This is a genomic window from Anoxybacillus ayderensis, assembly GCF_013761015.1.
Classification (GTDB): Bacteria; Bacillota; Bacilli; order Bacillales; family Anoxybacillaceae; genus Anoxybacillus; species Anoxybacillus ayderensis.
In genome coordinates this window covers 228,358-285,533 of the sequence record NZ_JACDUV010000003.1, presented here as the reverse complement: position 1 = coordinate 285,533, position 57,176 = coordinate 228,358, and the positions used below count along the sequence as shown (strand labels likewise).

Annotated in this window: 67 protein-coding genes, 1 tRNA gene and 2 pseudogenes (2 of these 70 only partly in view); 57 read left to right on the top strand and 13 right to left on the bottom strand. The window is 38.9% G+C overall.

Annotation, left to right across the window (positions count from 1 at the left end; all coding sequences use genetic code 11):
- The 8 genes from HNR63_RS06125 to HNR63_RS06090 form a co-directional block, all read left to right on the top strand.
- Positions 1-1,136 carry the 3' end of a dynamin family protein gene (locus HNR63_RS06125; RefSeq protein ID WP_181520143.1) on the top strand. 2,491 nt of this gene lie to the left of the window's left edge, so the window shows 1,136 of its 3,627 coding nt (coding positions 2,492-3,627); its start codon lies beyond the left edge, outside the window; the stop codon is at positions 1,134-1,136.
- Complete coding sequence (locus HNR63_RS06120) at positions 1,129-1,401, top strand: YpbS family protein (RefSeq protein WP_085789456.1); 273 nt, start codon at positions 1,129-1,131, stop codon at positions 1,399-1,401. The genes HNR63_RS06125 and HNR63_RS06120 overlap by 8 nt, the downstream gene beginning before the upstream one ends.
- Before the next feature lie 61 nt (positions 1,402-1,462).
- Entirely contained in the window at positions 1,463-1,603 is a 141-nt protein-coding gene (locus HNR63_RS06115) for a hypothetical protein (RefSeq protein WP_009361292.1), read from the top strand.
- Positions 1,604-1,656: 53 nt separating this feature from the next.
- Positions 1,657-2,172: a peroxiredoxin family protein gene (locus HNR63_RS06110; protein ID WP_021094079.1), complete on the top strand. Its 516-nt coding sequence runs from the start codon at positions 1,657-1,659 to the stop codon at positions 2,170-2,172.
- 80 nt (positions 2,173-2,252) lie between these two features.
- On the top strand, positions 2,253-2,384 hold the full coding sequence (locus tag HNR63_RS06105; RefSeq protein ID WP_009361290.1) for an FbpB family small basic protein: 132 nt from the start codon (positions 2,253-2,255) through the stop codon (positions 2,382-2,384).
- A gap of 34 nt (positions 2,385-2,418) precedes the next feature.
- Positions 2,419-2,562, top strand: a complete 144-nt coding sequence (locus tag HNR63_RS06100) for an acid-soluble spore protein N (protein WP_003396082.1) — start codon at positions 2,419-2,421, stop codon at positions 2,560-2,562.
- A 126-nt stretch (positions 2,563-2,688) separates the two neighbouring features.
- Complete coding sequence (gene tlp, locus HNR63_RS06095) at positions 2,689-2,913, top strand: small acid-soluble spore protein Tlp (protein ID WP_181520142.1); 225 nt, start codon at positions 2,689-2,691, stop codon at positions 2,911-2,913.
- Between the two features lie 102 nt (positions 2,914-3,015).
- Positions 3,016-3,435, top strand: a complete 420-nt coding sequence (locus HNR63_RS06090) for an acyl-CoA thioesterase (protein ID WP_035062948.1) — start codon at positions 3,016-3,018, stop codon at positions 3,433-3,435.
- A 17-nt stretch (positions 3,436-3,452) separates the two neighbouring features.
- Here the strand turns inward: HNR63_RS06090 and HNR63_RS06085 are convergent, their stop codons facing one another.
- A complete protein-coding gene (locus HNR63_RS06085; protein ID WP_181520141.1) occupies positions 3,453-3,740 on the bottom strand; it encodes a HesB/YadR/YfhF family protein in 288 nt (95 codons plus the stop codon).
- A gap of 321 nt (positions 3,741-4,061) precedes the next feature.
- Between HNR63_RS06085 and HNR63_RS06080 the strand changes: the two genes are divergently transcribed.
- From HNR63_RS06080 to HNR63_RS06050, 7 genes are all read left to right on the top strand, one after another.
- Positions 4,062-5,000 (top strand): magnesium transporter CorA family protein, encoded by a 939-nt coding sequence (locus HNR63_RS06080; RefSeq protein ID WP_181520140.1) that lies wholly within the window; start codon positions 4,062-4,064, stop codon positions 4,998-5,000.
- Positions 5,001-5,146: 146 nt separating this feature from the next.
- Positions 5,147-6,583: an NAD(P)/FAD-dependent oxidoreductase gene (locus HNR63_RS06075; protein WP_181520139.1), complete on the top strand. Its 1,437-nt coding sequence runs from the start codon at positions 5,147-5,149 to the stop codon at positions 6,581-6,583.
- 111 nt (positions 6,584-6,694) lie between these two features.
- Positions 6,695-7,684, top strand: a complete 990-nt coding sequence (bioB, locus tag HNR63_RS06070) for a biotin synthase BioB (RefSeq protein WP_181520138.1) — start codon at positions 6,695-6,697, stop codon at positions 7,682-7,684.
- Between the two features lie 83 nt (positions 7,685-7,767).
- Positions 7,768-7,962, top strand: a complete 195-nt coding sequence (locus HNR63_RS06065; protein WP_021094070.1) for a hypothetical protein — start codon at positions 7,768-7,770, stop codon at positions 7,960-7,962.
- A 235-nt stretch (positions 7,963-8,197) separates the two neighbouring features.
- Positions 8,198-8,371 (top strand): YozD family protein, encoded by a 174-nt coding sequence (locus HNR63_RS06060; protein ID WP_021094068.1) that lies wholly within the window; start codon positions 8,198-8,200, stop codon positions 8,369-8,371.
- An 89-nt stretch (positions 8,372-8,460) separates the two neighbouring features.
- Positions 8,461-9,231, top strand: coding sequence for a sporulation protein (locus HNR63_RS06055; RefSeq protein WP_085789406.1), 771 nt, complete (start codon positions 8,461-8,463; stop codon positions 9,229-9,231).
- A 129-nt stretch (positions 9,232-9,360) separates the two neighbouring features.
- The gene (locus HNR63_RS06050) at positions 9,361-9,684 is read left to right on the top strand and encodes a hypothetical protein (RefSeq protein ID WP_085789405.1); all 324 of its coding nucleotides are present in this window, start codon (positions 9,361-9,363) and stop codon (positions 9,682-9,684) included.
- 99 nt (positions 9,685-9,783) lie between these two features.
- Here the strand turns inward: HNR63_RS06050 and HNR63_RS13915 are convergent, their stop codons facing one another.
- Complete coding sequence (locus HNR63_RS13915; RefSeq protein ID WP_019417697.1) at positions 9,784-9,909, bottom strand: hypothetical protein; 126 nt, start codon at positions 9,907-9,909, stop codon at positions 9,784-9,786.
- Between the two features lie 81 nt (positions 9,910-9,990).
- Here HNR63_RS13915 and HNR63_RS06045 point away from each other — a divergent pair, with 81 nt between their 5' ends.
- The 3 genes from HNR63_RS06045 (at position 9,991) to HNR63_RS06035 (ending at position 12,039) form a co-directional block, all read left to right on the top strand.
- The gene (locus tag HNR63_RS06045) at positions 9,991-10,353 is read left to right on the top strand and encodes a hypothetical protein (protein ID WP_181520137.1); all 363 of its coding nucleotides are present in this window, start codon (positions 9,991-9,993) and stop codon (positions 10,351-10,353) included.
- Between the two features lie 111 nt (positions 10,354-10,464).
- Entirely contained in the window at positions 10,465-11,169 is a 705-nt protein-coding gene (gene deoD, locus HNR63_RS06040) for a purine-nucleoside phosphorylase (RefSeq protein ID WP_004890338.1), read from the top strand.
- A 60-nt stretch (positions 11,170-11,229) separates the two neighbouring features.
- Positions 11,230-12,039 (top strand): M15 family metallopeptidase, encoded by an 810-nt coding sequence (locus HNR63_RS06035; protein WP_181520136.1) that lies wholly within the window; start codon positions 11,230-11,232, stop codon positions 12,037-12,039.
- Between the two features lie 2 nt (positions 12,040-12,041).
- On the opposite strand, the gene HNR63_RS06030 is transcribed toward HNR63_RS06035, so the two are convergent.
- Both HNR63_RS06030 and HNR63_RS06025 read right to left on the bottom strand, forming a co-directional pair.
- On the bottom strand, positions 12,042-12,314 hold the full coding sequence (locus HNR63_RS06030) for a hypothetical protein (protein WP_223249833.1): 273 nt from the start codon (positions 12,312-12,314) through the stop codon (positions 12,042-12,044).
- A gap of 132 nt (positions 12,315-12,446) precedes the next feature.
- Positions 12,447-13,757 carry a Na+/H+ antiporter family protein gene (locus HNR63_RS06025; protein ID WP_181520135.1) on the bottom strand — a complete coding sequence of 437 codons (1,311 nt, stop codon included), beginning with the start codon at positions 13,755-13,757 and terminating at the stop codon, positions 12,447-12,449.
- Positions 13,758-13,984: 227 nt separating this feature from the next.
- Between HNR63_RS06025 and HNR63_RS06020 the strand changes: the two genes are divergently transcribed.
- From HNR63_RS06020 to HNR63_RS06005, 4 genes are all read left to right on the top strand, one after another.
- Entirely contained in the window at positions 13,985-14,863 is an 879-nt protein-coding gene (locus HNR63_RS06020) for a cation diffusion facilitator family transporter (RefSeq protein ID WP_085789402.1), read from the top strand.
- Between the two features lie 20 nt (positions 14,864-14,883).
- Positions 14,884-15,783 (top strand): EamA family transporter RarD, encoded by a 900-nt coding sequence (gene rarD, locus HNR63_RS06015; protein WP_181520134.1) that lies wholly within the window; start codon positions 14,884-14,886, stop codon positions 15,781-15,783.
- Between the two features lie 105 nt (positions 15,784-15,888).
- Positions 15,889-15,993, top strand: coding sequence for a YjcZ family sporulation protein (locus tag HNR63_RS06010; protein ID WP_021094060.1), 105 nt, complete (start codon positions 15,889-15,891; stop codon positions 15,991-15,993).
- A 25-nt stretch (positions 15,994-16,018) separates the two neighbouring features.
- The gene (locus HNR63_RS06005) at positions 16,019-16,132 is read left to right on the top strand and encodes a YjcZ family sporulation protein (protein ID WP_006318569.1); all 114 of its coding nucleotides are present in this window, start codon (positions 16,019-16,021) and stop codon (positions 16,130-16,132) included.
- Between the two features lie 28 nt (positions 16,133-16,160).
- Here the strand turns inward: HNR63_RS06005 and HNR63_RS06000 are convergent, their stop codons facing one another.
- Complete coding sequence (locus HNR63_RS06000) at positions 16,161-17,501, bottom strand: MATE family efflux transporter (RefSeq protein ID WP_181520133.1); 1,341 nt, start codon at positions 17,499-17,501, stop codon at positions 16,161-16,163.
- A 153-nt stretch (positions 17,502-17,654) separates the two neighbouring features.
- On the opposite strand from HNR63_RS06000, the gene HNR63_RS05995 reads away from it, so the two are divergent.
- Positions 17,655-19,070 (top strand): alanine/glycine:cation symporter family protein, encoded by a 1,416-nt coding sequence (locus HNR63_RS05995; protein WP_085789400.1) that lies wholly within the window; start codon positions 17,655-17,657, stop codon positions 19,068-19,070.
- Positions 19,071-19,081: 11 nt separating this feature from the next.
- On the opposite strand, the gene HNR63_RS05990 is transcribed toward HNR63_RS05995, so the two are convergent.
- A complete protein-coding gene (locus HNR63_RS05990; protein ID WP_181520132.1) occupies positions 19,082-20,347 on the bottom strand; it encodes a two-component system sensor histidine kinase NtrB in 1,266 nt (421 codons plus the stop codon).
- A 161-nt stretch (positions 20,348-20,508) separates the two neighbouring features.
- On the opposite strand from HNR63_RS05990, the gene HNR63_RS05985 reads away from it, so the two are divergent.
- The 20 genes from HNR63_RS05985 to HNR63_RS05890 all read left to right on the top strand — a co-directional run bounded on the left by HNR63_RS05985 (position 20,509) and on the right by HNR63_RS05890 (position 37,992).
- Positions 20,509-20,715, top strand: a complete 207-nt coding sequence (locus HNR63_RS05985) for a YuzF family protein (protein ID WP_181520131.1) — start codon at positions 20,509-20,511, stop codon at positions 20,713-20,715.
- A 15-nt stretch (positions 20,716-20,730) separates the two neighbouring features.
- Positions 20,731-21,627, top strand: a complete 897-nt coding sequence (locus HNR63_RS05980; RefSeq protein WP_085789397.1) for a manganese catalase family protein — start codon at positions 20,731-20,733, stop codon at positions 21,625-21,627.
- Positions 21,628-21,783: 156 nt separating this feature from the next.
- Complete coding sequence (gene ilvA / locus HNR63_RS05975; protein WP_181520130.1) at positions 21,784-22,992, top strand: threonine ammonia-lyase; 1,209 nt, start codon at positions 21,784-21,786, stop codon at positions 22,990-22,992.
- Between the two features lie 111 nt (positions 22,993-23,103).
- Positions 23,104-23,307, top strand: coding sequence for a hypothetical protein (locus HNR63_RS05970; protein WP_021094053.1), 204 nt, complete (start codon positions 23,104-23,106; stop codon positions 23,305-23,307).
- Positions 23,308-23,321: 14 nt separating this feature from the next.
- On the top strand, positions 23,322-23,531 hold the full coding sequence (locus tag HNR63_RS05965) for a DUF6501 family protein (RefSeq protein WP_035062968.1): 210 nt from the start codon (positions 23,322-23,324) through the stop codon (positions 23,529-23,531).
- A 102-nt stretch (positions 23,532-23,633) separates the two neighbouring features.
- Positions 23,634-24,287 (top strand): nitrous oxide reductase accessory protein NosL, encoded by a 654-nt coding sequence (locus tag HNR63_RS05960; protein WP_181520129.1) that lies wholly within the window; start codon positions 23,634-23,636, stop codon positions 24,285-24,287.
- A gap of 112 nt (positions 24,288-24,399) precedes the next feature.
- The gene (locus HNR63_RS05955; RefSeq protein WP_021094050.1) at positions 24,400-24,795 is read left to right on the top strand and encodes a GntR family transcriptional regulator; all 396 of its coding nucleotides are present in this window, start codon (positions 24,400-24,402) and stop codon (positions 24,793-24,795) included.
- A complete protein-coding gene (locus tag HNR63_RS05950; protein WP_181520128.1) occupies positions 24,782-25,681 on the top strand; it encodes an ABC transporter ATP-binding protein in 900 nt (299 codons plus the stop codon). The genes HNR63_RS05955 and HNR63_RS05950 overlap by 14 nt, the downstream gene beginning before the upstream one ends.
- Positions 25,656-27,563, top strand: a complete 1,908-nt coding sequence (locus HNR63_RS05945) for a DUF6449 domain-containing protein (RefSeq protein ID WP_181520127.1) — start codon at positions 25,656-25,658, stop codon at positions 27,561-27,563. The genes HNR63_RS05950 and HNR63_RS05945 overlap by 26 nt, the downstream gene beginning before the upstream one ends.
- A 99-nt stretch (positions 27,564-27,662) precedes the next feature.
- Positions 27,663-30,128: a U32 family peptidase gene (locus HNR63_RS05940; RefSeq protein ID WP_181520126.1), complete on the top strand. Its 2,466-nt coding sequence runs from the start codon at positions 27,663-27,665 to the stop codon at positions 30,126-30,128.
- Between the two features lie 82 nt (positions 30,129-30,210).
- Positions 30,211-30,771, top strand: coding sequence for a thioredoxin family protein (locus HNR63_RS05935; protein ID WP_181520125.1), 561 nt, complete (start codon positions 30,211-30,213; stop codon positions 30,769-30,771).
- Between the two features lie 190 nt (positions 30,772-30,961).
- Complete coding sequence (locus HNR63_RS05930; RefSeq protein WP_003398700.1) at positions 30,962-31,162, top strand: cold-shock protein; 201 nt, start codon at positions 30,962-30,964, stop codon at positions 31,160-31,162.
- Between the two features lie 283 nt (positions 31,163-31,445).
- On the top strand, positions 31,446-32,807 hold the full coding sequence (glnA, locus tag HNR63_RS05925) for a type I glutamate--ammonia ligase (RefSeq protein ID WP_181520124.1): 1,362 nt from the start codon (positions 31,446-31,448) through the stop codon (positions 32,805-32,807).
- A 99-nt stretch (positions 32,808-32,906) separates the two neighbouring features.
- Entirely contained in the window at positions 32,907-33,701 is a 795-nt protein-coding gene (locus HNR63_RS05920; protein ID WP_181520123.1) for an SGNH/GDSL hydrolase family protein, read from the top strand.
- Positions 33,701-34,612, top strand: a complete 912-nt coding sequence (locus tag HNR63_RS05915) for an ABC transporter ATP-binding protein (RefSeq protein ID WP_181520122.1) — start codon at positions 33,701-33,703, stop codon at positions 34,610-34,612. Before HNR63_RS05920 ends, HNR63_RS05915 begins: the two co-directional genes overlap by 1 nt.
- Positions 34,605-35,585, top strand: coding sequence for an ABC transporter permease (locus tag HNR63_RS05910; RefSeq protein WP_043968102.1), 981 nt, complete (start codon positions 34,605-34,607; stop codon positions 35,583-35,585). Before HNR63_RS05915 ends, HNR63_RS05910 begins: the two co-directional genes overlap by 8 nt.
- Positions 35,585-36,217, top strand: coding sequence for an NUDIX hydrolase (locus tag HNR63_RS05905; protein ID WP_181520121.1), 633 nt, complete (start codon positions 35,585-35,587; stop codon positions 36,215-36,217). Before HNR63_RS05910 ends, HNR63_RS05905 begins: the two co-directional genes overlap by 1 nt.
- Before the next feature lie 2 nt (positions 36,218-36,219).
- Positions 36,220-37,179, top strand: a complete 960-nt coding sequence (locus HNR63_RS05900; protein ID WP_181520120.1) for an MBL fold metallo-hydrolase — start codon at positions 36,220-36,222, stop codon at positions 37,177-37,179.
- A 51-nt stretch (positions 37,180-37,230) separates the two neighbouring features.
- A tRNA-Ser gene (locus HNR63_RS05895) sits at positions 37,231-37,323 on the top strand.
- Between the two features lie 72 nt (positions 37,324-37,395).
- Positions 37,396-37,992 (top strand): ribonuclease H1 domain-containing protein, encoded by a 597-nt coding sequence (locus HNR63_RS05890; RefSeq protein ID WP_181520119.1) that lies wholly within the window; start codon positions 37,396-37,398, stop codon positions 37,990-37,992.
- Positions 37,993-38,005: 13 nt separating this feature from the next.
- On the opposite strand, the gene HNR63_RS05885 is transcribed toward HNR63_RS05890, so the two are convergent.
- On the bottom strand, positions 38,006-38,923 hold the full coding sequence (locus tag HNR63_RS05885) for a CobW family GTP-binding protein (RefSeq protein ID WP_181520118.1): 918 nt from the start codon (positions 38,921-38,923) through the stop codon (positions 38,006-38,008).
- 451 nt (positions 38,924-39,374) lie between these two features.
- Here HNR63_RS05885 and HNR63_RS05880 point away from each other — a divergent pair, with 451 nt between their 5' ends.
- The 11 genes from HNR63_RS05880 to HNR63_RS13875 all read left to right on the top strand — a co-directional run bounded on the left by HNR63_RS05880 (position 39,375) and on the right by HNR63_RS13875 (position 47,071).
- Positions 39,375-39,515: a YrzI family small protein gene (locus HNR63_RS05880; protein ID WP_084221335.1), complete on the top strand. Its 141-nt coding sequence runs from the start codon at positions 39,375-39,377 to the stop codon at positions 39,513-39,515.
- Between the two features lie 204 nt (positions 39,516-39,719).
- Positions 39,720-40,052 carry an ArsR/SmtB family transcription factor gene (locus HNR63_RS05875; protein WP_021095091.1) on the top strand — a complete coding sequence of 111 codons (333 nt, stop codon included), beginning with the start codon at positions 39,720-39,722 and terminating at the stop codon, positions 40,050-40,052.
- A gap of 18 nt (positions 40,053-40,070) precedes the next feature.
- Positions 40,071-41,369 carry an arsenic transporter gene (locus tag HNR63_RS05870; protein ID WP_085789315.1) on the top strand — a complete coding sequence of 433 codons (1,299 nt, stop codon included), beginning with the start codon at positions 40,071-40,073 and terminating at the stop codon, positions 41,367-41,369.
- A gap of 15 nt (positions 41,370-41,384) precedes the next feature.
- Positions 41,385-41,801, top strand: a complete 417-nt coding sequence (arsC, locus tag HNR63_RS05865) for an arsenate reductase (thioredoxin) (RefSeq protein WP_143249212.1) — start codon at positions 41,385-41,387, stop codon at positions 41,799-41,801.
- A gap of 184 nt (positions 41,802-41,985) precedes the next feature.
- Complete coding sequence (locus HNR63_RS05860) at positions 41,986-42,918, top strand: DMT family transporter (RefSeq protein WP_085789316.1); 933 nt, start codon at positions 41,986-41,988, stop codon at positions 42,916-42,918.
- On the top strand, positions 42,915-43,829 hold the full coding sequence (locus tag HNR63_RS05855; protein WP_395857576.1) for a DMT family transporter: 915 nt from the start codon (positions 42,915-42,917) through the stop codon (positions 43,827-43,829). The genes HNR63_RS05860 and HNR63_RS05855 overlap by 4 nt, the downstream gene beginning before the upstream one ends.
- A gap of 89 nt (positions 43,830-43,918) precedes the next feature.
- Positions 43,919-44,770: an SDR family oxidoreductase gene (locus tag HNR63_RS05850; RefSeq protein WP_181520117.1), complete on the top strand. Its 852-nt coding sequence runs from the start codon at positions 43,919-43,921 to the stop codon at positions 44,768-44,770.
- 142 nt (positions 44,771-44,912) lie between these two features.
- Positions 44,913-46,007 (top strand): SDR family oxidoreductase, encoded by a 1,095-nt coding sequence (locus tag HNR63_RS05845; RefSeq protein ID WP_181520116.1) that lies wholly within the window; start codon positions 44,913-44,915, stop codon positions 46,005-46,007.
- An 83-nt stretch (positions 46,008-46,090) separates the two neighbouring features.
- Positions 46,091-46,429: a hypothetical protein gene (locus HNR63_RS05840; RefSeq protein ID WP_181520115.1), complete on the top strand. Its 339-nt coding sequence runs from the start codon at positions 46,091-46,093 to the stop codon at positions 46,427-46,429.
- A gap of 36 nt (positions 46,430-46,465) precedes the next feature.
- Positions 46,466-46,588 carry a hypothetical protein gene (locus tag HNR63_RS13910; RefSeq protein ID WP_281363161.1) on the top strand — a complete coding sequence of 41 codons (123 nt, stop codon included), beginning with the start codon at positions 46,466-46,468 and terminating at the stop codon, positions 46,586-46,588.
- 30 nt (positions 46,589-46,618) lie between these two features.
- Positions 46,619-47,071 (top strand): GNAT family N-acetyltransferase, encoded by a 453-nt coding sequence (locus HNR63_RS13875; RefSeq protein ID WP_343047643.1) that lies wholly within the window; start codon positions 46,619-46,621, stop codon positions 47,069-47,071.
- Here the strand turns inward: HNR63_RS13875 and HNR63_RS05830 are convergent.
- A pseudogene (locus tag HNR63_RS05830) lies at positions 47,042-47,365 on the bottom strand (VOC family protein); the annotation flags it as partial. The gene HNR63_RS13875 and the pseudogene HNR63_RS05830 sit on opposite strands and share 30 nt — an antisense overlap.
- A 168-nt stretch (positions 47,366-47,533) precedes the next feature.
- On the opposite strand from HNR63_RS05830, the gene merR reads away from it, so the two are divergent.
- Positions 47,534-47,941 (top strand): mercury resistance transcriptional regulator MerR, encoded by a 408-nt coding sequence (gene merR / locus HNR63_RS05825; RefSeq protein WP_181520114.1) that lies wholly within the window; start codon positions 47,534-47,536, stop codon positions 47,939-47,941.
- On the top strand, positions 47,938-49,554 hold the full coding sequence (gene merA, locus HNR63_RS05820; protein WP_181520113.1) for a mercury(II) reductase: 1,617 nt from the start codon (positions 47,938-47,940) through the stop codon (positions 49,552-49,554). The genes merR and merA overlap by 4 nt, the downstream gene beginning before the upstream one ends.
- Positions 49,555-49,577: 23 nt before the next feature.
- Here merA and HNR63_RS05815 read toward each other — a convergent pair whose 3' ends face one another.
- Positions 49,578-51,662: a DNA topoisomerase III gene (locus HNR63_RS05815; protein WP_181520222.1), complete on the bottom strand. Its 2,085-nt coding sequence runs from the start codon at positions 51,660-51,662 to the stop codon at positions 49,578-49,580.
- Between the two features lie 194 nt (positions 51,663-51,856).
- Here HNR63_RS05815 and HNR63_RS05810 point away from each other — a divergent pair.
- Positions 51,857-52,108, top strand: a pseudogene (locus HNR63_RS05810) (ferritin-like domain-containing protein); the annotation flags it as partial.
- 218 nt (positions 52,109-52,326) lie between these two features.
- On the opposite strand, the gene HNR63_RS05805 reads toward HNR63_RS05810, so the two are convergent.
- The 4 genes from HNR63_RS05805 to HNR63_RS05790 all read right to left on the bottom strand — a co-directional run.
- A complete protein-coding gene (locus tag HNR63_RS05805; protein ID WP_181520112.1) occupies positions 52,327-52,521 on the bottom strand; it encodes a hypothetical protein in 195 nt (64 codons plus the stop codon).
- A gap of 190 nt (positions 52,522-52,711) precedes the next feature.
- Positions 52,712-54,145, bottom strand: coding sequence for an alanine/glycine:cation symporter family protein (locus HNR63_RS05800; RefSeq protein ID WP_181520111.1), 1,434 nt, complete (start codon positions 54,143-54,145; stop codon positions 52,712-52,714).
- 301 nt (positions 54,146-54,446) lie between these two features.
- Entirely contained in the window at positions 54,447-56,351 is a 1,905-nt protein-coding gene (locus tag HNR63_RS05795; RefSeq protein ID WP_181520110.1) for a vWA domain-containing protein, read from the bottom strand.
- Positions 56,352-56,361: 10 nt separating this feature from the next.
- Positions 56,362-57,176: the 3' portion of an AAA family ATPase gene (locus tag HNR63_RS05790; RefSeq protein WP_246316765.1), read on the bottom strand. 7 nt of this gene lie beyond the right edge of the window; only the last 815 of its 822 coding nucleotides appear in the window; its start codon lies off the right edge, out of view — the gene reads right to left on this strand; it ends in the stop codon at positions 56,362-56,364.

The following is a 57,176-nucleotide window of genomic DNA, read 5'->3' as shown; positions in this document are numbered from 1 at the left end:
AGCTTGGTCGCGTCAAAGATACGTTTAGTTTAGATAAAATGTTTTTCATCATTAATGCAGCTGATCTAGCTCATACAGAAGAGGAATTGCAGGCGGTCGTTCGTTATGTGAAAGAGCAGCTTTTACAATTTGGTATTCGCCATCCGCGTCTTTTTCCATTATCGAGTAAATGGGCGCTTGCAGAAAAAAACGGGAAAACATTCGATCATCATGTGTTATCGAATTCAGGAATGAGCACGTTCGAGCAAACATTTTATCCGTTTATCCATCATGAGATCGGCTCATTAGCCATTGCTTCTGCGCGTTTGCAAATGAAGCAAGCGCGAAAAAGGTTAGCAGAATATATTGCAGAAGCGAAGCAAAGCGATGAGATAAAACGTAAAAAGTTGCACATCTTGCAACAAGAGCGACAACAGCTTGAACGAATGATTGAACAATATGAAACAGACCATGATGTTCTTGCCATCGAACAAGAACTGAACGAGTTAGTTTATTATATTCAACAGCGTATTTCTTTCCGTCTGTCAGATTGGTTTAAAGAGTCGTTTAATCCGTCTGTTTTGCATGACCGACAAACAAATATAAAAAAAGCGTTACAATTATGTTTAGATGAGTTTTTATACTCCATTGGATTTGATTTGGCGCAAGAAATGCGTGCAACTAGCTTGCGAATCGAAGCGTTTATAAATAAACGTTACGATCTTCATTTTATGGCGCTAGAAAACCAATGGAAGCAAGTGCATGATCTCATTGTAACAAAAGTCGATCTTTCAAGTTTTCCAACGTTACAATTCCCGATCGCTTTTGAGCAAATCGATCGCAATATATTTAAAAAGGCGCTTTCGTTGTACAAAAACGCGAAATCATTTTTTGAAAAAGATGAAAAGCGATTTATGAAAGAAGAACTAGAAAAACAATTACATGAGCCGATTGCAGCGTATGTAGCTGAACAAAAACAACGGTTGCTTACGCATTATACAAAACAGTGGAATACGATTATTGAGCAACTTCATTGTCATATGCGTGAACAACTAAATGAGCATTTTACAGGTTTATTTGCCGCATTAACGGCTAAAGCACCAATAGACGAATTACAACATATTTACGATATGATCGGAGGAATGGATGATGAATGAAGTTCACCAAGCGATTACAGCACATTCACAAAAGCAACATGCACTCGTTCGGACGTTTATCGAGCTAGATGCGAAACGAGAAGCGTATATTGAGGAAGCCGTCTCTTTATGTCAACGCGGTGAATCGTTTTCTGTACAAAACATTAACGAAGTAACAAAACAAATAAATGAACTAGCTAAAAATGGAATTGTACCACAGCGAAAATATGTGACGGTTGACATGGTAAAGGAATACGTCCAAAAATTAAATAACAAATCGTCGTAGTGTAAAACGTCCCGTTCGCGCATACTATTTATGCATCATGTATAAAAAGGAGGGGAAAGCGATGGGACGAACAAAATTAGGAAACGCCAATGCGCAACGAAACAATAACGCAAAACAAAAAAACGACTTCAATAATGAGTTTGCTTCATATGCTGAAGTTGAAGTGAAAAAAATGAGCAACGAGCATAAAAACATTCGATAAAGGCGCGCATATGCGCCTTTTTTTGAGATGACAAATCGAAGGGCGGTATGTCAATGAAAAAGTGGCTCGCTATTATTATTTTATTTAGTTTTTTTGCATACATGCTTTGGGAACATATAACGGAAAGACAAACGATCGCAACCGGTATTCATATTGGAATGAAGGCACCGGACTTTTCTTTACAAACGATTGATGGAAAAGTCATTCAACTTTCACAATTACGTGGAAAGGTAGTGATTGTGAATTTTTGGGCAACGTGGTGTCCACCTTGTCGCGCGGAAATGCCGGATATGCAAACGTTTTATGAACGTTATGAAAAACAAATAGAAATTGTAGCCGTCAATGTAATGGTGAGAGATTCGAAAGAGAAAGTGAATCAGTTTGTAAAAGATTATCGTTTAACGTTTCCGGTTGTGCTAGATGTTGACGGACATGTCATGAAGCAATATGATATTCAGCCGATTCCAACGTCGTTTATTATCGACCAACAAGGCATTATTCGTGAAAAGCAAATCGGGCCAATGTCGTATGAACAAATGGTGCAATATGTAGAGAAATGGGGGAAATAGCCGAGTGATCGGCTATTTTTTGTATATTTGTCATTATGTTTGGAAAAGATAGAAAAAAACAAAAAGTAGGTGAATAAGTGATGAGAAAAATAAGAAAACGGACATTTGCAGAACTCGTGATGGAAAATAAACGACAACTATTAAACGATGCAAGGGCATTAGAAAAATTGGAAGAGAAAATGGAAACACGTTGGCTTCATAAAGCAGAGTAATATAGCCATACTATAAGGGAGAGGGGGATGAAAAATGGGTAATCCAAAAAGCAATCAACAACCATTTGTGCCACAACATATCGGGACGAAGCCAAGAGCGGCAGGTGGCAATAAAGGAAAGCAAATGCAAGATCAATCTGGTCAACATCCACAAGTCATTCAAACGAAGGGTGAGTAAGGGCGAACATTCGCCCTTATATAGTTTACATAACAAAATTATAATAAACAACAAAGTTTGTATAACATGAAGAAAAACGTGCACGATAAAAAGTGTACATTTTACTTTGACAAGGAGGATGATAAAATGAAACCAAATTATGATGATCGTCGTGACAATGTAGAAAAGTTACAAGACATGGTACAAAATACGCTTGAGAATATCGAAAAAGCGGAAGAAACGATGGCATTTGCTAGTCCAGAGGAGCGTGAAAAAATTAGGGAAAAAAACCATCGCCGTGAAGAAGCAATTGAGGCGATGCGAGCAGAAATCAAAGATGAAGCAAGAGCTCGTGAAAGAGGATATGAATGATAAAAGCCGCATACATGCGGCTTTTTGTATGCTTTGTTTACAAGTTCTTATGTATGGTACAATAGAAAAATAAAGTATTGTTATGTCGGAGAGTGAGAACGAATGATGATTTCACAAAAAGAAATTGAAGTGCGTTACGCAGAAACAGATCAAATGGGGGTTGTTTATCACGCCAATTACCTAGTTTGGTTAGAAATCGGACGAGCGCATTTTATTCAACAACTTGGTTTTCAATATGCTGATATGGAGAAAAGGGGAATTGTGTCTCCTGTTATTGATTTGCAAATTTCTTACAAAAAGCCTTTACGCTATGGAGAGACAGCTACTATTAAAACGTGGGTAGAGTCATATGACGGCATTCGGGTTGTTTACGGGTATGAAGTGTTAACGCCAACAAATGAAATCGCAGCGACAGCAACTTCAAAACATGTTTGCGTGGCAAAAGAAACGTTTCAACCTGTTTTAATTAGAAAATACTTTCCTGATTGGCATGAAGCGTATGAACGGGCAAAAAAAAGATAAAAGCGGGCCACCCGCTTTTATCTATATGTAAATATCGGCTCGTTTCGTTTTTCGTCAAATTCAATATGCAAATCATGGTCATCAAAATACCACGTATCGTTTTGTTCAATAAAAAAGATAATTCCTTCTTTTTCGAATATCACTGCAGCGTCGATCGGACTTTCTTTATTCACCCCTAAAGAAAAACCTTTTTGCACGGTGCTACATCCACCGTATCGAGCAAAAAAACGAACGTAGTCTCCTCGCTGTAACTGTAATTCCTCTTTGTACCATGAAAATGCTTCGTCACACATGTATATATTCATTGTATTCACCGTCCTTCACACATGATTATAAAATAAAGAGAAATATTTTTCTATTTTGCGCACTCATTGTGAGAAAAAATGAAAAAGGAACTATACAAATGGTGGCAAACCATGTATTATTAATCCGTAATGAACGTAAAAGCGAAAGGAGTGACGTTTCCGTTATGAGCAGGGCGAGTACAAATGAACCAGAACCAGCAATAATAGGGGAAGTCGTTTCGTTTTTTTTCGCTGGGACGTACTGCTCACGAACGAAACAGACGCTCCAACGACAAAAAAGCGGTGCTTCCCTTTTGTAGAGAAGATAGGGGGGGTTACGCCATGATGAACATTTATTTATCTAATGAGCAAGGAAAATTAGAAGAAATTCACGAGTTGAAAAATGGCTGTTGGGTTAATCTCGTCTCCCCAACAGAAAGTGAAATTCGCTACATTGCAGAACATTTGAACATTCCGATTGATTCTATTAAAGATGCACTCGACGACGAAGAGCGTTCGCGTATTGAAAAAGAAGATAATCATGTGTTAATTATCGTTGATATCCCGATTATTACGTACGATGAAGGGAACATTCCAACATATGAAACCATTCCAATTGGAATGATTATCACAAATACATGTTTTATTACTGTATGTCTCCAAGAAAATCCGATTTTTGAAGAGTTTACGAAAAGTAAGGTAAAAAACTTTTATACGTATATGAAAACGCGTTTTGCCTTACAAATGTTATATATGATTTCGACATATTATTTAAGATATTTAAAACAAATTAATCGCAAAACGAGTGAAATTGAAAAACAGCTACATCAATCGATGCAAAATAAAGAGTTGTTTTCTTTACTTAGTTTAGAAAAAAGCCTCGTTTATTTTACGACATCATTAAAAGCGAACAATATTGTGATGGAACGGTTGCTTCGGTTGAATTATTTACGGATGTATGAAGACGATCAAGAATTGTTAGAAGATGTCATTATTGAAAATAAACAAGCGATTGAAATGACAGAGGTGTATAGTAGCATTTTAAGTGGAATGATGGATGCATTCGCTTCCGTCATTTCGAACAATTTGAACATTGTGATGAAATTTTTAGCTGCCATTACGATTGTTATTTCTTTTCCAACGATGGTGACAAGTTTTTACGGAATGAACGTTCCGATTCCGTATCAAGACAAGCCATATGCATATGTAGTTGCTTTAGGGATTTCTTTTGCTCTTTCAAGTTTGACAGCGTTCGTTTTTTGGAAGAAACGTTATTTTTAAAAGGACGGTACATACCGTTCTTTTTTTTTTATGAAAATAAAAACGAACATTTAATGGTTTTTTTAAAAAAAAGATCGTTTTTTATTGACTATTTACGTCCTGTTTAGTATATTAACATTCGGAAAATGAAAGGTGAGGGATGAATAATGAACAATCGTTACGATGTGATCGTTGTTGGAGCTGGTCCGACAGGGATTTTTACTTGTTATGAATTAACGTTAAAATTACCGGGCGCACGCGTGCTGCTCATTGATAAAGGACATGATATTTATAAGCGAAACTGTCCGATTTTGCAAAAGAAAATCGAGAAATGCCCACCGCCAGTTGGAAAAAAAGATTACGCTGGATGTGTACCTGCCTGTTCAATTACAAATGGATTTGGAGGAGCAGGAGCTTATTCAGATGGGAAGTTTAACATTACGAGCGAATTTGGCGGATGGATGACAGATTACTTACCTGACTCGACAGTGTTACAACTCATCCGTTATGTTGACGAAATTAATTTAAAGCACGGTGCTACTCAGTCATTGACTGATCCGCTGACAGATGAAGTGAAGGAAATAGAAAGACGGGCTTACGCAGCTGGGTTAAAATTACTGCGTGCACAAGTTCGCCATCTGGGTACAGAACAAAACTTACAAATTTTAAAGAGTATATATGAATATTTACGAACGCATATTGATATGATGTTTAAAACCGAAGTGAGCGATATTTTAACGGAAACAGTCGACGATACGAATCATGTCAAAGGAGTTCAACTGAAAAATGGAGAGATGTTATATGCCAGTCGTGTCGTCATTGCTCCTGGACGTGATGGGTCAGCTTGGTTATCGAACATATTGAAACGTCGCGGGTTGAAAATGATCAATAATCAAGTGGATATTGGTGTTCGTGTCGAAACGTCTAACGTAGTAATGGAAGAAATTAATACACATTTGTATGAAGGGAAGTTTATTTTTAACACATCTGTTGGAACACAAGTTCGAACGTTTTGTAGTAATCCGTCTGGGCATGTTGTTGTCGAAAACCATTCTGGTATTATGCTCGCGAACGGTCATGCATATAAAGATCCTAAGCTAGGAAGTAATAATACAAACTTTGCTCTTCTTGTATCTCATAAATTTTCTGATCCGTTTGATCAGCCGAACGAATATGCACAGCAAATTTCTCGTTTAGCGAATGCGTTATCTAACGGTGGAATTATTGTGCAAAAATATGGGGATATTTTGAAGGGAAGACGTTCAACCGAAAAACGAATGAAAGAAGGATTTATTGAACCAACGTTAAAAGAGGCTGTTCCAGGGGATTTAGGTCTCGTTCTTCCATACAACACGATGAAAAGTTTAATCGAAATGACAGAAGCATTGAACAAAGTTACTCCAGGCATCGCTTCAGAACATACGCTCTTTTATGGGGTAGAAGCAAAGTTTTATTCTGCGCGTCCAAAATTAACTGAACGTTTTGAAACAGAAATTTCAGGGTTATATGTTGGAGGAGATGGTGCAGGAATTACGCGTGGACTGGCACAGGCTGGGGCATGTGGGGTATGGATTGCTCGACATATTGTAGAAACGTATAGCTAGCGAGACGTTCTCGCTAGTTTTTTCTTTTGTTAACTTATATAAAAATAATGTTGACATATATCATTTGATCGAATACGATTATTGGTAATTAGAAGTAAAAGGGGGAGAACGATGGATTGGTTATTGCTCGCGGATCGCGTATTAGCAGGGGAGGAAATAACAGATGATGAAGCGCTCTCGATATTAAATTGTCCAGATGATGAACTATTATTATTACTACAAGGTGCTTATCGCATTCGTCAAACGTATTACGGAAATAAAGTGAAATTAAATATGATTATGAACGCAAAGTCGGGATTGTGTCCCGAAAATTGTGGATATTGTTCGCAATCTTCCATATCTACTGCTTCGATTCCGACATATAAGATGGTAAATAAAGATACAATTTTACAAGGAGCAAAACGAGCGTATGAAGCGAAAATAGGAACATATTGTATTGTCGCGAGCGGAAGAGGACCGAGTGATAAGGAAATCGATATTGTTGTATCTGCGGTGAAAGAAATTAAAGAAATGTACGGTTTAAAAGTATGTGCTTGTTTAGGGATATTAAAACCAGAGCAAGCGTTGCGGTTAAAAGAAGCAGGTGTGGATCGATACAACCATAACATTAATACATCGAAAGAGCATCACTCGCACATTACGACTTCCCATACATACGATGATCGGGTACGTACGGTAGAAACGGTCAAAGAAGCAGGAATGTCCCCATGTTCTGGCGTCATTATCGGCATGAAAGAAACAAAGCAAGATGTCATTGCGATGGCGAGAAGCTTAAAAGCACTAGACGCAGACTCAATCCCTGTTAATTTTCTTCATGCGATCGATGGAACGCCGCTAGCAGGGACAAAAGAATTAAACCCTCGCTATTGTTTGAAAGTGCTCGCGCTGTTTCGTTATATGAATCCAACGAAAGAAATTCGCATTTCCGGAGGGAGAGAGGTAAACTTGCGAAGCCTGCAACCACTCGGTTTATATGCCGCCAATTCCATCTTTGTTGGAGATTATTTAACGACAGCCGGACAAGAAAAACATGCAGATTTTCAAATGCTTGAAGATCTCGGATTTGATATTGACTTTGCACCAGCATCTTATGCGATATAAAAAAGCCGACGTTTTGTGTCGGCTTTTTTATATGTACATATACTATTACTAATTATGATGTTCAACGTTGGAGTGAAGTTCATGTGATATCAAGAAAATTTGAAAATGAGCGGTTACGTCGAAAACAAGAAGAAAAAGAGATTATTGACGGTTTATTAGATATTTATAATGACTATAAATGGTTGTACGAACGGTTTGGTGATGAACAGTATGAACAAATGATGGAACAAATCGTCGAGCAGTTGAAAAAGTTTACGAGACGGAAACGACGCGAATGAAATTCACATACACTGCCATAACACGTATACGAAATAAGGAATGCAAAAAAAGAGCACGCCACAAAAGAGCCCATTCGTGATCGTTTCCATCCATTGATCAATTTGTTCGTCCATAAACTTGTCCTCCGTTTCTTTTTACTTTCAACGTATGTGTACATAGTGGCAAATATACATAAAAAAACGGATGACATAAATGAATGACTTTTTCATAACATAATACAAAGGGGGCGATATTGTGAAAGAAATTGAAGTAGTTATTGATACGGAAGAAATTGCGGAGTTCTTTTACAATGAACTTGTTCGGCGAGGCTTTGTCCCAACAGAGCGTGAAATTGAAGAAATGGCAGATATTATGTTTGATTACTTGATTGAAAAATGTATTATTGACGAAGAGCTGATTGATGAATAAAGCGACGGTTGTTCCGTCGTTTTTTATTTGAAACATTTTTTCATTTCGTTCGTATAACGTATAGAATGAAAAATAAAGGAGGCTGTTTTATGGGGCTGTTCAATAAAGTATTAGCGAGTATTGGAATTGGTTCTGCTAAGGTGGATACGAAGTTGCATGAATCACAACTATCACTTGGTGAACGGATCACAGGAGTTGTAGAAGTAACAGGAGGAAATGTAGATCAAGACATTGATGATATATATTTGTCTCTTTGCGCTACATATACAAAAGAAGTAGATGATCGCAAAGTAACGAAGCAAGCCATTATTGAAAAGTGGAAAATTGCCCAATCATTCGTGATTCGTGCTGGAGAAAAGAAAGAGTTTCCGTTTTCTTTTTCCCTTCCGCTTGACACACCAATTACAGTTGGAAAAACAAGAGTGTGGTTACACACAGGACTTGATATTAAAAATGCCGTCGATCCGACAGATGAAGATTATATTCGTGTTCAACCTAATCGAATGATGAACGAAGTATTTCGGGTGATGGAAAACTTAGGATTTCGATTAAAAGAAGCAGAATGCAAAGAAGCGGCTCATTATGTTCGTAAAAACCTCCCTTTTGTTCAAGAATTTGAGTTTGTCCCGACGAGTGGTGAATTTCGTGGGAAACTTGATGAAGTAGAAATGATTTTTTTCCCACATACACCACAAGAATGTGAATTACTTATTCAAGTGGACAGACGAGCGCGTGGGTTAGCTGGTTTGTTTGCAGAAGCGCTTGATTTAGATGAGACTTTTGTTCGTGTTACTATTCATGAGCAACATATTCAAACGTTACAAACAGAGCTTGCTGCACTCATTCGACGATATGCTTAAAGGATTGGGGTTCCCGATCCTTTTTTTATGCCTAAATTATTTTATATGTTCGACAAAAATAGTAAAAAAATGCAAAAGGAATCGACAAAACGAATCGCTAATAGTTACGTAAAGAAAAAAGAGGGGTGGATGTTAGTGATTCGCATGCTTATGGGGAAAATATTAAAATCGACACAATGCTATGATGTAACGTTATTTCAAACTCCGCAATTTGGTCAAACGAAAGGATATCGTCAAGTATATCGGTTGACGGTAAATGGAGAAGATCATGATGACGTATTAGCTGAAGTTTATCGAATGTTTAATGTTCCAGATTTAGTACCGAAAGATTATCGTGCCCGATATGTTAGTACAGGTGATATATTGCTTATTGACGAAGGAATATACGGTCAATTTTTTTATCGTTTAAGCTCGGATGGATGGGAACGTATTCACCGTATACATGTTCGCTAAAAAATGTCTTTAAATGTTCACAAAATTGTGCTATATTGTATATAGACAATTAGCACAAGGTTAGAGTATGATAAAAAATTCCCCTTGTGCGCAAGGGGATTATTTTTTTCGTTTCTCGGCACTATACTCTTTATCGTGTGCTTCAGCTTCAGCAATTAACGTATCTTTTGGAACATGATTGTTTTTTTTCGGACTATTAATGCGGTTGCGATGTTTTTTTCCCAATCGTAACCCTCCTTTACATGTAGTTACATCCATTAACATCGACAAGAACATAAAAAATATACATATGGGGTGGGAAAAGCGATGTTTGCGTTTATGATTTCTTCGATTGTTGGAATTATTGCTATTTTTTGTTCTTTGTTTATTAAATTTGAATTAGAGCGATTAATTGGGCGGAGAAAGAAAATTTTCTTCCTTCATTTCGCAAATATTAGTATCACTAACGTTGTTATTGCAAGCGCTTACTATGTGTTTAGCGGCATGTTTGAAACGAACGCACATCCATTTTATCTTATATATTTAGCGTCTTTAGAGGCGATGTTGCCGATTTACGTTGTTTGCTATTTAATATATGAACATTATGAGCAAGCGAAGAAAAAATATGTTTTGAGCGAAGATAAAAAAGTTTTATATGTAAAACCGAAGTATTTTCGAAAAATATCGTAATAAGGACGAGGGGACGCCCCTCTTTTTTTATACATGAAAAACAATGCTTTAGCGAAACATAAGAGTGTGGTATAGTATATATGCAGCGATAAAGGCTAAAGGAGGATACATATGAGCGTTCATATTGGTGCAAAAGAGCATGAAATTGCGGATAAAATTTTACTTCCTGGAGATCCGCTTCGCGCAAAGTACATTGCAGAAACGTTTTTAGAGGGAGCTACTTGTTATAATCAAGTTCGTGGTATGCTTGGGTTCACAGGTACATATAAAGGCCATCGTATTTCCGTTCAAGGAACAGGTATGGGTGTTCCATCCATCTCTATTTACATTACAGAACTTATGCAAAGCTATAACGTTCAAACATTAATTCGTGTCGGAACGTGCGGTGCGATTCAAAAAGATGTGAAAGTTCGTGACGTCATTTTAGCAATGGCATCGTCAACGGATTCACAGATGAATCGCATGACGTTCGGAGGAATTGATTACGCTCCAACGGCTAACTTCGACTTGCTGAAAACAGCATATGAAATTGGAAAAGAAAAAGGATTGCAACTAAAAGTTGGTAGTGTATTTACAGCTGACATGTTTTATAATGAAAATGCGCAGTTTGAAAAACTAGCACGCTACGGTGTACTTGCAGTAGAGATGGAAACAACAGCGCTTTATACGTTAGCTGCTAAATTTGGCAGAAAAGCGTTATCCGTCCTAACGGTAAGTGATCACATTTTAACAGGGGAAGAAACAACAGCTGAAGAGCGTCAAACGACATTTAATGAAATGATCGAAGTTGCGCTTGAAACAGCGATTCGTCAATAAGTGAGAAAGCTCCTGCGGCTCATTCCCCGCGGAGCTTTCTTCTATTGTGAGGGGAAAAAGATGAAAAAATGGTTATGTTGTTTTGTGATAATAATTAGCGGGTGTCAATCATTTGGATCGCTTGAGCAAGAACAAAAACCGTCTAAGCCTCCTGTGCAAGTTGAGGAGCCGGCACGATCTCCTCAAACACCGACACCACCTTCCGAACAACAGGAACAAGAAGAACTTGTGCTTGAAGAACAATTTTGGAATCAAGTTGAAGTGCAAAACGGGCTAAAAGTGATTGTTAATCCGGATAACGTGCTTGCCTTAGTAAATAAAGAACAACAATTACCGGCCGACTACAAGCCGGCTGACTTAGTCATTCCAAATGTTCCGTTTACGTTCAAAGAAACAGATGTTGAAAAACGCCATATGCGTGCTGAAGCCGCCAAGGCGTTGGAAGAAATGTTTACAGCAGCGAAAAAACAACAAATGATATTATATGCTGTGTCAGGCTATCGTTCATATGAGAGGCAACAACAATTATTTGTATCTGAAGTTCAACGGTTAGGAAAAGAAAAAGCGGTTGTTGCCGTTGCGATGCCGGGAAAAAGTGAACATCAAACAGGATTAGCGATAGATATTACAAGCCCGAGCGTTCAATATGCGATTACGCCTGCATTTGGTGACACACCAGAGGGGAAATGGGTAGCCCAGCATGCTCATGAATTTGGTTTTATTATTCGTTATCCGAAAGGAAAGGAGCATATTACGAAATATCAATACGAACCTTGGCATTTGCGCTATGTTGGGAAAAAAGCAGCCAAGGTCATTTATGAGAAACAAATTACGTTAGAAGAATATTTTCAAATCGTAAAGAAAATATAAGGTTATACACATTTGAGCACACGATATTGTTCAAATACATGTGCTAACTTTTTAGACACGTAAATGTATAATTCCGATTGATATACAGCGGTTAGCGCTTGGCGCAAATGCAACTGTTTAACAAATAATTCGATTTGATGTTTGGCGTACTTCATTGCTTGATGTTGTGAAATGATTTGTTTTTTCTTAATTTTTAATTCAATTTCCGTCAATAGTGAGATGGAGAAGCGAAGGATCGCTGCCTCTGTTTGACCGATGAATTGCGAAAGCATCATTTCCATCCTCCTTCGTGTTTACAAAATTGAAATATACTTTACAATACATTAACATATCTTTTTTAAAAAAAATGTCGGAATGTGCGATAAAATTTCGACAAAAAAGGGAGCTACACAAGGTAGCCCCCCTTTTTATAAAATCATAGCTGCGATCCATGCGAAAATAATGACCGGAATGTTGTAATGAATAAACGTTGGAACGCATGTATCCCAAATGTGATGATGCTGCCCATCCACGTTTAAACCCGATGTTGGGCCGAGCGTGCTGTCTGAGGCAGGTGATCCTGCGTCACCAAGTGCACCAGCAGCGCCAATAATCGCAATGGTTGCCATTGGACTAAGTCCGAGCTTTATACAAAGCGGAACGAAAATGGTTGCGATAATTGGAACAGTAGAAAACGAAGAACCAATTCCCATCGTGACAAGCAGTCCGACAATTAACATAAGCAATGCGCCTAGTGCGGTGTTATGGCCAATAAGGGAAGCTGATTGTTCAACAAGTTTCTCAATATGTCCCGTTTGTTTTAATACATTTGCAAACCCTGAAGCACTTAACATCACAAATCCAATAAACGCCATCATGCGCATGCCTTCTGTCAATAAACGATCACCTTCTGTTAAACGAATACATCCGCTTAAGTAGATGACAACTATTCCTGCAAACGCCCCAAAAATCATGGAGTCAAGAACAAGTTGAACGGTTAAAGCGGTAATGACAGCGACGATCGCAAACCATACTCCTCTTTGTTGAAACGATTGAGTTTCTTGACTTTCTATTTGTATTTGTTTATATGTGCGCGGTTTCCGATACGTAAAAAAAGCAAGGAGTAAGCCAACAATCATTCCGAGCGAAGGGAAAAACATCGCTTTTGGAATATCTGATTTTGCAACAACTAGCCCACTTTGAGCCATGTTCGATTGTACAATGTCATGAAAAATAGCCCCAAATCCAGTCGGTAACCACATATATGGAGTAATCAAACCAAACGTAATAATTGATGCGACTAACCGACGATCCACATGTAGCTCATTTAAAATGTGCAAAAGTGGAGGGATCAAAATAGGAATAAACGCAATATGGATTGGAATTAAGTTTTGTGAAAAACATGACATGAATAAGATGACGAGAAGAACAAGTGCTTTCGAATATTGCTTTCTTTTTGACTCCCCTTGTTTTCCGACCATTTTTATAATCATGCGAACAATAGCGTTTGGTAAGCCAGTTTTCGAAATGGCAATGGCAAATCCACCTAACAACGCATAACTTAAAGCGACTTCTGCGCTGTTTCCTAGTCCTTCTGAAAACACCTCAACTGTTTTGGAAAGACTGAGATTTCCAATGAGTCCTCCCACTAATGACGCGATCAATAACGAAAACACGACATTCATACGCAGTAAACTAAGAATAAGCATGATGAGTACTGAGATGACAACAGCGTTCATAATCGTGACCTCCAAAATACTTTAGTTTGATAAATTGGTAGAGTGATGAAACACTAAACAATCTATCATATGTATGAATCGTTCGTCAACAATAAATTTGGTCTAAGGCAATGTTATTGCCTTTTTCCTACTGTTCTTCGATGAGCCAATTTTGTTGCTATAGACCCACATGATATATGCTTGGTACAATGATAACGCAAAAAATGATGAAGAAGTTGGTGGAACAGATGACAAAAATGAGACCTGAATTTGGGGCGTGGGTGAGCATTGGCTCTTATATCGTCTTATCTTTAGGGAAGTTATACGTCGGATATATGTCAAATTCCGAGGCGTTAAAAGCTGATGGGTGGAATAACTTTACAGATATTCTTGCCTCTATCGCTATTTTAATTGGACTGCTCATCGCAAAAAAACCTCGGGATGACAACCATCCATACGGTCATTCACGCGCGGAACATATTTCGTCTTTAATTGCAGCGTTTATTATGATGTCGATTGGAGTGGATGTATTGATAAACGCAGGGCAAACGTTGAAAGAGGGGGAGTATGTGAAACCAGATTGGATAGCGGTATGGACGGCAGGTGCTTCAGCTGTATTTATGTTTTTTGTATATATGTTTAACAACCGCTTAGCGATAGCTACAAATAGTCAAGCACTTGCTGCTGCTGCGAAAGACCATTTATCCGATGTGCTCGTTAGTGTAGGGACGGTTGTTGGGGTCATTGGTGCTCAGTTACATATGCGTTGGCTTGATCCTGTTACGGCTTTTGTTATTGGATTTATGATTTGCAAGACAGCATGGGATATTTTTAAAGAAGCATCCCATACGTTGACGGATGGGTTTGATGACGAAATGTTAAAGCAATATAAACAGGAAATTGAGCGCATTGACGGTGTGAAACAGGTAGTAGATATTAAAGGAAGAATGTATGGGAATGAAGTTGTCATAGATGTTACGATTTCTGTTGCCCCGTATTTGAATGTTGTGACAAGTCATGACATTGCAGATCAAGTTGAGCGTTTGCTTGAACAAAAGTATGGAGTTGTCTACGCCCACGTTCATATTGAGCCGTATGAACAAGAGTATGTTTTTCGTGGGGACTGAGATGAGAGAGGAGTTGTAAAATGGAAAGCAGAACAATTGGAGTCATTTACGCCCTATCTGCGTACGTACTATGGGGAATATTACCTTTATATTGGAAGTTACTTCAGCATATCGGGGCAGAAGAGATTTTATCTTATCGTATCGTCACTTCTTTTTTATTTATGATTGCGTTGTTGTTTATTCAAAAAAGCTGGTCTACGTTTTTGCATACGTGTCAATGGTTGTGGAGAGAAAAAAAGCAAGCAGCTGCTTTCGTTATGGCTGCGGTGCTTATTAGTATGAATTGGTTTATTTACATATGGGCTGTTAATCACGATCATATGGTTGAAGCAAGTCTAGGCTATTATATGAATCCGCTATTAAATGTTTTATTAGGTGTGATTGTGTTAAAAGAGCGTCTGTACAAATGGCAAGTTATCTCGTTTATTTTAGCCACTTTTGGTGTTGTGCTGATGACGATTGAATACGGTAAATTTCCATGGATCGCTCTGTCGCTTGCTTGTAGCTTCGCGTTGTATAGCCTTGTGAAAAAAGTGATTAAAGTTGATGCAACAATCGGTTTAACAGTAGAGACGATGCTTGTTACTCCTTTTGCGCTAGCATGGATTGTTCATTCGTTTAGCGAATGGTCAGAACCTTCTTTTTCATTGATGACGATGTTGTTGCTTGTTGGTGCTGGACCAGCGACGGCCTTACCTCTCTTATATTTTTCGAAAGGGGCACAGCATATATCGTTAACTCTTTTAGGTTTTTTACAATACATCTCCCCAACATTAAGTTTGTTGCTCGGCGTGTTTTTGTTTCACGAGCCGTTTACAAATGCACACATGTATGCATTTAGTTGTATTTGGACAGCTTTGCTTTTATTTTCACTTTCTAGTACATGGGAGAAGCGAAAAGAAAAATCATTGAACATGTAGCGCCTGTCTCGTGAACAGGCGTTTTTTTCACCCATTTTTTTAAAAACTATAACGTTTTACTTAGCGTTTGAATAGGTTGTTAGTACAAGAAGGAGGTGTCAAAAGATGAGTGGAGGACATCATCATGGTGGTGGCTTTGCGTTAATTGTTGTATTGTTTATTTTGCTAATTATTGTTGGTAGTGCTTATATTGGTGGCTGGGGTTATTAATCAACAATAGAGGGGGAAATACGTGATGTACGGATATGGCTATGGATACGGTTACGGTTATCCAGGATACGGAAAAACATTTGTGCTTATCGTCGTATTATTTATTTTGTTAATTATCGTCGGTGCGGCTTGGTGCTAAAAAGCAAGAGGGATTTCCCTCTTGCTTTTTATGCATGCTTCCATTTTTGGATTAGTCGTATGAACAATAGTATGGCGCCGGAAGCTAAACCAGCAATAAGACCGAGCCAATACCCAAACGGCCCGGCGGTTGTATAGTGAGTGAAGACGTATCCAACCGGTAAACCAATTAACCAATACGATACGAGTGCAATGAAAAATGGAAAGCGAACGTCTTTGTATCCACGTAATGCCCCTTGAATAGGAGCTGCAACGGCATCAGAGAATTGGAAAAATAAAACGTATAACAAAAAACGCTTCGTCCATTGTAAAACAAGTGCATCATTCGTATATAAGGAAGCAATCGATTCCCGAAATAGCAATAGGACGATAGAGACAACAATAGCCATCATCACAGCAGAAGAAATACCAATCATACAGTAACGTTTCGCATGTTCTAAGCGTTTCGCTCCTACTTCAAAGCCAACAATAATGGTTAAAGTAAGGGAAACGCTTAGTGGAATCATATATAGAAGGGAAGCGAAGTTTAGCGCAGCTTGATGAGCTGCGATCGTGGCTGTTCCAAATTGACTCATCAACAACGTAACAGCCGAGAAAATGCTCGTTTCAAAAAAGATAGCTAATCCAATTGGTGTGCCGATCAAAAATAATTGTTTCCAAATAGAAAATGATATCGGATGCAGCTTTTTTAGTATATTGTATGTGGCGAAAGGTTTATGAATGCGAACGAGCAAAAAAGCACATAACAATAAGCACCAATACGTTATGCTTGTAGCGTATCCCGCCCCTACTCCACCGAATGCAGGGATGCCCCATCGTCCGAAAATGAATATATCATTCAATAAAATGTTTAATGGCAACGAGCATAGCGTTAACATCATTGTTACATTTGTTCGACCAAGTGCATCGATAAATGAACGAAGAACATGATAAATAAAAATCGGGACAACACCAATACATAATGCTTGTAAATATTGATAAGCAACGATTTGAACATCATGCTCGATTGGCATGTTTTCCAATAAAATAGGAACGAGAAAATAAATGAGCGCAAACACAGAGAAAGCAAAGACGATCGCTAAGTATATCGCTTGCTCAACTGTTTGAGAAATACGCTCGTGGTCTTTCGCTCCAAACGCTTGGGAAACAATTGGGGTTAAACCGGTTAATATACCTCCGATTCCCGTAGATATAGCGACCCAAATGTTTGAGCCAATGGCTACACCTGCTAAATCAACTGCGCTATATTTCCCTGTCATCGTCACATCAAAAAAGTTCATCATATATAAGCTTATTTGTGTAAGAAAAATAGGAAATAATATATGTAAAAACTGCTTTATTTTTTCTTTTAACGTATATGTTTCTTTCATTTGCTCCTCCGAATACATGTGAAAAATATGAACAAACGATATTATAACATATCATTTTCATATATTCATGGATAATCCTCTTGCTTTTCATGTTAAGTTTTGTTACATTAAAAAAGTCGTTTTTTATTATAAACATCAGGTGAGGTGACGAGCATGCAATTATTACAAACGATTGTATCATTTTTAAACAACATATTATGGTCGTATGTTCTTATCGCTCTTTTAATTGTCGTCGGATTGTATTTTACATTCCGTACAAAATTTGTTCAATTTCGTTATTTCGGTGAAATGTTCCGTGTCATTACAGAGGCGCCGGAAAAAACAGGTGCGATTTCGTCGCTCCAAGCGTTTTTCATGAGTACAGCGTCTCGCGTTGGAACAGGTAACTTAGCAGGCGTTGCGTTAGCGATTTCCGTTGGCGGACCTGGTGCAGTATTTTGGATGTGGTTGATCGCTTTAATTGGTGGTGCGTCAAGCTTTGTGGAAAGCACACTCGCCCAAATTTATAAAGTGAAAGATGGAAACGGTTATCGTGGCGGTCCGGCATATTATATTGAGCAAGGATTGAAAAAACGTTGGCTCGGTATATTGTTCGCCATTTTAATTACGTTCTCATTCGGTCTTGTATTTAACTCTGTTCAAGCAAATACAATTACATTTGCATTTGAGCACGCGTTTCAAATCGATCGTACAGTGATCGGTATTGTACTTACTATTTTAACCGCCTTTATTATTTTTGGTGGTGTGCATCGCGTAGCGAAAGCATCGTCTATTATCGTTCCAGTTATGGCGAGTTTGTATTTATTGATTGCGTTTTATGTTGTCTTAACGAACATAACGGAGTTGCCAGCAGTATTGTCTTTAATTTTTAAAAATGCATTTGGTATTGAACAAGCCGTTGGCGGAGGCTTTGGTGCGGCAATCATGATGGGAATTAAGCGCGGCTTATTCTCAAATGAAGCTGGAATGGGTAGTGCGCCGAACGCAGCAGCGACAGCAGAAGTTTCCCATCCAGTAAAACAAGGTTTCATTCAAACATTAGGTGTATTTGTTGATACGTTAGTTGTTTGTAGTGCAACAGCATTTATGATTTTATTATCAGGCGATTATATGAAAGAAGGGCTTGACGGAATTACTTTAACACAAACGGCATTGAGCACACATATTGGTGAGTGGGCAAAAGGATTTGTTGCAGTGAGTGTATTTTTATTTGCATATAGTTCAATTATCGGAAACTATTATTACGGCGAAACAAATATTGAATTTATTCGTTCAAGCAAAGCATCATTGCTCGTATATCGACTTGCGGTATTAGCTATGGTCATTTGGGGATCCGTATCGAGCATTCAAATCGTTTGGGATTTAGCAGATTTATTTATGGCGTTTATGGTTATCGTGAACTTAGTTTCGATTTTCTTACTTGGTCGAGTTGCTTTCGCGGCATTACAAGACTATGTCACACAACGAAAACAAGGAAAAAATCCAGTATTTTATGCACGAAATATTGGTGTAGACCATCAAGTGCAATGTTGGAAAGAAAAACAAATAGAGTGGAAAAAAGAAGCGTAAAAATGAGGCTGCTAGATTGCAGCCTCATTTTTTGAATAAGCCGGCAATTCAATAATAAAACATGAACCATGACCGAATTCGCTTTGAACACGCATCGCGCCTTTATGCAATTCAATAATTTTTCGTGACAAAGATAAACCAAGACCTGTTCCTGTTGATTTTGTCGAAAAAAACGGATCGAAAACGTGATGAATAATGGTAGAAGGGATACCAGGCCCATTATCACGCACATAAATTTGAACGAGATTATTGTGCAATTTCGTTTCAATGTCTACCCGCAACGATTTTTCCGTTTTCGCTTCAATCGCATTGCGAAATAAGTTAATAAACACTTGCAACAATTGATTTTTGTCAATGTTAACAACGCATTGTTGTAGTTTTTCATCTAAATGATACGAAAGCTCTACGTTATGAAGAAGCGCTTCACTTTGTAACAAAAGATCTAAATCATGTCGAATAAATTCGTTTATTCCAATCCATTCCGCTTTTACTTCGCTCGGTTTTGCAACGTTTAAAAAATCTGTAATAATATCATTTGCTCGATCGAGTTCTGGAATGAGAAGTTGATCAATGAGAGTAATGATATGTTCAGGTAGTTGTTCTTTTAAAAACTGTAAATACCCTCTTACTGTCGTTAAAGGATTTCGAATTTCGTGAGCAATCCCGGCAGCAATCCGGCCAGCGATCGCTAGTTTCTCTGCTTCTTTTATTTGATTAAGCGATTGAAACATACTAATCACACGTTTAATCGACCCATCTTCGTTATATAAAATGCGCGTATTAATAATCCCGTAATATCGATCGAGCACTTCACAATTGTAAAGTGGTTGCTTCGTTCGCAATGTTTTTAACGTCATAATTTGTTCATCTGGAATGTTTAACAATTCACGAATATGTTTGCCGATCATATCATCTCGGTTTACTCCAACATCGTTTGCTGCCTGTAAGTTACATAATGTAATTTTTCCTTCAGCGTCAACGAAAACAATATGATGAGAAACAAGGTCAAAAATAGGGGCTAAAAATTGTTCCACTTGTTCAAATGGATAGTCTTTTTGTAAATCAATATTCCATTGCAAAATGGGTGTTCTTTTCTCTTCCTTCTCTATTGTTTCAATCGTTGCAGAGGGAATATTTCTTTCTTTTTTTATTACTTTTCCGAGTTCATAATCAACGTATGAAAACGGAAAAGTAATGTGTTCCACAAAGCGTTTATATAACCGTATTTCTTCCTCGAGCTCATTTATTTTTTGTTTTAGTTGTTCATGACTTTCCATCCTTCTAACTCCTCATTTCACTATTCCTATGTTGAAGTTTAACGCAAAATTGACTAGTATGTAAATAAAATTTTATAAAACTATGTTCTAAATGAAAAATGTGATAAACAACAAGATATGAGAATAAGATGGAAAAGAATAAACGAGAAGGAGGGAAGAAGATGACACCTCAGTTTATGTCTTTCATCGATCCTTATGTTTATCAAACATTACAAACAATTAGAGGAAAAGAAGTCATCATTGAAACGGTGCGAGGAAATGTGCAAGGTGTTATTCAAGATGTAAAGCCTGATCATATTGTGTTAAAAAGTAGCGATACCCTCTTTTTTGTTCGCATCCAGCAAATCGTTTGGATTATGCCGAAATAAAAAGGAGGGGACTTGATGTTTACAAGAATAAACAAGCTTCAAATTGAGTTGCCAAAATCTACGTATGCGGACGCGAATGCAGCAGCGGCCGTTCAAGAGTTACTCGGTGGAAAGTTTGGAGAAATGTCAACATTAAACAATTACTTGTTTCAGTCATTCAATTTTCGGGAAAAGAAAAAATTGAAGCCTTTTTACGATTTAGTTGCAAGTATTACTGCAGAAGAATTAGGTCATGTGGAGCTCGTTACAACAGCTATAAACTTATGTTTAACAGGAACAACACATGAAGGGGCCCCGGATATTACGCCAATGCAAAACGGGGTAGATCAACGAAATACGTATCATTTTATTGCAACTGCACAAACAGCATTGCCAGGAGATTCGATGGGAAAATCGTGGTCAGGTGACTACGTGTTCAATAGTGGGAATTTAGTATTAGATTTGTTGCACAATTTCTTTTTAGAGTGTGGGGCGCGTACACATAAAATGAGAGTATATGAGATGACCGATCATCCAGTCGCACGAGAAATGATCGGCTATTTACTGGTCCGAGGAGGTGTGCATGTTATCGCCTATGCCAAAGCGCTTCAAATTGTTACAGGGGTGGATGTCACAAAAATGTTGCCGATTCCGAATTTAAGTAACGATAAATTTGATGCGGCAAAAAAGTACGAGGCGCAAGGGTGGCATAGAAGACTATATACGTTTAGCGAACATGATTATCAAGATGTTAAACAAATTTGGAAAGGAACACACCCGCTTGATGGAGGACAACTCGAAGTCATTCAAGGGACGCCAGCGGGTGCCCCAATTCCAGATTTAGAAGCAGTGGAGGAGACATTTGCCCCTGGTATTTCATACGAGGACTTTCTTGAAATTGCTAAGCGCCTTCAAAAATCAGCCGGCTTGTAGGCTATGCTTTGTGCATAGCAATTTTTTTTGATTAATTTTTATAATAAAACTATGTTCTAAATAATCAATGAAAAAAGAAAAAGAAAACAAGACAGAATTGCCTACGGATCTGTCAATCAAATATAATAAAGGAGACACAAAGGAGGATGAAAACTATTGATTACGCTACAACATATTCAAGAAGCTCAACAACGAATGAGAACAGTCGTTCATAAAACCCCTCTCGAATTTTCACAAACATTTAGTCGTTTATCGAATAATCGTGTATACATGAAGTTAGAAAATTTACAGAAAACAGGTTCATTTAAAGTGCGTGGATCTTACAACAAAATTATGTTGTTAAGTGATGAGGAAAAAAGTCGAGGAGTTATCGCAGCTTCAGCGGGTAATCACGCACAAGGAGTAGCCTATTCAAGCAATATGATTGGCATTCCGTGCACAATCGTCATGCCTAAAGGGGCGCCATTAAGTAAAATTCAAGCAACGCAAAGCTACGGGGCAAATGTCATTTTACACGGGGATGTGTTTGACGAATCGTTAGAATATGCTCGCAAACTTCAACAGGAAACAGGCGCAACGTTTGTTCACCCTTTTGACGATCCAGCTGTCATTGCCGGACAAGGAACGATCGGACTAGAATTATTTGAACAACTAGACGATATTGATGCAGTGGTTTGTCCGGTTGGGGGTGGGGGATTGCTAGCTGGTATAGCGATTGCGATGAAACAAAAAAATCCAGCTATTCGCGTATACGGCGTTGAATCCGCCGCTTGTGCCAGCACAACAGCAGCTAAACAACATAATCAACCGATTATCATTACTCCATCAAATACAATTGCGGACGGGATTGCTGTTAAGCGCATTGGGGATTTGACATTTTCGTACATACAGAAATATGTCGATGATATCGTTTGCGTAGAAGAAACAGATATTTCACGAACAATGTTATATTTACTCGAACGAAATAAATTGCTCGTTGAAGGATCAGCGGCTTGCTCACTAGCAGCTTTATTGTATAAAAAAATTCCGCTTGAAGGAAAAAATATTGTAGCCATTTTAAGTGGGGGAAATGTCGATGTCACGCTCATTTCACGAATTATTGAACGAGGGCTCGTTGAATCAGGAAGATTCGTCACATTTTCAACAGTCATTTCTGACAAACCGGGACAGTTAAATAAATTATTGCGCATTATTGCAGATTTAGAAGCGAACGTCATGTCCATTGATCATCAACGAATGGGGACAAACGTTCTTCCAGGGCAAGCAGAAGTGCGATTTTCCCTCGAAACAAAAAATAGGGAGCATATTGATCAAATTCAGCGTGTGTTGATCGAATCTGGATACGCAATTCGTCGCCTTGATTAAAAACGTAAATCGTACATTTTTTTCTTCACGTAAAACAATGCTTTTAAAATGATGCCTTTTTTACTATTATTAAATTAAATAAACGATTGACATTAAAGGTGGGGAGAACAAATGAAACAAATAGAGTTTTTTATCGTTCCGCACCCAAGGGGAACCGTACGAGTAGATGTATATAAAAAGAACGGGTCGTACGAAGCGCACGCCAAATTTAAAGATGTGGCTACAGCGCAAGCGAGCGGAAACGATAAACATTTTGCGGTATTACAAGCGCTACATGAACTTGCTAAATTTTTAAATAAATATAAAGGATCTTGAAGGAGGAATCGATGATGATTCATTTAAACTGGCATGAAAGACCAACGATAAAAACGGTTGTATGTAACCATACAAATGCCGAAAAGTACATCGTACATAACGTGTTAACACCAGGTAGAGAGTATGAAGTAAAAAACGAAACAGATGATTTTTATTTTATTATCGATAACCGTGGCAAAGTCGGGGGATACTATAAACATTATTTCACAGAAAAAGCGGTGTAATGCCGCTTTTTTTCATTTTCTACACAACATTCTCAAATAAATTTCACAATTATGTATTATACTCGCTTACGGATTGAATGAAAATAAGGGGGATCGTTAGTAATGAAAAAATGGATCGTACTGTTGATCGGTGCTCTTTTCTTCGCTCTAGCAGGATGCAACAATCAAGCGGAGGAAAAGCAAGAAGAAACAAAACAAACAGAGGAAAAACAAACAGAACAAAACAAAGAACAGTCAAATGAAGAAGATGTGTTTGCGAAAGCAGCAATGGCTGAACCAGATGAAAACACTGTATGTGTGTTTTGTAATATGAAAGTGTATCCAAAGGAACACGAGCTTGGCAAATTTACAGCGAAATCTGCAACAGAAAACGGTGACGTCTTGTTTTTTGATGACATCGGATGTTTATTTAACTATGAGCGCGATCACGGGGAAGCTGCAAAAAAATATGTACGCGATTACAACACATTAGAATGGATTGAATTACAAAACGCGACAGTGGTGAAAGCTGACATTAAGACACCGATGAACTACGGATATGCGTTTTTTGCAAAGAAAGAAGATGCTGAAAAATTTGTAAGCGAACAACCGAATGCAACGATTGTATCTTGGGAAGATGTTGATCAAGTTGCTCATGAGCGTTATATGAAAAAGAAACAAATGATGCAAAATAAAAATGATGGTCATGGTGACAGTATGGATCAACATGACCATGACAATGGGGATATGAAACAAGACGGACATAGTCATAACTAAAAAGCTGCCTTTCTGGCGGCTTTTTTATTTTTTTAGAAACTATTTACAACAACCGTATTATTTAATATAATACACTTATTACGGTTAGTACGGAAAAGAAAGGGGGGACGATATGTTTGATCTTGATTTACGAAGCCGAAAACCGATTTATGAACAGCTTATAGAAAAAATGAAAGAAATGATTATTCACGATGTTCTGAAACCGAATGAGCAACTACCATCTGTTCGTTTGCTCGCTAAACAGTTAACCATTAATCCAAATACGATTCAAAAAGCATATCGAGAATTAGAAAGAGAAGGGTACATTTACTCTATTCCCGGGAAAGGGAGTTTTGTTGCTAATAAAAAAGAGGCGATTTACGATGAAAAAGTAAAACAGCTAGAAGAAAGTATATTCAAACTATGTCAAGAAGCATTTTATATCGGGGTAAAAAAAGAGCAAATTTTTTCGATTGTTGAACGCGCAGAACGTGCGATGCGAGGAGGAGAGGAACTTGATTCAAATTAATCATGTAAGCAAGCGATTTGGAGAATTAGAGGCGATTAAAGATGTAACATTTTCCGTCACAAAAGGGTCGATCTATGGGTTACTTGGATCAAATGGCGCTGGAAAAACAACGCTGATGAAAATGATTGCAGGTATTTATAAACAAGACAAAGGAACGATTACTATTGATGGTGAGCCAATTTTCGAAAACATCAAGCAAAAAGAACGAATCATTTTTTTACCTGATGCACTCTATTTCTTCCCACATACAACAATTCGACAAATGGCTGACTTTTATCGTCATATATATCCAAAATGGAGCGAAGAACGTTTCCGCAACATGCAAGAACTATTCCCAATTGACGTAAATAAAAAAATTCATCGTATGTCAAAAGGAATGCAGCGACAAGTTGCATTTTGGTTAGCATTTTCTACTATGCCCGATGTGCTTATTTTAGACGAGCCACTTGATGGACTAGATGCTGTCATGAGACAAAAAGTGAAAAACATTTTATTTCAGGACGTAGCGGAAAGGGAAATGACCGTTGTTATTTCTTCGCACAACTTATTTGAAGTAGAAGATTTATGTGACCGTATTGGCATGTTACACCACGGTTCGCTCATCATTGAAAAAGAGCTAGATAACTTGAAAACAAACATTCATAAAGTGCAGGTAGCGTTCCAAGGACAAATTCCTTCTTCTTTTCTACAACATATAGATGTCGTTTACCAAGAACAACGTGGTAGCGTTTTACTTTGTATCGTTCGTGGGGAAGAAGAACAAATCATTGCACATATTCAGAAACATGAGCCAATTTTGTTTGATTTATTACCACTAACGTTAGAAGAAATATTTATTTATGAAATGGGGGAGCAAGGATATGCCATTGAAAACATTCTTGTTTAATCGTGGAATATTTACTCAAATTGTTCGCAACGTCGGTTGGGTCTCGCTTATTTATTTCATCGGTTTACTTTTTGCTTTGCCTATTCATATTTTTATGATGAGCGAAAACAAAGATTGGCTTATGCATCATCAAACAGGGCGCATATTTGATATTGGAAGTGTCATTCAGTTTTCGCTTATGTTCACACTTCCCATTTTGCTCGCTATTTTTTTATTTCGTTATATGCAAGTGAAGCTATCGGCTGACTACATGCATAGTCTACCAATTAAACGGGAGGTGCTATTTCTTCAACATACTGTTGTTGGAATGATTATTTTAATCGTACCCGTCGCAGTCATTGCAGTATGTTTAATCATGATGAAGCCATTCCTTCCGATTTCTTTATATTCATTTAAACATGTAGCTATTTGGTTTGTTAGTACCGTTTCAATGAATTTATTATTATTTTCTGGAGCCGTGTTTGTTGGGATGCTTACTGGCATGTCCATTTTGCAAGGCATGTTCGCTTACATTCTCTTTTTCTTCCCTGCTGGAATATTTATTCTACTTATATTTAATTTGAAATATTTTTTGTACGGCTTTGCATACGAATATTATTTATCTTCTAGCTTGAATGAAATAGTTCCTTTTATTCAGGCACTAAATTGGTCGACAAAACAAATCCAACCGCTCGAAATATTGATATATACTGTGCTGACTTTTATGTTTTATGGACTTAGTATATGGTTGTACAAAAAACGACATATTGAAATGGCAACAGATGCGATTGTCTTCCGCCCACTCCGCCCAGTATTTACATACGGTTTCACGTTTTGTGTCATGCTTGTCGGTGGAGCATATTTTGGACAGATGCAGCAAAAGATGAGTTGGGTGATTTTTGGATACGTATCTTCATCATTATTTGGTTACATCATCGCCCGCATGATTTTAGCAAAAACGTGGCGTGTATTTAGTCGTTGGAAAGAATACGTGGGATATGTGGTATTTATGAGTATCGTTGGTTTATTATTTACATTTGATGTATTTGGGTATAAGACGTACCAACCGTCATTAAACGAAATTGAACGAGCATATTTCGGTGACCACATATACTTTTTTGAAAACGATGAAATAGACGAGGAAAATGCCTTTTACTACGAGAAGGAAAATATTAGAAATATTTATTTATTTCATCAACACCTTATTGAACAACGAACATATCCAGTCAACGATAGACGGAACGTTGTTATCGGCTATGACTTAAAAAATGGAGAACGAATCGTTCGCGAATATACAGTTCCAACGAATTTATACAATCAATTTTATAAGCCGATTTTTAATTCCATTGAGTTCAAAAAGAATCATTATCCGATTTTACGTAAGACGAATTTTAAAGACGTTTTACAAATCAGGATTGGTTCAGAAGATAAAATCGTTCGCTTGCAAGATCGTGCTGATATTGAATCATTTTTAGCAGTCTTACAACAACAACTTTTACACGAAACGTTTGATGAAACAACAATAAATCGCAGTTGGGGTACAATTAGCATTTTGTATGAAAAATACGAAGAACAAGGAATAGAGTGGAGAAAATCGTACCATCTCGTTGAACAATGGCTACAAGATCGTGGTTTATTACAACAAGCGAGAGTGACAGCTGATGATATTGCTGAAATCAAAATTATTAAAAATACAAAACAAGTTCCATGGTATGACTGGACACCTGAAATGATTGAGCGAGAAAAAGCAAAAATGGTCGTTCATGATAAAGTGAAAATTGAACAATGTTTACAAATGGCTGCTCGGGGAGAAGAAGATTATATTTTAGGTATTTACTATAAAAATGGCCGTATTGACATTCAGTCATTTTCAAAACATTTTGTTCCTCCATTTGTTCATTAAAAGACCTGCACGTTCAGGTCTTTTTCTTTGTTGGCAAACGAGGGGGATATTCGGTAATATATTGTTGTTCATGATAAAAAATAGAGAGGTTGACTAGCTGTGAGAAAAATTGAACTGTTAGCGCCAGCGGGAGATTGGGATTGTCTTCGTGCTGCTGTTGCCAATGGAGCAGACGCAGTTTATTTTGGTGTTGATAAATATAATGCACGTGTACGGGCGAAAAACTTTCGTATGGAAGAATTAAAAGATGTGATGGCTTATTTGCATAAATACAATGTGCGTGGATATGTTACTTTTAATATTTTAGTGTTTGAAAATGAGCTAGAAGAAGCAAAGCGGCTCGTTGAAGTATGTATAGATGCAGGAGTAGATGCACTGATCGTCCAAGATTTAGGACTTGTTAAACTCATCCGCGATTTGTCACCTGATTTTCCGATTCACGGATCAACACAAATGACTGTTACATCTCCAGAAGCTGTTGAATTTCTAAATCCTTACCACTTAGAAGTCATTGTACTTGGTCGCGAAAATAATTTAACACACATTCAAAAAATTGCTGAGAAAACGAACGTTCCTTTAGAAGTATTTGTTCACGGAGCACTTTGTGTATCGTATTCTGGGCAATGTTTGACGTCAGAAATGTGGGGTGGGCGTTCAGCCAATCGTGGAGAATGCGCCCAAGCTTGTCGTCTTCCATATGATTTAATCGTTGATGGCGAGCAAAAAGAAATGGGAAACGTTGCTTATTTACTTTCACCAAAAGATTTAGCTGCTCTTGATCTCGTTCCGGAACTTATCGAAGCAGGGGTAAGCACGTTTAAAATCGAAGGGCGATTAAAGTCACCAGAATATGTAGCAAATGTTGTCAGTAAATACCGAAAAGCTATTGATGAATATTTAGCAGGACGCCATTATACTCCTTCAACGGAGGAAATACGTGAACTACAACAAAGCTTTAGTCGAGGATTTACACATGGCTTTTTAAAAGGAACGAACAACAAACAGCTTGTTGATGGAACGTTTCCGAAAAGCCGTGGTGTATTTCTTGGAACAGTCAAAAAAGTATTAAAAGACGGGGTTTTATGTGAACTGCAAGCCCCGTTAAAACGTGGGGATGGCATCGTATTTGATGCAGGCCGCCCAGAAGAAAAAGAAGAAGGCGGACGCGTGTACGATTTACGAAAACACGGAAAAAAAGTCGAAGGGGAAGTGGAAAAAGGTCTTGTTGAAATTGTCCCTGGCCGACATGACGTCAATTTAACGCGCGTGCGTGTAGGGGATCGCATTTGGAAAACGAGCGACCAAGAGCTTGATCGTCGTTTGCGTAAAACATTTGAAACCGAGCGACCATATCAGTTGTTTCCGCTAACTGTGCATGTGTACGGTGAAGCAGGAAAACCGCTCATTTCAACATGGCGTGATGAAACGACAGGCAATGAAGTAATCGTTCAATCTGAGCAAATGTTAGATGTTGCACAAAAACGGCCGCTCACATTAGATTTTATAAAAGAGCAATTCGGGAGATTAGGTGGAACGATTTTTGAATTACAAGACGTTTATATGCATATCACAGGTGATGTTATTCTTCCGGTTAAAGAATTAAACCGAATAAGAAGACAAGCCGTTGAACAGCTTATTGAAAAACGACAACGTCCGCGCCTATACATCAAGCAAGCCGTTGATTTAACATCTTCTTACCGACAAAAACAACGAGCAGAGAACCCTTCTTTAATGGCGCTTTGTCGTACGCTCGAACAAGTTGAAGCGGCATGTCATACAGATGTAGACATGGTGTATGCCGATTTCGAATTTACAACCGATTATCCGAAAGCTGTGCAGATCGCACGAGCAACGAGTAAGCCGATCGCTTTAGCTACCCCGCGCATTCATATGCCTGGGGAAAATGGAATTTTAAGAGGAATTTTAAAAGCTGAACCAGATGCCATTTTAGTTCGTAGTTTAGGAGCGGTGCAGTATTATACGAATCAATCAATAGAACAAACGTTAATTGGAGATTTTTCGCTTAACATCTCAAACCATCTGGCTGCACAGTTGTTTTTATCTCGAGGGCTCGATCGGATTACTCCTTCATACGATTTAAATATTCAACAAATGATTGATTTACTTGAAGCAGCACCAACAGAACATATCGAAATGGTTATTCATCAACATTTACCGATGTTTCACACTGAACATTGTGTATACTGTACATTTTTAAGTGAAGGAACCGATTTTACGAACTGCGGACGACCATGTGAAAAACATCGTGTATCGTTGCGTGACCGTATTGGCATGCTTCATCCTGTTCGTGTGGATATCGGCTGCCGAAATACAGTGTACAATGCCATTGAACAATCTGGGGCAGAATATATTCCACACTTTTTATCCCTTGGTGTTCGCTCGTATCGTGTCGAGTTTTTGGAAGAGTCAGCAAAAAAAGTAGAAGAAGTCATCACATTATATCGCGAAGCGCTCGAAGGCAAACGGAGCGGAACAAGCGTATGGCGTACGTTAAAAGCCATTAATCAACTCGGCGTGACACGAGGACAACTAATCAAAAAATAAGCGGGCTCAGGCTCGCTTATTTTTTGTTATTTGTACATTTTGCTATAATAGTAAATGAACGAAAAAAGAAAGGGTGATTTATATGCCAGCTGTTGAATCAAATATGTTTCCACTAGGCGAAAAAGCTCCATCGTTTGAACTTGTCAACGTGATCAACGGACAAATCGTTCGGTTAGAAGACGTCAAATCGGATATTGCAACAGTAATCATGTTCATTTGCAATCATTGCCCATTTGTTAAACATGTTCAAGAGGAGCTTGTCCGTCTCGCCAACGATTATCAACCAAAAGGGATTTCATTTATTGCCATTAATTCAAATGATGTGGAAAAATATCCAGATGATTCGCCAGAAAAAATGAAAGAGGTAGCTGAACAACTTGGATATCCCTTTCCATACTTATTTGACGAAACACAGGAAGTAGCAAAAGCATATCAAGCTGCATGCACGCCAGACTTTTACATATTCAACGGTGAATTACAATGTGTTTACCGTGGTCAACTCGATGATTCACGCCCAAGTAACGGAATCCCAGTGACTGGATCTTCTATTCGTACAGCTTTAGATGCATTGCTATCAGGGAAACCTGTTCCGAAAGAACAGAAGCCAAGCATCGGTTGCAGCATCAAATGGAAAGAAAAATAAAAAAAACATTTGACATTTTTATTTCAAGCCTATATACTTAAGAAGTACCATTTCGTTCGTTATATCAATGATCGTTATAAGCTGCACCTTTGTCAGGTTCATCTTATAAGGACTTGACGAAAGTGTAGCTTTTGTTTTATGAGTAATGAAACGGTGGTCAATTTTTAAAATTGTTTTGGAGGAATTTCACATGAACACAGGTAAAGTAAAATGGTTTAACGCAGAAAAAGGTTTTGGATTCATTGAGACGGACGGAGGTACAGACGTATTCGTTCACTTCACAGCGATCCAAGGTACTGGATTCAAAACGTTGGAAGAAGGCGAAAAAGTAACATTTGACATCGTGAATGGCAACCGTGGGCCGCAAGCGGCAAACGTCCAAAAAGCATAAATAGTCAAACGTACGGGATCTCGCTTTTCGTGAGATCCCGTTTTTATATGCTTTTTATATGCAACGAAACAAATTCTCACTGGCGCAGCTTCGGAGCTGCAAGGACGGAAGAGAGGTAGGGTTTCCGTCGTTTTTGTTTGTTCAACACGCTCATATCAAGAGTGTGTTTTTTTTAAAATAAAAATACAGAAAATTTGATAAAAAACTATTGAAAAATGATGAATGATTCCATATAATAAACTCATGTTATAAAACTATACATAAGAATGTGAGGTAATGTGACATGAGTGAACTGCTCGTCTCTGAACAAACAAACACTTCGACGCTTGAACAAATTAAAGAAATCATTAAACAAAAACATGTGGAACTATTACATTTACAATTTGTTGATATTGAAGGTGTTTTAAAGCACGTCACAGTGACAGCGGAACAACTAGATGATGTAGTAGAAGGGAAAATAATGTTTGATGGATCTTCTATCAAAGGTTTTTCGCCAATCAATCGCTCAGACTTATATTTACTTCCTGATTTACAAACATTTGCAGTACTACCATGGACAGTAGAAGAGGGGTATGCAGAAGCACGTTTTCTTTGCTCTGTGATGAATCCAGACGGAACGTTATTTGATGGCGATCCACGTAACGTATTGAAAAAAACAGTTGAACGAGCGAAACAAAAAGGATATACGATCTCCGTTGGCCCTGAATTAGAGTTTTTCTTGTTTAAAACAGATGAAAATGGGAATCCGACAACAATACCACAAGATAACGGTGGCTATTTTGAGCCATCACCAAAAGATCTCGGTGAACGAGTTCGCTTAGACATTTATCGTGCATTAAAAGCAATGGGATTTACGATTGAGGCTTCGCATCATGAAGTGGCTGAAGGTCAACATGAAATTAACTTTAAATATGCGGATGCGCTTAGTTCCGCTGACAATGCAACAACATATAAATGGGTTGTAAAAACGATTGCTAAAAAATACGGATTGCATGCCACATTTATGCCAAAACCGATTTTTGGTATTAACGGTTCAGGTATGCACGTAAACATTTCGCTATTTAAAGATGGAGAAAATGCGTTTTTTGATCCAGCGGATGACAATCAATTATCTGAAACGGCATATCAATTTATTGCTGGTTTATTGCACAACGTAAAAAGTTTCGCAGCCATTACGAATCCATTAGTAAACTCGTATAAACGTCTCGTCCCAGGATATGAAGCGCCTTGTTATATTGCGTGGTCGGCATCAAACCGCTCCGCATTAATTCGCATCCCTGCAAAACGAGGATTAGCAACACGCGTTGAGCTTCGTTGTCCAGATCCATCTGCCAATCCGTATTTAGCGTTTGCAGTTATCGCTGAGGCAGGGCTTGATGGAGTAGAAAAAGAGTTCACTTGCCCAGCACCAATCGACGAAGATATTTTCCATATGACGAATGAACGTCGTAAAGAGCTTCGTATCGAAAACCTTCCAGGTAGTTTAGGGAAAGCGATTGAAGAATTAGAAAATGGAACGATTGGACGTCATACATTAGGTGACCATGTATTTAACGAATATATCGCAATGAAAAAGAACGAATGGGATAGCTATCGAACAGCTGTTCATGCTTGGGAAATTGAACATTATCAAGCAAAATTTTAAAAGCGAGCGATTGTGCTCGCTTTTTTGCATGTTTTCATTATGTGTTTGAACAGCAAATCGTTTATGATGATACATAGAACATAACGAAAGGGTGGTAATGTGTCTAAACGAATCATCGGGATGATTGTGGCGATTTGTGCTGCGACAACATTGCTATGGGCTATCGGCTTAATCGTCACTATTCAAGACCAATTTTTTTACAAGGCTTCCTCAGTAAAACAAGAGCAAAAACCAACAACTTTAAGTATGGAGAAAAGTGGTTCACTTTCCATTATTGCGCTTGGTGATTCATTAACGCGCGGAACGGGGGATGAGACGGGGAAAGGGTACGTTGGCTATGTCGTAGATGAACTGAAAAAGAAAACAAGCCAACACGTTCAATTTACCAATTTAGCTATTAAAGGACAACGATCTGCACAATTGATTGGCCAACTCAAACAAAAAGAAGTGCAACGTCAATTAAAAGAAGCCGACATCATTTTAATGACGATTGGAGGAAACGACTTATTTCGCGGTGGCGAAGCATTGAGAGACTTATCCACTACGCAAATAGAAAAAGAAAAAGAGAAATTTGCCCAACAGCTACGTACAATTTTTCAGCTTGTTCGCACAGTAAATAACGAAGCACCCGTATTTTACATTGCTTTATATAATCCGTTTAATGATTTAGATAATGGGAAAGAAACATCTGCCGTTGTACGCAGTTGGAATTATGTGGCATCTGAAGTAGCAGCGGACTATCAATTCATCATTTGTGTTCCGACATATGATTTGTTTGAACTACAAGTAAACGACTATTTATATACAGATAAATTCCATCCTAATAAAGAAGGATATAAACGAATTGGTGAACGTGTTGCCTCACTTATTACGTTAACGAAAGGGGAAAAATAATGGAAGAAACGTTAGTTGTACAACATGTACGAAAAACAATTGGAAAAAAAGAAATTATTAAAGGGCTTTCGTTTTCGTTAAGAAAAGGAGAAGTGTTCGGCTTCTTAGGTCCAAATGGTGCAGGAAAGACAACGACTATTCGCATGCTCGTCGGGTTAATTCGACCGACATCTGGAAAGATTTCAATTTGCGGATATGATTTACAAAAACAATTTACAAAGGCGATCCAACATATAGGCTGTATTGTTGAAAACCCTGAACTTTACCCATATTTAAGCGGTTGGGAAAATCTTGAGCATTTTGCACGGATGGTTCCAGGAATTACAGCTCATCGCATTCAAGAAGTGGTTGAACTCGTCGGTCTACAAAATCGGATCCATGATCTTGTCCGCACGTATTCGCTTGGCATGCGTCAACGCCTCGGAATTGCGCAAGCGTTACTTGGAAAACCGACGGTGCTTATTTTAGACGAACCTACAAACGGCTTAGATCCTGTCGGCATTCGTGAAATGAGACAGTTTATTCGCTCGCTTGCTGAAAAAGAACAGTTAAGTGTGCTCGTCTCATCACATTTATTGAGTGAAATACAACTTATGTGCGATCGTGTGGCGATTATGTCGAAAGGTCAGATTATTCGCATTGATACGGTCGAACATTTACTACAAGAACAAGCTCGGACATATTGGAGCGTTGATCCGATAGATACAGCCAAACAAATACTACAAAATGAAACGACTTTGCTCGGTGAAAAAGATGGAGCGCTCGTGACATTCTATGAATCAAACGAAACGATTGCGCGTTGCAATGCTCGTTTAATTGAAGCAGGGGTATATGTCAGTGGAATTGAACGCAAACTTCCAACACTAGAAGACTTATTTATTGAATTAACAGGAGGGGAAACGATTGATTAATCTTGTATACAATGAAATGTTAAAAATTGTTCGTAAAAAACGACTGTTTATTATCGCAGCGATCGTTGCTGTTCTCGTTAGCTTATTTACATACGCACAATTTAAACAAATCGAAACAATTCGAGAACGGATCGGAACGACAGATTGGCGCACACAGCTACAACAACAAATCATCGACACACAAAATCGCTTAAACTCAACAGGCATTTCTGAGGAATGGAAAAAGTTTCTGAAAATCCGTTTACAGCAACAACAATATTATTTAGACAACGATATTAATCCGATGGCACCCGGCGCTCCAACATTTATGCGCATGTTTATTGAAAACTCCATTGAGTTATTTTTGCCGCTTCTTGTTATGGTCATTGCAGCTGATCTCGTTTCGTCAGAGGCGAGCGGAGGAACAATCAAGCTGTTGTTGACACGTCCTGTAAAACGATGGAAAGTTTTAATGAGTAAATATATAGCGATGATTTTGTCTACGTCGTTTATCGTATTTTCTGTCGCTCTATTATCATACGCTATCTCTGGCATTGTATTTGGATATGGTGGATGGAATTTGCCGCTTTTAACAGGATTTTCGGTTCAAGGTGAAGAACTAAATACAACAGCTGTTCATCTTATTCCGCAATGGAAATACTTGCTTATTGAATTCGGGCTCGCTTTTTTTGTTTCGCTCGTCGTCGGTACGCTTACGTTTATGTTATCCGTATTAATACGTAGTACAGCGGCAGTAATGGGTATTATGCTTGCTGCTCTTATTTCAGGTGCGATTTTATCAAGCATGGTATCATCGTGGGAGTCCGCGAAATATTTATTTATGGTAAATTTACGACTCACAAGTTACATTAGTGGAACAGCGCCACCGATTGATGGGATGACACTTTCCTTTTCAATGACTGTGCTCGCCGTTTGGGCGCTTGGTGCACTGATCGTTTCTTTTTATGTATTTACGAAAAGGGATGTTTACTAATGAAAAAAAAGATTTATACGGTCATGGATGAATTAAGACGACGAACACCAACGATTATGGATTTCGACAAATTCGCTACATATGCTGTTCTTCTTCCACTCATCCGTCAACACGATGATACATTTGTCTTATTTGAAGTGCGTTCATTTCAATTACGTCGACAGCCCGGTGAAATTTGTTTTCCAGGTGGAAAAATGGATGCGTGTGATCAAAGTCCACAAGAAACAGCCATTCGAGAAACATGTGAAGAGTTGGGAATTGAAAGAGAACATATTACACATGTCGTTCCACTTGATTATATGCTTTCACCATTTGGCATGGTCATTTATCCGTTTGTTGCATTTGTTGACATTGAACAGATGCAAATAAACGAAAAAGAAGTGGAAGACGTGTTCACTGTCCCGTTATCTTTTTTTATTGAAACGAAACCACAAATATATCGGGTTCAATTCGAACCAAAACCTGAAGACGATTTCCCATTTGACGATATTCCTGGAGGAAGACAGTATAATTGGCGACCAAGGCAAATCGAAGAATATTTTTATTACTACAAAGACAAAGTCATTTGGGGATTAACCGCAAAAATTGTGTATCATTTCGCTAGACTTATTGAACAGATGAGGGGAGAATAAGTATGGGACAACCTGTTGATTTAGGATTTGGCATTTCACTTATTGATTTATATGATCTACAAACTGCCCAGCGAACAGGAGCGTACGTTTTTCATGAAGAAGAAGTGACGATTATCGAAACAAGTGCGAGCCCTTCTATCCCACATTTACTTAAAGGACTGGAAGCGCTCTCTATTGATTTACACGACGTAAAAAACATTATCGTTACACATATCCATTTAGATCATGCTGGTGGGGCGGGGATGTTACTACAACATTGTCCAAATGCTCGCGTATTCGTTCATCCAAAAGGCATGCGCCATTTAGCTGACCCGTCTCGTCTCATCGAAGGGGCAAAAGCCGTTTATGGCCAATCGTTTGACGCTTTATTTGATCCGATTGTTCCAATTCCTGAAGAGCGATTAATTGTAAAAGAAGATGGGGAAACGTTACAAATCGGAAAAAATCGTACACTAACGTTTCTTCATACACCGGGGCATGCGAATCACCATTTCTCTATTTATGATCAAAAAAGTAACGGCATTTTTACAGGTGATACAGCCGGTGTCTTTTACCCTCAATTGCTTTCGTACGGTGTTGAGTTATACTTGCCGTCTACATCGCCAAATCAATTTGATCCCGAAACGATGCGCACATCGATTGAAAGATTTATGACGCTACGTCCAGATCGTATATATTTTGGCCATTTTGGTATGTCAACACATACGCAAGCGGTTTGGGATCAGCTTCATTACTGGCTGCCACTCTTTGTACAAGTCAGTCATGATATCGTAAATGAACAAGTCAATCAATCTTTTACAGAAAAAACAGAGGATGTTTCCAATCGTTTATTTCATATTATCCAAACATTTTTGCGCAAAAAGCAAGTACCTGATGATGCGGATGTATATAAAATACTTCAGCTCGATTTACAAGTGTGTGCACTGGGTCTTGTTGACTATATGGAGAAACAAAAAAGGTAATTGACGACAAATCATGTTTTCGCTATAATTTCTTTGGCACCCCACTCATACGGAGGAGTACCCAAGTCCGGCTGAAGGGGTCGGTCTCGAAAACCGATAGGGGTGTCAAAGCCCGCGGGGGTTCGAATCCCCCCTCCTCCGCCATATCTCCTCTTTTATTCCTTCTTTGTGATCTTCAACTTTGTTTCTTTATTTCAATTGCGAGGATGTGACAATTTGAAAAAATATTATGTCGTTTGGGAAGGGGCGAAAACAGGCATTTTTTCTTCTTGGGACGAGTGTAAACCTTACGTCATTGGCGTTCCGGGGGCGAAATATCGCTCATTTCCATCGAAAGAAGAAGCAGAACAAGCATTTGCGTCTGGTCCGTTTGTAAACCGAACAAAAAAAAATAAAGCGCATGCAACAAACTATGTAGAGGAAAGCATTTGCGTAGATGCAGCATGTAGCGGAAATCCAGGATGGATGGAGTATCGAGGAGTACATACGAGAACAGGGAAAGAGTTGTTTCATGTTGGGCCGATGATCGGAACAAATAACATTGGGGAATTTTTAGCCATTGTCCACGCATTAGCATGGTTACAACAACAAAACAAAAGTTTGCCGATTTATTCTGATTCGGCAACAGCTATCAAATGGGTAAAAGGAAAAAAAGCGAATACAACGCTCATTCGCAACGCTGAAACAGAACGTGTCTGGCAACTTGTTGAACGTGCTGAAGCGTGGTTGCGCACGCACCATTATACAAATGAAATTATGAAATGGGAAACCGAGCAATGGGGAGAAATTAAAGCAGATTTCGGACGAAAGTGAAAGGAGAGGGATGTTAACCTTCTCCTTTTTGCATGTCATCGAGTTGTTGTTTTAGTTTTTGTTTATCCAATTGTTCACCGATGATAACAAAATGTAATGGGACATTCATTTCCTCTTTCATATAGAGCGGTGTACCGTATGCATACTGAAAGGAGTAAACTCCACTTGTATGAGTAAAACGTAAAAATCCTTTCATGCGGTAAATAGTATCAGGAAGTTGTCGTACCCATTGTTCGAACACGTCTAAGTCAATTGGGCTTGCAAATGTATGTACGTATGTTTGAATGCGTAGTCTTTCGATGTTCATTCGCTCATGCTCGTTTCTCATCCGCTTCGATAACAAATGAATATCCTCGATTCGTACATTAGAAAACGTTGTGAAAATTGTGCGCGCTTCGCTGTTGATCGTTTGTAACTCAAACGATAATTTCGCTTGTTCATCCGGACGTAATACATCTGTCTTATTGACAATTAATACATCCGCGTGACGAACTTGTTCTTTTAACAACATTTGCAGAGGAATGGAGAGTTGTTGACGATTCACCCAACGTGTTGCGTCGATTGTCGTAATAATGCCTCCCATTTGAATGCGATCAGCAAACAATGGCGACATACACGCATCGAGCACTTCAACAGGATGAGCTACCCCTGTCGTTTCAACATAAATGACGTCTAACTCATGTTGTTGAAGAAGTGAATGAAGTTCTACTTCAAATTGATCTTGAATGGTGCAACATACACAGCCGCTTAATAACTCACTTAACACAGCGTCTTTTGAAACCGCATGCGAATCAATGGATACTTGACCGATTTCATTCATTATCACAGCCACTTTCCGTCCACGTTCTTTTTCATTTTGTAGTAGTCGCCTTAATAATGTCGTTTTACCACTTCCAAGAAATCCGGATAAAATATATACCTCTGTATGCATAAAATACCCCTTTCTACATGTTCCTTTTTGATCATAGTCAAAAATAACAAATAGCACAAGAAAAATATATCGTGCATCGATGGACAATTTGCTTAAAAGAGAAAAAATGATGTATTGGTCCTTGCATACCTTTTGTTTTCTTTCATATACATATCTTTGTAATCTTTTTGGAAAAATTTTTATTATGTATTTACAATCTCATCTTATCATGTATATAATTTACTATATCCAATCATTTGAAAAGGAGGGAAGGACCATGATGACAATGACAGGAGTATGGAACACAACTGAACAAAGAAAGATTGGTCCACCCTTCCCATGTTAAGAACATTGATCTTTTCATGAGCGCTCACATGCCGCAAGGAAGGTACTGTTCCTTGCGGCTTTTATTCTCAGTCCGCAAAGGGATCTTCTCTTGCGGATTTTTTTATTGAAAGGAGGTGAGCAAGTAATGAAGTTTCATTTATTTTTCTTAACGATTTCTATTCAACGAAGAATATGGACGGCTGAAGAAATAGAACAAGAACAGCTCATTCATCAACTCGAAGAAGAGATTATGGATCGAAAATGTTCAATGTACCGATTGTTTTAATTTGGAAAACAAATACATGTTGAAGGGGGAATGAAAAATGAAACAACAACGATGGAAAACAAACGTGACTTGGACGGTAGATGACGATTAGTTTTACGCCAAAAGAGTTGATCTATGGATCAGCTCTTTTTTCTTTACAAAATCTTTACTTGTTTATATAAGTATATGCTTATATAATGATTAATGGATGAAGGAGGGAGGTATATGCAGCACATCGAAGAGACAGCAAATATGCTAAAGCTATTAGGCGATAAAACAAGATTAATGATTTTAGCTATATTAAGTGAAACTGATTGTTGTGTGTGTGAGCTTGTTGAGATGCTACAAATGAGTCAACCAGCTATTAGCCAGCATTTACGAAAATTAAAAGACAACGATTTAGTGAAAGAGACAAAAAAAGCGCAATGGGTGTTTTATTCATTAAATAAACAACATGAGTTTTATCCAATGATGAAATGCATTTTCGCTTATCTGCCAGATCCAAAAGAACACATTCGTCAACTTGAGAAAAAAGGAATGCGCATTCGTTGTGAATAAAAAGAGAGGAGTGGTTTTTTGCTTTCCGTTATTCTTGCATCATTGATTTTTCTTATTACTCTCGTTTTTGTCATTTGGCAACCGCGCAATTTATCCATTGGTTGGTCTGCCTGCGGTGGCGCCTTATTAGCATTGCTTGTTGGAGTCGTTGATTTCCAAGATGTTATGGATGTAACGAACATCGTTTGGAATGCGACGCTTGCTTTTATTGCGATTATCATTATTTCTTTAATTTTAGATGAGATTGGCTTCTTCGAATGGGCAGCGTTACATATGGCGCGTGCGGCTAAAGGAAATGGAATTAAAATGTTTATATTTGTTTCCATTCTCGGTGCACTCGTGGCAGCGTTTTTCGCAAACGATGGTGCCGCACTCATCTTAACACCGATCGTATTAGCCATGGTACGTGCATTACAATTTGATGAACGAAACGTATTGCCATTCATCTTAGCAAGTGGATTTATTGCGGATACGACATCGTTGCCGCTTGTTGTCAGCAACCTTGTCAATATTGTATCTGCAGACTTCTTCCGCATTAGTTTTGGTGAGTACGCATCGCGTATGATTGTTCCAAACTTTTTCTCGCTCGCAGCGAGCATCGGGGTGCTTTACTTATATTTTCGAAAGGACATTCCGAAACGCTACAATTTATCGCATATCAAACAACCATCTGAAGCGATTAAAGACGTGCGCATGTTTCGATTGTCGTGGATCGTTCTTGCGGTTTTATTAATCGGCTATTTTGTCGGTGAATTCGTAAACATCCCTGTCTCGTTTATTGCTGGTGCTGTCGCGTTATTGTTTTTATGGATGGGAAGACGGAGCCCAGCTGTACACGTGAAACAAATATTAAAAGGAGCACCGTGGGCTGTCGTCTTTTTCTCGATTGGGATGTATGTTGTTGTATACGGATTACGCAACGTAGGATTGACGACCATTCTAGCAGATATGATCGAAGCGGCCGCGAATCAAGGGCTGTTTATGGCGACGATTGCCATGGGGTTTATCGCAGCGATTTTATCGTCTGTTATGAACAACATGCCGACAGTCATGATTGATGCGCTAGCGATAGCTGATACGAATACAACGGGAATCATTCGCGAAGCGCTAATTTATGCAAATGTAATCGGTTCGGACTTAGGACCGAAAATTACGCCAATCGGTTCACTTGCTACACTTCTTTGGTTACATGTGCTTTCAACAAAAGGAGTAAAAATTACGTGGGGCACTTATTTTAAAAATGGTTTAATTTTAACCATCCCAACATTATTTATTACTCTCGTTGGGTTATATATATGGTTACTTATTATTCATTAAAAGGAGTCGATTGAAATGAAAAAAGTAATTTATTTCTTATGTACAGGGAACTCTTGCCGTAGCCAAATGGCAGAAGGATGGGCAAAAAAATATCTTGGTGACGAATGGGAAGTATATAGCGCCGGCATTGAGGCGCATGGTTTAAATCCGAACGCAGTCAAAGCGATGAAAGAAGTAGGAATCGATATTTCAAACCAAACATCAGACATTATCAATGAAGAGATTTTAAACAGAGCCGATTTAGTCGTTACATTATGTGGACATGCGGCAGATCATTGTCCAGTCACACCACCACATGTCAAACGTGTTCATTGGGGATTTGACGATCCAGCTAAAGCAGAAGGAACAGAGGAAGAAAAATGGGCTGTTTTCCAACGTGTCCGCGATGAAATTGGTGCACGAATTAAACGATTTGCCGAAACGGGAGAGTAAAAAACAAAGACGAGGAGAAGACGTTCTCCTCGCTTTTTTTCTTAATATAACGAAAACATATTGTTTTCAGACAAAAAAGAACATACAATGAATAAAGGATGACCATAACAATGAGGAGGACACAGCCTCCTCATTGTTATTTTCCTTTTTAGCCGAGTTTTTATGAACAAAAGGGGGATGTTTAGTGCCAGTAAAAAATATAAAAACGTATATTCTTTTATTTTTAACTGCTACGATTTGGGGTGGTGCCTTTGTTGCTGGAAAAATCGCAACGACGACTTTACATCCTGTGTCAGTTGCTTTTTTTCGTTTTTTCGGTGCTAGTTTGATTTTGTTTCCATTATTGTACTGGAAAGAGCCGAATAGACCAACTCCGACGAGAAAAGATTGGATCGTGTTAGCGCTCCTCGGTTTAACGGGAGTGTTTTTATACAACATTTTCTTTTTTATAGCTACAAAATATGCACCCATTGTTAAAAGCTCATTAGTCATTGCAGTCAATGCTCCGTTGATTACATTGTTGTCTGCACTATTTTTGAAGGAAAAATTGAACGGAAGAAGTATATTTGGCATGTTGCTCGCTGTATTTGGGGCTGTATATATTATTACAAACGGTCATCCGTCCGTACTTATCGAAATCGGTGTTGCTCCGATCGATCTTGTGCTAGCAGGGGCATGTCTCAGCTGGAGTACATATTCGGTCATTGGAAAAGTGGCAATGAAAACATATAGTCCGCTTGCGGCAACAACGTACGCAACAGGTTTTGGAACGTTATTTTTAGCACCTTTTGCGCTATACTATACTTCTTTTACATCTGTCCAAATGAGCGGATGGGATGTGTGGTTAAGCGTTTTATACGTTGCCGTTGTCGTTTCGGCTATCAGCTTCGTTTGGTGGTATAACGGTATTCAAAAAGTCGGAGCTTCAACCGCTTCAGTTTTCATTAATGTCATGCCGATTTCTGCTACGGTGATGGGAACAATCTTTTTTAATGAACATTTGACAATCACTCATATCGTTGGAGCGGCGTTTGTATTTAGCGGTATTTTGTTTAACATTTACAGTAAACAAGAAAAAGTGATGTTCCCTCTCATTAAGAAAGGGGCGAATATATGATTTGGGGTGCAGGGGAAATGTGGAAAGGATATGGCCTCGTATTGTTATCGGCAACGGGATTTGCGTTTATTCCCATCTTTGCATTATACGCATATGACAACGGTGTCACTGTGACAACTCTGTTGTTTTTACGCTTTGCATTGGCTGCGCTTTTCTTTTTTCTGTATTTATGGTTAAAAGAAAAAAACTGGAAGGTTTCGCGGTCACATTTATTGTATTTATTTTTACTAGGTGGCATTTTCTATATGATGCAATCTTCTTTTTATTTTCAGGCAGTAAAATATATTCCATCTTCACTCGCTGCGTTGTTGTTGTATTTAAATCCGATATTCGTCGCTATTTTTTCGTTTTTTATTAATAAAGAAAAGCTAACAAAGCACATCATCATAGCGATTCTCATTTCTTTTTTAGGTATGTTGCTTGTATTAGGGGCACCAGAAGGAAAAATTCAGCCGCTCGGTATTGCGTTAGCCGTTGGAGCAGCGATTGTTTACTCAATGTACATTATCGTTGGAAATAAAGTGACCGCACACGTTCCACCCATTACAGCGAGCGCCTACATTGCACTCTTTGCCGCTTTGTCTTTTTTTGTTTTTGGAATCGGTTCGGGAACATTACATTTTCAATTTGACGCAAAAGGATGGCTTCCAATTATCGGAACATCGTTCGTCTCAAGCGTTTTGGCGATGTTGACGTTTTTTGCAGGAATGAATATTATCGGTCCGACAAAAGCAGCAATTTTAAGTATGATAGAACCGATCGTGACGTTCCTTCTATCAATGGTATTTTTACATGAAAGCATATCATCTCTCCAAATGATTGGGGGACTGATTGTGTTGAGTGGAGCTATGCTTGTTGTCACAACAAAAGAACTCAAACTAAAGAAAAAATCGACCTCCATCAGTGCGTGATAGGGGTCGATTTTGCAAAATGGCAGGAATATTACCTATCGTTATCTAATTCCAATAAATATGTCTTCATAGTAGCGAGGAGGATTGTTGTGAATCAAAATGTAAACTCCCCGTCGGTGGCGCTAGTGACAGGAGCCTCGAGCGGGTTTGGGCTACTCGTAAGCGTTGCACTTGCGCGTGAAGGATATCAGGTCATTGCTTCAATGCGAAACATACAAAACAAAGAAATGCTTGCAACCGTGGCGTCTGAAGCCGGCGTGTACGATCGGATAGAAATCGTATCTCTCGATGTCACCGATTTCACCTTGGTAGAATCGGTCGTGCACGATGTAATCAATCGCTACGGACGGATCGATGTATTAGTTAACAACGCAGGGTTTGCCACTGGCGGTTTTGTAGAGGAACTCTCACTTGAAGAGTGGGAGCGTCAATTTGCGACAAACTTTTTCGGGTTAGTGGCCGTCACAAAAGCTGTTTTGCCAATTATGCGAACGCAACGTAGCGGTAAGATTATCAACATTAGCAGCATTAGCGGACGAGTCGGTTTTCCGGCGATGGGTTCATATGTCGCTTCAAAATTTGCTGTCGAAGGATTTAGCGAATCGCTTCGTTTAGAGATGTTGCCGTACGGAGTATATGTCGTCTTAATTGAGCCAGGGTCATTCAAAACAAACATTTGGTCAAAAGGGCTTCAAGGGGTGTCCGTCCGTTCGGATTCACCATATGCAAAAGAAATGAAAAACATTGTGCAATACGTGAATCGAGTAGTCAAAACAGCACCACTTCCTGACGAAGTCATTAGGCAAATAATTAAAGTCGTCCAATCGCCGACTCCTCGTTTGCGTTACCCTGTAGGGAGAGGAGTCACATTGACGTTAAGGTTGAAAAACTGGTTGCCATGGAAGTGGTGGGAGTGGATTATCATGAAATCTCTTAAATAGAAATAAGTACCACATATACAACTACAGAAAACATACATTTGGAAGTAGGAGTTTTGTTAATTTTAGCGAAATGATGTGTAAAATCGTTGAAGATTGATTGACAAGATGCTTTAGACCAAAAATTAAGCAGGGGGCGAAAGAGGTGGGAAATGTTTATTTTTTTACCGGATTTCCGGGATTTATTTCATCGATGTTGCTTGAGGAACTAATTGCGAAATGGGCCCCAGAAAAAATATATACATTGGTGCTTCCTCGTATGAAAGAGAAAGCGATGGCAGAAAAAGAAAGAATTTGTTCTTCCACTCATTTTCCACAGGCGAAATGGGAAATCGTTGAAGGAGACATTACGAAGTCGAACCTTTCTCTCTCAGAAAAACAACTTCACATGTTGGCACAATCGATCACCCACGTGTTCCATCTTGCAGCTATTTACGATTTGGCCGTTCCTGAGGACATTGCTCGAATGGTCAACGTAGAGGGAACAAAACAAGTAAACGAATGGGTTTCCTTCCTTCCGCATTTGCAGCGCTATGTATATTTTAGTACTGCATACGTATCAGGAACGCGTCAAGGGTTGATTTTCGAACATGAACTTGACAAAGGGCAGGCGTTTAAAAACCATTACGAAGAAACGAAATTTCTTGCAGAAGCAGCTGTAAGAGAAGTAGCGCACAACGTGCCGACAACGATTATTCGCCCTGGCATTGTGGTTGGTCATTCAAAAACAGGAGAAACGATGAAATTTGATGGTTTGTACTTTATGCTCAATATGTTTGAGCGTCTGAAGTTCCTTCCTATCATTCCGTATCTCGGCAAAGGCGGGGCGCAAGGAAATTTTGTTCCGGTTGACTACATTATTGAGGCGACGCTCTATTTGACACATACGGACGAAGCGGTTGGCAAAACGTATCATTTAACCGATCCGAACCCGTACAAAATGAGGGACATTTATCGGATGATGATGACGGAATATCTCGGGAAAGAACCGAAAGGAACACTGCCGCTTCGTCTTGCCAAATGGGCGATGTCGTTTTCTTTTATTCGCAAATGGTTGCGCGTAGAAAAAGAAGCGCTTGAATATTTCGAATGTACGTCGGTATACGACGCAACAAATGCACGCAATACTTTAGCGAAGATAGGTATTACTTGCCCTGACTTCCGCGATGTCATTCCAGTGATGGCTCGTTATTATCGGAAGCATCGACACAACTCAACCAAACAGCTGACGATTCATTAGAAATTTAACGTCTATTATTTAAAATTATCGAAAAACGATCCTACACTTCAAATGAATGAGAAAAGGAGGGAAACTTCACTTCAATGTCCGTAAAGAAGCCAACAAATATATTAGAGAAATTACAAGCGCGATTGAATCACTGTTTTGCGGCTTTGGAAGATCTTATAAAAGAAGAATTGTTGTCGTTAGAAATTACGCCCGAACCTTTTCTCACAGTAAAGGACGTTTGGGACGATATAGAGTTGTATTGTTTCGATGAAAATTTATCTAATCGATGCGAAGAGAAAATACAAACGTTTCTTTACAACCTACTTGCTGATTGTGTGAGAGAATTAGGAGTGGACGAAGTACGTACGTATCTCATCACCCAAGGATGGTCAGATTTTTCGCTTTTTTTGCGTAAGTCTAGAAAAAAGAAGTGATGTCTAAAGAAAACATTACGGTATGACGGAGGGAATATGTTGCAAATAAAACGACTATCAGAATGTACGTTAAAAGAAGCGGTACGTGCTTGGAATGCTGGATTTGAAGGGTATTATTTTCCGATTCAGCTGACGATAGAAAGCTTTTTGGATCGATGAGTAGGAGAAGGGCTTTCTCCTTCGTTATCCATTATCGCTTTTCACCGTGATGAGCCAGTTGGAATTGTGCTAAACGGCGTTCGTGAATGTAAAGGAATTTCAATGGCTTGGAACGGCGGCACAGGAGTAGCGCCTGCGTTTCGAAAAACGGGGATTGGAAACGCGCTAATGGAAGCGACGCTTGACATTTACCAAGAAGCAGGCGTTGAGCTTGCAACATTGGAAGCGATTAGCGAAAATGAGCGAGCCATTGCACTATACCAAAAATTCGGCTATGAAATCGTGGATGAACTGGAGTATTTACAATCTCAAGAAGCGGTGCCACACTTCCTAGATGGCGCAACATTTCAAGTAGAAACGACCGTCCCACAACAAATAAGCCACCTTCCGTTTTATAAGGGACGACACCCGTGGCAAACGCAATGGCAAAGCGCCAAAGATGGCGAGGCACTTAAATTTCTTGCTAAATGGATAGGCACCTAGCGGCATGAGTACTTTTCCGGATTGGGATAGTTGTTCAAAAGCACGGTCAATTTCTTCTTCCATATCACACGCGACACATAGCGACATCGCAGGCGTAAACTCGTGCTGTTCGACGTGATTATCAATCGCCATCAATCGTTGTCCTTTTAATAGAAACGTGGCATGAAGCACCATTCCGTTTTCTTGATGCACGATTTGTTCGATTTCCGCCAGAGAAAAAACGGACGTATACAAACGAATCGCTTCCTCTGCCTGCCCAGAAAACATAAGGCATGTCACAACTTTTTGATCCATAAATTCCTCACAACCCCTTTATAATGATAGAACAACAAAAGCGAATATATGTTCTTGTGTGTAATTATCGTCAATTCACAATTCGTTGTCAATAGTAGAATTTTTTTACTAGCTTGACTATGTACCTTAGTACAAGGTTTATACTTAAACTAACGGTGAGGTGATTCGATGTATCGGATTAGTGAGCTAGCAAAACGATGTGGTGTGAATAAGGAAACGATTCGCTATTATGAAAAGCGGCAGCTACTCCCACTACCTACACGAACAGAAGCGGGGTATCGTTTATATTCCGATGCCGACGCAAAGCGTATCCAATTCATTAAACGTCTGCAACAACTCGGATTTTCGCTAACGGAAATTCACCGGTTGCTCGGCATTGTCGATCAAGATAAGGAACGATGCGCGAATATGTATGAATTTGTATCGAAAAAAGTGGAAGAAGTGCAAAAGCAAATCAAAGACTTACAGCGAGTCGTATGTGTGCTCCAAGACTTACAAAAACGGTGTCCAGATGAAAAAGCGTTATATGAGTGCCCGATGATTGAAACGTTAATTGAGGAGGAGTTTTCAACATGAAAAGATATATGATGCGTATTGAAGGAATGACGTGTCCAAGCTGTGAAAAACATATTGCTTCGATTCTTGAACAACTCGGCGCAACATCTATTGATGTTAGTTTTCGCCGTGGAGAAGCGGTGTTTGAACTTCCTCATGCCAATGTTGAAGTAGCAAAACAAGCCATAAAGATAGCTGGTTATGAGCCGACAGAAGTAGTGGAAATCGAAGCAACCGAAGAAACATATGACTATATCATCATCGGCTCTGGTGCTGCCGCTTTTGCATCGGCAATCGAGGCAAGAAAATACGGGGCGAAAGTTGCCATGATTGAACGAGGAACGATAGGAGGAACATGCGTTAATATCGGCTGTGTACCTTCAAAAACGTTGCTCCGTGCAGGAGAAATAAACTACTTAGCAAAAAATCATCCGTTTCTTGGGCTACATATATCTGCAGGAACGGTCGATTTATCTGCGCTAATCGAACAAAAAAATGAATTAGTACAAAACCTACGCCAAGCGAAATATATCAATCTCATCGATGAATATGGATTTACGCTTATTCAAGGAGAAGCTGTATTCTTAGACGAAACGACAGTAGAAGTCAACGAAAAAAAATTATCAGCGAACCGCTTCCTGATTGCCACAGGTGCTTCTCCGGCAATTCCTAATATCCCTGGGCTTGCAGATGTTGAGTACGTCACAAGTACGACGCTACTCGAACGAAAGGAAGTACCTAAACGATTAGCGGTCATCGGTTCTAGTTATATTGGCATCGAACTCGGGCAACTGTTTCATCATCTCGGTTCTGACGTCACATTGATGCAACGAAGCCCTCGGCTATTAAAAACATACGACCAAGAAATTTCAGAAGCAATAACAAAAGCGCTCACGACTCAAGGCATTCACCTTCTCACAGGCGTGTCTTTTGAGCGTGTCGAGCAAGACGGAAACGTCAAAAAAATACATATCGAAATCAATGGAAAAAAACAAGTGATCGAAGCGGAGGAATTGCTCATTGCTACCGGGAGAACACCGAATACGGCAGCATTGCGTTTAGAAGCGGCTGGGGTAACAACAGGTTCGTGTGGTGAAATTGTTGTGAATGACTATTTACAAACAACGAATCCGCGCATTTATGCGGCAGGCGATGTCATCCTGGGTCCACAATTTGTCTATGTCGCCGCATACGAAGGAACGATCGCTGCAGCAAACGCTATTGGCGGACAACAGAAAAAAATCCAGCTTGAAACAATCCCAGCGGTTACGTTTAGTTCCCCCGCAGTCGCAACGGTTGGACTAACGGAACAACAAGCAAAAGAAAAAGGATACGAAGTAAAAACATCTGTTTTGCCGTTAGAAGCTGTCCCGAGAGCAATTGTCAATTACGAAACGACCGGTGTCTTTAAATTAGTCGCAGATGCAAAAAAAGGAAAATTGCTTGGAGCTCACGTTGTCGCAGAACATGCGGGAGAAGTCATTTATGCAGCGACACTCGCCATCAAATTTGGCTTAACGATAAACGACCTCCACGAAACGCTCGCTCCGTATTTAACGATGGCTGAAGGACTAAAGCTCGCGGCATTAACGTTCGATCAAGATGTCGGAAAGTTATCTTGTTGTGCGGGATGAGCCACTTCCATGTGGAAGCGGCTCTAGTTTTCTTTCTTATTTAACGCTTGTTTTAACAAATCACCTAAACTTGTGCCAAATGAATCGTTTTCAGCACTATATTTTTTCAATAACGCTCGTTCTTTTTGGCCAAGTTTTGCTTTTTTCTGCTCGTCGGCTTTTTCAATGACATTGCAAGGGCGACATTGGAAGTAGATACCTGCTTTTCCTTCATGAATTTCCATCCGTTTTTTGCACTGTGGGCAGCGCCGGTTCGACAGTTTTGGATCTTTTCGCTTCCGGAAGCGGCATGTCATATTCGAGCATACAAGCATGCGACCTTCTTTTGTCGCTCGTTCTTTTAAAAACGATCCGCACTCTGGACACATAGAGCCAGTTAAATTATGGGCACGATACATTCGATCGCTTTGTTTTATTTCCGCCACTAACCGCTCCGTTTGCTTGCGGATGTGTTGGAGGAACGTTTTCGGATCACCGTTTCCACGAGCAATTGCTTCTAATTCTTTTTCCCAACGCGCAGTCAGCTGCGGCGATCTCAATTCCTCATTGACAAGTTCAATCAATTGTTTCCCTTTTGGTGTCGGATAAAACCGTCCGTTTTTTCGCTCAACCGTTTCCGTTTCGACGAGGCGTTCAATAATTTCCGCGCGCGTCGCTGGCGTACCTAGTCCGTATTTTTCCATTTGCGACAAAAGGTCAGCTTCGGAATAGCGAAGAGGAGGCTCTGTTAGCGCTTCTTTTTTCTCTAATATCACAGAAACCATTTGTCCGTTTGTAAACGTAGGGAAGGTCGCTTTCTCTTCTTGCTTTTCTAGAACGCGCCGAAAGCCTGCGTTTACTACTCGCGTTTCGCGCGCGACAAACACTTCGCCGTCGATATCAAAAACAACATGAATCGTTTCATAGTCGCATGCTGGATAGAAGAGTGCTAAAAAGCGACGAGCAATTAAGTCATATAGTTTTCGTTCATCGGCAGAAAGCTTGCCGATGTCCAATCGTTCTTCCGTCGGGATAATCGCGTGGTGATCCGTTACTTTTTCATTATCAAATACCCGCCGAGCCATCACTTTCCCTTTATTTTTTAAAAGCGGGGCAATTTCGTCTACGTATCCAGATTTCATCGACTCTAGCCGATTAATCATCGTACGTTCCATATCGGTCGTTAAGTAACGCGAATCGGTGCGCGGATATGTGACAAGCTTATGGTGTTCATATAACCGTTGTAATACACTTAACGTTTTTTTCGCGGAAAAGCCAAACCGTTTGTTTGCGTCCCGTTGTAACTCGGTTAAGTCGTACGGAAGTGGCTGCGGCTCTTTTTTTGTTTTTCGTTCGATAGAAATAACCGTCGCTTGCTTGTTTTTTAGTTTTTCATATAGCTGTTCTGCTAGTTCTTTTGAAAAAATCCGCTTTTCCCCGTTACGCTCCCAAAAAGCAACAACAGACCCGACGTTGGCACGAATCGTCCAATATGGTGCTGGTTTAAATGACTGAATTTCTTTTTCTCGCTCAATCATCATCGCAAGCGTCGGTGTTTGGACGCGACCCGCGGAAAGAGGCTCGTTATATTTGGTCGTTAACGCTCTCGTCACATTTAACCCAATCAACCAATCTGCTTCTGCCCGGCACACAGCAGATTCATATAAACGTTCAAACTGTTTTCCAGGTTTTAAATGTTGAAATCCGTCGCGAATGGCTTGATCGGTTTGTGACGAGATCCAAAGGCGAAGGAGCGGTTTTTTCCAACGGATTTTTTGCAAAATCCAGCGCGCGACAAGTTCGCCTTCTCGTCCAGCGTCGGTGGCGATGATGCAGTTTTTAATATCTGGACGTTTTGCTAAGGTTTCGATTGCACGAAACTGATGGCTCGTTTGCCGAATGACGTTCAGTCCCATTTTTTCTGGGATAATCGGCAAATCTTCTAACCGCCACGTTTTATATGTTGGATCGTAATGCTCGGGCATTTTTAATTCAATTAAATGCCCAAGCGCCCATGTGACAATATATTTCGGTCCTTCAAAGTAATGTTTATGTTGCTCCCGACAACCAAGCACGCGGGCAATTTCCCGAGCGACGCTCGGCTTTTCGGCCAGAACAAGTGATTTCATCATATTTTCCTCCTGATCACAAGACTACTTGTTCAGTATAGCGGAAGAAGGGGAGGTTTGCACATCTGACACTTCAAGAAAAAGAAGGGGACGTGGTGAAATGGTAGAAGTATGACAAGTTGAACGATTCACAACCAAGTAGGTAGAGTACCATGAAACTGTGAAATTTTACAAAACTAAAAGATAATTTCTAACAATTTGAGCATATTTATTTTAGTCTGACTGGGAAGAGTCCTCAACCGAAAATGAGCGAACAATGTCCGGATGATTTCAAGCGTGGGTTAGAAATTGCTTTACAAGACGAGCAACAAACGGTCGATTTTTATTTAGAAATTGCGGACTATATAACGATCCCGTTCATAAAAGAAACATTTCGCCGAGCAGCGGCTGATGAACAAAACCACGCCGTTTGGTTTTTATACTTTTTCTTGAAGGAAAAATCATGAGAGGGCAGAACAAAAACTGCCGCTTTTTTCGTGTTTATTTTTAGTTTACATAACATAAATTATAGGAAGTTATACAAAATTTATCTCATATAAAAAGTAAACTTTTATTTTTGAGACAGAAAAGAAAATAAAAACGTAGCTGTTTTATAGTTGACGAAACGAACTACAGCTACGTTTTACGATAAAATGCATACACCACATAATCCGTCCTTTCTTATTTAAGCAATATCCTCATTGCAATAGCGAACACCTTTGTATTGAATACGGATCGGGATTTGTTTTTCTCGTTCGTAATGGCGGCATAGCTTTTTCGCTTTTATGCACGCATCCATCATTCCACGAGCAGTAATTGCTTCTTCCCATACAACTGGTTGTTGATGATGTGTACTAAAATTGAAAATATACTGTTTCATATAAATCCTCCCTTCTTTTTTCTTTGTATATCTTCAAACATTCATTCCGATTATTATTATAATGCAAACCTGTATTACAAAAAAGATTGAAACTGTTACAACATTGTAAACTTTTACAATAGACTGTGTAAATAAAAAACAAGCCTAAGGAAACACCCTTAGACTTGTCCGCTTTCATTTGAACTCAAACTTATTTACCCACAGCTTTTTTCACATGTTCTTCTTTGCGCGTTGGCCAACATTCAACACCTTTTAACCCTTCAATATCATCAGCATAAAATACAGGATCTTCTCCGCGTTTACGTTTCGCCATATAGTCATCAAGCGCTTTGAACGCAATACGACCAAGTAAACCGATTGCTACTAAGTTTGTTAATGCCATAAGCGCCATTGCTAAGTCAGCTAAATCCCAAACAATTTGTAAGCTAGCAAGTGCTCCGAAAATAACCATTCCGATTGCTAGGACGCGATAAACGAATAAAGCTGTTTTTCCTTTACTAATAAATTCAATGTTTGCTTCGCCGTAGTAATAGCTTCCGATGATCGAGCTGAAAGCGAACATGAAAATAGCTGCTGATAAGAAAATACCTGCCCAAGAACCGAAGTGCTCAGAAAGCGCTGCTTGTGTTAATTCAATACCAACAAGTTCGCCCGTTTTATAAGTATCTGACAATAAAATGATAAATGCTGTAGCACTACATACAAGTAATGTGTCGAAAAATACCCCTAGTGCTTGAATAAAACCTTGTTTTGCTGGATGCGAAACTGTCGCTGTTGCTGCAGCGTTTGGTGCACTACCCATACCAGCTTCATTGGAGAACAAGCCGCGTTTTACCCCCATCATAATTGCAGCGCCCATACCACCGCCCACAACTTGTTCTAAACCAAAAGCACTCTTAAAAATTAAAGCAATAACTGCTGGAATTTCAGTAATGTTTGTTACCATTACATACAATGCTAATCCGATGTAGAAAAACGCCATGATTGGAACAATAATTTCAGAGAAACGAGCAATGCGTGTAACTCCACCGAAAATAATGACTGCTGTTAATGCCGCTAAAAGGAAAGCGGTTACATAAGGGTTCACGCTAAATGAATTTTTAAACGCTGTAGCAATTGTATTGCTTTGCACGGCGTTAAATGTTAATCCGAAACTTGCAATAATTGTGAAAGCAAAAATTGTGCTCATCCAACGTGCGCCCAATTGTTTCTCCATATAATATCCTGGGCCACCTTTAAAACCAACATCGCTTTTTACTTTAAAAATTTGCGCTAATGTACTTTCAACAAATGCGCTTGCTCCACCTAAAATCGCAACGAGCCACATCCAAAATACTGCCCCTGGACCACCGATTGCTAAAGCCATCGCAACCCCAGCAACGTTACCCGTTCCGATACGTGTCGCAGCACCAATGAAGAATGCCTGAAGTGAAGAAATTTCTTGTTTCTCTTTTCCTTCAGGAGATTTTTCTTTTAAAACTCGGAACATTTCTCCGATTAAACGAACTTGCGCAAATTTCGTCCCGATCGTGAAATACAAACCGAGACCGAGCAATAAACCGATAATGACATAAGACCAGAGAATGTTGTTTAAAAATCCGACTACTTGATTAATGAGCTCCATACACTTCCTCCTTAAAAATAAATAATTAAGATAATTAGTAAGATTATTAATCTTGCAATAGTATTATCTGAAAATTAAATTTATACGTCAATAGAAAAAAATAGAAAAACACAACCGTTTTACAGCGTTAAAGGAACAAAATTGAAAATAAATTATTCTTGTATACTATTTTAAAACAATCTTAACAAAAAGTTTTTATTTTTCTCACATACTATTCAAATACAATCTTTTTCTAAAAAAATTTTTTGTTAACGAAAAAAATTTTTAATTAACATAAAAACACCCGGAATGACGGGTGTTTTTACAATTTGTATAACAATAATTTTTTTAGTAAAGGGGCTAAAAATGTCGGTAACTGTTCTACATTTGGAACAATGACATGATAATGTCCATATATATTTTCAATCGTTTTTTGTTGACTTTCGGTAATCATTCCGTTTGCTAAAAACACATTGACTACTTCAATTCCTAATTTTCTCGCTTCCGTCACCGCTTCGTGCGTATCTACAATACCATTTTGATCGTATCCAAAGGCTGCTGGTTCCCCATCCGAAAAGACGAGTAAAAATTTTTGTTTTTCGTTTCGTTTTTGCAATTCTTCTGTCATTAGCCGAATGGCCAAACCATCGCGATTATCTTCTTGAGGTTCTAGCTGCATAATTTCCGCTCCACACCCCTTTTTCAAAGACGCATCAAAATGAATAACTGTTTGAAAATAATTTGGTTGATAAGACGGTTTCGCTTCGTTTGTATCCTCCCAAAAACCAACAATTTTATGTGGAACGTGAAGCGCTCGGAGGGATTCATGAAATAAAACAATCCCCCTTTTCGTTTCTTCCATTTTGTCATACATCGATGTAGAACAATCGACAAGCAACACAAAAACAGCATCTAACAAAGGAGATGTTTCATGCTTTTTATAAAATAAACGTGGATGATCCTCTATCAAAAACCGTAACAGCTTTTTATTTAAACGTCCGGCATGTAAATCTGTACGCGGATGTATTTTTTTATGCTCGAGTACTTTTTCAATTGTTTGCGTCAACTTTTTTTGATACGGCCCAATGGCTTCTCGATCACGTTCATACTGTCTCATTTGTTGTACTGTTGGTGGCGAAGCATACACAAATATCGGTTTCGCATAACGATTTTCTTTTCCGTATTCGTACTCCGAACGCCCAAAAAGCCCTTGGCGATATTGTTGTTGTTCTAAATGCGTATAATCATTATGCGTCGTTTTTTGTGATGAACCGTGCACGATCCCAAGCGCTTGATCTCCCGCTTCTCCTTGACGAACTCCTTCGCCAAGCAAATCCGTTTGCGAGCCTTGTTCTAGATCAAACTGCAAAAAACTGTTTGTCATATCGCTTGTTTCGCGATGCCATGTATGCATCACTTCTTGAAAAATCTCTTCGTCTTTCGATTTTTCATCGAGCACATCATGATTTTTCAACGGATCTTTGCGGCGAATATCTTCCCTATCTTCTTGCTGATCAGTGTAAATGTACTCTGGGAGATGAAAATATGTGTTTAACATATCGGCATCTAACAATTCATCTAACACATCTACAACTGTAAGCACAATATGTGAAATATGAGCGGTCGATTTTGCATCATATACATTTCGTATTTCACGCTCAACAAATGGAAAAGCGGATCGCAGTGGTTCAGGAAGAGAAACGTCTTGCACCGGCTGTTCCGCCGTTAATAATAAATATAGAAAATTAAACAATGCATCTGTATGAATGCTTTTTACCATATTGACGTTCCATTGTGTTTGAAAATAATGACGGTACACCTGTTTCCGAATGATAAACGATTTTTTTGTTCCAGGACGCACATGTCGACATACATCTTCTAAGCGAAGATCTTCAAGCAACATAAACAGTTGTTTAGCGAAATTCCGAATAGAATAGGCTTTCACTTGATTAAGAAAGGAAATAATATGTTCATCGCTTGTATGATAAAAATTTCCGATCGTTCGCAAAAACACATCACTTTTTAATCCATATACGTACTGCTCTTTTGATCGATTATCCCAAAAATGACTAACAACTACTTTTTTATGTTGTCGATCAAGGTACGACTGATAGCCAAATTCGAGCTCCATTTTCTCATCTTTTGTTAATGTTTTTACTAAATCCGATAATTCCATAAACAAAAAAGAATCGACTTTTTTATCATTAAACATAATAAAACGATTCATTCAGCCACCCTCATTCATCAAACAACGTTTCTGCTAAATTACGCACCGCGGCTTTTTCACGATCATCTTCTAATTTTTCAACGATCGCCCGCTCAATCGCTCGTTGTGGCGGAATGTACACCGCTAAATCACAAGCATCGATTAATGCCCGAATGGAAGCTGCTTCTTCTGATACATATCCTTGTTTTACTTGAACAATTAAATCGGCTGACAATGTGACAAAACGATCTAATAACGTTTCATTTGTTAGCTTCGTTTGCTGTTTCAAAATACTTTTTAACGCCTCCCCTTGAACGTACGGTACATCAATAACAACGAAACGGTTTTTTAACGCTTCGTTTAACGGAACTGTTCCAACATATCCTTCGTTAATGGCTGCAATGACACCAAATGTCGGTTTTGCCTTTACGACTTCAGCGGTAAATGGATTTGTAATTGTTTTTCGATAATCGAGCACCCCATTTAAAATGGGCAACGTCTCTGGCTTAGCCATATTAATTTCATCAATATATAATAAATGCCCTTTTGTCATTGCTTGAATGACCGGCCCCGGTATAAATTCGATCGATGCTTGTCCGTTTATTTGTTGAATCGTTTTAAATCCAAGCATCGCCTCGGCATCTAAATCAATTGAACAGTTCATGCTATGCATAGGCTGTCCAAAAAAAGCTGATAATGTTTCTGCCAATTTTGTCTTTCCTGAACCTGTCGGACCTTTTAATAACACATTTTTCCCTAACGCTAAAGCGATAATTGCGTCATATAAAATGGATTCATGGGCTGGTGTGTATGCAGTACCCTCGATTCGTTCGGGTATGTCATGTT

Excerpts from the sequence above, each read along its gene's own strand:
- HNR63_RS06120 (WP_085789456.1), top strand. The coding sequence starts at position 1,129 with ATGAATGAAGTTCACCAAGCGATTACAGCACATTCACAAAAGCAACAT.
- HNR63_RS06115 (WP_009361292.1), top strand. The coding sequence starts at position 1,463 with ATGGGACGAACAAAATTAGGAAACGCCAATGCGCAACGAAACAATAAC.
- HNR63_RS06110 (WP_021094079.1), top strand. The coding sequence starts at position 1,657 with ATGAAAAAGTGGCTCGCTATTATTATTTTATTTAGTTTTTTTGCATAC.
- HNR63_RS06105 (WP_009361290.1), top strand. The coding sequence starts at position 2,253 with ATGAGAAAAATAAGAAAACGGACATTTGCAGAACTCGTGATGGAAAAT.
- HNR63_RS06100 (WP_003396082.1), top strand. The coding sequence starts at position 2,419 with ATGGGTAATCCAAAAAGCAATCAACAACCATTTGTGCCACAACATATC.
- tlp (WP_181520142.1), top strand. The coding sequence starts at position 2,689 with ATGAAACCAAATTATGATGATCGTCGTGACAATGTAGAAAAGTTACAA.
- HNR63_RS06090 (WP_035062948.1), top strand. The coding sequence starts at position 3,016 with ATGATGATTTCACAAAAAGAAATTGAAGTGCGTTACGCAGAAACAGAT.
- HNR63_RS06085 (WP_181520141.1), bottom strand. The coding sequence starts at position 3,740 with ATGAATATATACATGTGTGACGAAGCATTTTCATGGTACAAAGAGGAA.
- HNR63_RS06080 (WP_181520140.1), top strand. The coding sequence starts at position 4,062 with ATGATGAACATTTATTTATCTAATGAGCAAGGAAAATTAGAAGAAATT.
- HNR63_RS06075 (WP_181520139.1), top strand. The coding sequence starts at position 5,147 with ATGAACAATCGTTACGATGTGATCGTTGTTGGAGCTGGTCCGACAGGG.
- bioB (WP_181520138.1), top strand. The coding sequence starts at position 6,695 with ATGGATTGGTTATTGCTCGCGGATCGCGTATTAGCAGGGGAGGAAATA.
- HNR63_RS06055 (WP_085789406.1), top strand. The coding sequence starts at position 8,461 with ATGGGGCTGTTCAATAAAGTATTAGCGAGTATTGGAATTGGTTCTGCT.
- HNR63_RS06050 (WP_085789405.1), top strand. The coding sequence starts at position 9,361 with ATGTTAGTGATTCGCATGCTTATGGGGAAAATATTAAAATCGACACAA.
- HNR63_RS06045 (WP_181520137.1), top strand. The coding sequence starts at position 9,991 with ATGTTTGCGTTTATGATTTCTTCGATTGTTGGAATTATTGCTATTTTT.
- deoD (WP_004890338.1), top strand. The coding sequence starts at position 10,465 with ATGAGCGTTCATATTGGTGCAAAAGAGCATGAAATTGCGGATAAAATT.
- HNR63_RS06035 (WP_181520136.1), top strand. The coding sequence starts at position 11,230 with ATGAAAAAATGGTTATGTTGTTTTGTGATAATAATTAGCGGGTGTCAA.
- HNR63_RS06030 (WP_223249833.1), bottom strand. The coding sequence starts at position 12,314 with ATGATGCTTTCGCAATTCATCGGTCAAACAGAGGCAGCGATCCTTCGC.
- HNR63_RS06025 (WP_181520135.1), bottom strand. The coding sequence starts at position 13,757 with ATGAACGCTGTTGTCATCTCAGTACTCATCATGCTTATTCTTAGTTTA.
- HNR63_RS06020 (WP_085789402.1), top strand. The coding sequence starts at position 13,985 with ATGACAAAAATGAGACCTGAATTTGGGGCGTGGGTGAGCATTGGCTCT.
- rarD (WP_181520134.1), top strand. The coding sequence starts at position 14,884 with ATGGAAAGCAGAACAATTGGAGTCATTTACGCCCTATCTGCGTACGTA.
- HNR63_RS06010 (WP_021094060.1), top strand. The coding sequence starts at position 15,889 with ATGAGTGGAGGACATCATCATGGTGGTGGCTTTGCGTTAATTGTTGTA.
- HNR63_RS06005 (WP_006318569.1), top strand. The coding sequence starts at position 16,019 with ATGTACGGATATGGCTATGGATACGGTTACGGTTATCCAGGATACGGA.
- HNR63_RS06000 (WP_181520133.1), bottom strand. The coding sequence starts at position 17,501 with ATGAAAGAAACATATACGTTAAAAGAAAAAATAAAGCAGTTTTTACAT.
- HNR63_RS05995 (WP_085789400.1), top strand. The coding sequence starts at position 17,655 with ATGCAATTATTACAAACGATTGTATCATTTTTAAACAACATATTATGG.
- HNR63_RS05990 (WP_181520132.1), bottom strand. The coding sequence starts at position 20,347 with ATGGAAAGTCATGAACAACTAAAACAAAAAATAAATGAGCTCGAGGAA.
- HNR63_RS05985 (WP_181520131.1), top strand. The coding sequence starts at position 20,509 with ATGACACCTCAGTTTATGTCTTTCATCGATCCTTATGTTTATCAAACA.
- HNR63_RS05980 (WP_085789397.1), top strand. The coding sequence starts at position 20,731 with ATGTTTACAAGAATAAACAAGCTTCAAATTGAGTTGCCAAAATCTACG.
- HNR63_RS05970 (WP_021094053.1), top strand. The coding sequence starts at position 23,104 with ATGAAACAAATAGAGTTTTTTATCGTTCCGCACCCAAGGGGAACCGTA.
- HNR63_RS05965 (WP_035062968.1), top strand. The coding sequence starts at position 23,322 with ATGATTCATTTAAACTGGCATGAAAGACCAACGATAAAAACGGTTGTA.
- HNR63_RS05960 (WP_181520129.1), top strand. The coding sequence starts at position 23,634 with ATGAAAAAATGGATCGTACTGTTGATCGGTGCTCTTTTCTTCGCTCTA.
- HNR63_RS05955 (WP_021094050.1), top strand. The coding sequence starts at position 24,400 with ATGTTTGATCTTGATTTACGAAGCCGAAAACCGATTTATGAACAGCTT.
- HNR63_RS05945 (WP_181520127.1), top strand. The coding sequence starts at position 25,656 with ATGCCATTGAAAACATTCTTGTTTAATCGTGGAATATTTACTCAAATT.
- HNR63_RS05935 (WP_181520125.1), top strand. The coding sequence starts at position 30,211 with ATGCCAGCTGTTGAATCAAATATGTTTCCACTAGGCGAAAAAGCTCCA.
- HNR63_RS05930 (WP_003398700.1), top strand. The coding sequence starts at position 30,962 with ATGAACACAGGTAAAGTAAAATGGTTTAACGCAGAAAAAGGTTTTGGA.
- glnA (WP_181520124.1), top strand. The coding sequence starts at position 31,446 with ATGAGTGAACTGCTCGTCTCTGAACAAACAAACACTTCGACGCTTGAA.
- HNR63_RS05915 (WP_181520122.1), top strand. The coding sequence starts at position 33,701 with ATGGAAGAAACGTTAGTTGTACAACATGTACGAAAAACAATTGGAAAA.
- HNR63_RS05905 (WP_181520121.1), top strand. The coding sequence starts at position 35,585 with ATGAAAAAAAAGATTTATACGGTCATGGATGAATTAAGACGACGAACA.
- HNR63_RS05900 (WP_181520120.1), top strand. The coding sequence starts at position 36,220 with ATGGGACAACCTGTTGATTTAGGATTTGGCATTTCACTTATTGATTTA.
- HNR63_RS05885 (WP_181520118.1), bottom strand. The coding sequence starts at position 38,923 with ATGCATACAGAGGTATATATTTTATCCGGATTTCTTGGAAGTGGTAAA.
- HNR63_RS05880 (WP_084221335.1), top strand. The coding sequence starts at position 39,375 with ATGAAGTTTCATTTATTTTTCTTAACGATTTCTATTCAACGAAGAATA.
- HNR63_RS05875 (WP_021095091.1), top strand. The coding sequence starts at position 39,720 with ATGCAGCACATCGAAGAGACAGCAAATATGCTAAAGCTATTAGGCGAT.
- arsC (WP_143249212.1), top strand. The coding sequence starts at position 41,385 with ATGAAAAAAGTAATTTATTTCTTATGTACAGGGAACTCTTGCCGTAGC.
- HNR63_RS05855 (WP_395857576.1), top strand. The coding sequence starts at position 42,915 with ATGATTTGGGGTGCAGGGGAAATGTGGAAAGGATATGGCCTCGTATTG.
- HNR63_RS05840 (WP_181520115.1), top strand. The coding sequence starts at position 46,091 with ATGTCCGTAAAGAAGCCAACAAATATATTAGAGAAATTACAAGCGCGA.
- HNR63_RS13910 (WP_281363161.1), top strand. The coding sequence starts at position 46,466 with ATGTTGCAAATAAAACGACTATCAGAATGTACGTTAAAAGAAGCGGTA.
- merR (WP_181520114.1), top strand. The coding sequence starts at position 47,534 with ATGTATCGGATTAGTGAGCTAGCAAAACGATGTGGTGTGAATAAGGAA.
- merA (WP_181520113.1), top strand. The coding sequence starts at position 47,938 with ATGAAAAGATATATGATGCGTATTGAAGGAATGACGTGTCCAAGCTGT.
- HNR63_RS05815 (WP_181520222.1), bottom strand. The coding sequence starts at position 51,662 with ATGAAATCACTTGTTCTGGCCGAAAAGCCGAGCGTCGCTCGGGAAATT.
- HNR63_RS05805 (WP_181520112.1), bottom strand. The coding sequence starts at position 52,521 with ATGAAACAGTATATTTTCAATTTTAGTACACATCATCAACAACCAGTT.
- HNR63_RS05800 (WP_181520111.1), bottom strand. The coding sequence starts at position 54,145 with ATGGAGCTCATTAATCAAGTAGTCGGATTTTTAAACAACATTCTCTGG.
- HNR63_RS05795 (WP_181520110.1), bottom strand. The coding sequence starts at position 56,351 with ATGAATCGTTTTATTATGTTTAATGATAAAAAAGTCGATTCTTTTTTG.